Source organism: Paraburkholderia sp. CNPSo 3272, from assembly GCF_024206495.1.
Taxonomy (GTDB): domain Bacteria; phylum Pseudomonadota; class Gammaproteobacteria; order Burkholderiales; family Burkholderiaceae; genus Paraburkholderia.
On record NZ_JAMBPQ010000044.1, the window covers coordinates 1 to 57,462 of the forward strand.

Below are 57,462 nucleotides of genomic sequence, written 5' to 3' on the forward strand. Positions count from 1 at the left end.
TTTTGTGCGCCGAGCATGCGCAACAGCTTGGGGGTGAGAGTCCCCTGCCCAGCCAGATGGGGCGAAGGGCTAGTGAAACGCAAGGGCGTCGTCGCGAGGCGGGGTCTGAAGGAAGCGTGTAGCAAAGCCGCGACCTGACGAACAGAAACCAGATATGAGGCCCACCAGGTCGGACGAGCGAGCAAATGATCGCGAAGTCCACAACCATCAAAGACCGGGGAGGTAGATCTGGCAGGTGTGCGGTGAAGGCGGTTGAGCTTACCTCGGGAGGCCTGTGCGGCGTCCTGGAATTAGGACTGAGCGATTCGCGAGGATCGCTGATCGTCGTGCAGGAGTCAGCAGCGGGCATAGTACGGCGGTGACGCCGGAAGGCCTAAACGGAAAGGAGCGGCGAGTAAGCCGGAGAACTCGGCATGGGAGCGCAGCAGAAAACGCATCGCGTCCTCGGGATCGGAGATAGGGGTGAAGCCCCAAAGGACGATACCGGAGGGGCTGAACCTATGGCGGCGAACCCCGAGTCTGAAAGCCCGTCGGCTAGTGACCGACTGATGGAAGAAGTCTGTGAACGGGAGAACCTGAAACAGGCGCTGAAGCGTGTGCAAGCAAACAAGGGGGCGCCCGGCGTGGACGGTATGACGGTCCATGCATTACGGCTGCACCTGCGTGAGCATTGGCCGTCGATACGGTCTTCATTGCTAGACGGAACCTACCAACCCCAACCTGTGAGACGGGTCGAGATACCCAAGCCGGACGGTGGCATGCGCAAGCTCGGCATCCCGTGCGCGCTAGATCGCTTCGTTCAGCAGGCGGTGTTGCAGGTGCTGCAAAAGCGGTGGGACCCGACGTTCTCGGACTCTAGCTACGGATTCCGTCCGGGGCGTTCGGCACATCAGGCCGTGGAACGTGCCCAAAGCTACATTCAGGCGGGACACCGCTGGGTTGTAGATTTGGATCTCGAGAAATTCTTCGATCGCGTGAACCACGACATTCTGATGTCTCGGGTAGCCCGGCGGATCAGCGACAAGCGCATGCTCAAACTGATCCGCTCGTTCTTGACGGCGGGCGTGCTGGAAAATGGGCTGGTTGGTGTGACGGATGAAGGTACACCGCAGGGCGGACCGCTGTCACCGTTGTTGTCCAATCTGATACTCGACGATCTTGACCGGGAGCTTGTCCGACGCGACTTGCGATTCGTGAGATACGCAGATGACTGTAACGTCTACGTGCACAGCGAACGCGCGGGGCTTCGGGTGATGGCAGGGCTGAAGGCCTTCCTCACGAGCAAGCTGAAATTGAAGGTCAACGAATCGAAGAGTGCCGTTGCGCGGCCACACACGCGGAAGTTTCTAGGATTTACCTTCTCGGATCGGGAGCAGGTCCAGCGGCTTATAGCGCCCAAGGCACTGTCCCGGTTCAAGGAGCGAATTCGGGAACTGACCCAGCGCACGCGCGGCATCAGCGTCGACCAGATGATCGGCTCGCTGAAGCGGTATCTGACGGGTTGGCGCGGATACTTCTGTTTCTGCGAAACGCCATGGGTGCTTCGGGACTTGGATAAATGGATTCGTCGCCGCATTCGCTGCTTCTTCTGGAAGCAGTGGAAACGTGGCCGGACCCGATTCGAGGAACTCACTGCCCGTGGCGCGAAACGCAATCTTGCAGCCCAAACCGCCGGAGCACCGCACAGCGCGTGGCGGCTCAGTCACAGTCCTGCAGTGAACCTCGCCCTGTCAAACGGGTACTTACGTTCTCTCGGTCTCCCATCGGTTAGCCGGTAGTCGATCAACCGATCCGAACCGCCGTGTACGGACCCGTACGCACGGTGGTGTGGGAGGGGTCGGGCCGCGAGGCCTGCCCCTATCCCGATGAGTGCGACTGCTGCCGCCGCAAACGCCGACCGCCGCGCCCTGCACATGCTGCAGTCGCTGGCGATTCGATCCCGGCGGCGTCGATGTCGTGAGACAACCTCTCAAGGTTCAAATCGATTGGTACGGAGGCAAACATGAAGACGGTGAAGACTAAACTCATCGCAGCGCTGGCTTGTCTTGCGCTTTCCGGTGGCGCGTTCGCTGCCGGCGGTGGCGGCGGTGGCGGCGGCAGCGGCGGTAGCGGCGGTAGCGGCGGCGGTAGCGGCGGCGGCAGTGGAGGCGGCACCGGCGGCGGCGCTGGCGGTGGCGGCGGCACGGGCATGAGCGCGCCCAACTCTGGCGGGTCCACGGCCACGGACTCGAACGCCCAGGGCGGCAACAGCATGGGCAATTCGGGCCCGGCGACCAAGACCATGCACCACCGGAAGACGGCCCATCCGAACTCCGCCTCGACGCAGTAAAGTTCACGCGCGACACGATGAGCAGGGGCGCGGTCCGACGCTCACAGCGGCGTCGAAACCGTCCGCCCCTCATCCATCGTCGTGCGAACGCGTGCAACACGATCCAGCGCACCGGCAATGCGAAGCCCGAGATGCTCGACAGGTAGGCGACCACCGACGGCTCGTTCGAGGCGCAAGCCGACGCCAGCGCAGGTTGCCGCGTGCGGCTTGTTCTGTTTTCGACGCCTGCCGCGCGCCAGTTGCGAAAAATCGCGGCCGACATCAGTTCGACGCGTGCCGCGGGCTGGGCGAGCAGTGCCTCCGAACCGGGAACGAAGAGTGCGCCCGCGTTACCCGGCGCCGGTCGCGCTGCGAAGGAACAACATGCGTATTGCCCAGATCGCCCCGCTTTATGAATGCGTACCGCCGCAGCGTTACGGTGCTACCGAGCGGATCGTGCATTATCTGACCGAAGCCCTCGTTGAGCGCGGCCACGACGTGACGCTGTTCGCTAGCGGCGATTCGCAGACCCGCGCCACCCTCATCCCCTGCTGCGCGCGGGCCCTATGGCACGACCGGGACGTTACTGACACACTGGTTCACCATGTTGCGCAGCTGGAGCGGGTGGCCGCGCGAGCGCACGAGTTCGATGTCATGCATTTTCACACCGAACCGTTGCATCTGCCGCTGGCGTGCCGACTGAACGTCGCGTCGCTCACGACGCTGCACGGCGTAATTCGGCCGCAGGACCTGGGCGTGCTGCTGGATGTATCGCGGGACGCGGCGCTCGTCGCACTGTCGCAAGCGCAGCGTGAGTGCGCTCCGCATGCGAACTGGCTCACGACGGTCGGGCACGGCCTGCCGTTCGATCTGTTCAGGCCCAGCGCGGTTCACGACGGCTATCTGCTGTGGATGGGCCGCATGATGCCGGGCAAGGGGCCCGACGCGGCAATCGAAATCGCCCGACGATCCGGCAAGCCGCTCAAGATGGCCGCGGTAGTCCATCCGGGAGAGCGCGCCTGGTTTGAGGATCGTATACGTCCCCTGCTCAGGCGACATGCCAGCTGCGTGGAGTATCTCGGAGAAGTGGGTGGCGAGTTGCGCGCGATGCTGTTGAGCCGCGCTGAAGCGTTATTGATGCCGATCACCTGGAACGAGCCGTTTGGCCTCGTCATGATCGAGGCACTCGCGAGCGGAACGCCAGTGATTGCCAACCGGCGCGGCGCTGTGCCCGAGGTCCTCCGTAATGGAGTGAGCGGGTTCATCGTCGATGGATTGGATGCGGCCGTCGATGCGGTCGCACGCTTGCCTATGCTTTCCCGCGACAGCTGCCGCGCCGAATTCGAGCGACGCTTCACTGCCGCACGCATGTGCGATGACTATCTCGCCGCATACGACACGCTCATCGCGCGACGCGGCGCGTCGCATACGGCGCCAGCATGGGTCGAGAGCCGTCTTTCCCAAGCGAGTGAGGCAAGCCAGGCGAGGCTCGCTTCATGACCGCTGAGCGGCGGCACGCATGTGAGAGCGGCGGGTTGTCAATCCACTACGCGGGTATGACCGATGCGGTGCCGGTTGCAACGCGATCCACGCGTTGCCCAACGAAGGAGACCACGATGAGAGCACTGCGCTGGCATGGAAAGCATGATGTACGCTGCGACACCGTTCCGGATCCGGCAATTGAGGACAGCCGCGATGCCATCGTGAGGGTGACGACCTGCGCGATCTGTGGGTCGGATCTTCATCTCTACGACGGCTTCATGCCAACGATGGAGCACGGCGACATCCTCGGGCACGAGTTCATGGGCGAAGTAGTCGAGGTGGGTCGGGACAATCATGCCCTCAAGGTCGGTGAGCGCGTGGTCGTGCCGTTCACGATCATCTGCGGTGAGTGTGATCAGTGCAGGCGCGGCAACTTTTCGCTGTGTGAGCGCACGAACCGTAATCGCGCAAAAGCGGAGAAGGTGTTCGGCCATACAACGGCGGGCCTGTTTGGCTACTCGCATATCACAGGAGGGTATCCGGGTGGCCAGGCCGAGTACGTACGCGTGCCGTTTGCCGACCGTACCCACGTGAAGGTCCCCGAAGGTCTGACCGATGAACAGGCGCTCTTTCTCGGCGATATATTCCCCACTGGCTGGCAGGCCGCCGTGCAGTGCGAGATCGAGCCGAGCGACACAGTCGCTATTTGGGGAGCAGGACCGGTCGGACAGATGGCCGTGCGCAGCGCGGTAATTCTCGGCGCGAAGCAGGTAATCGTGATTGACCGCGTGCCCGAGCGTCTTGCGATGGCGAGCGCGGGCGGTGCAATCACAATCAACTTCGACGAGGAGAGCGTGATTGAGCGGCTGAAAGACCTCACGAACGCAAAGGGCCCGGAAAAATGCATTGACGCTGTGGGCCTCGAGGCGCACGTGGGGCGGTCGTTCGACTCGGTCTACGACCGCGTCAAGCAGGCGGTGATGCTGGAAACGGACCGCCCGCACGTGCTTCGTGAAATGATCTACGTGTGCCGTCCCGCGGGGACACTCTCGATCCCGGGGGTTTATGGCGGACTGCTCGACAAGATTCCGTTCGGCGCCGCCATGAACAAGGGGCTCACCTTTCGCATGGGGCAGACGCACGTGAACCGGTGGACCGACGACCTATTGCGCCGAATCCAGGAAGGGCAGATCGACCCCTCGTTCGTCATCACGCACACCGTGCCGCTCGAAGAAGGGCCAGCCATGTACAAGGCCTTTCGTAACAAGGAGGATGGCTGTATCAAGGTAGTGCTGAAGCCATAACGTCGGTAGTCCTATGTACTTGCCCAAAAGAGGCAAGGCGCTGCCGGTGGCGCCCGCGTCTGCGACACGCCCGTGATGGACCAGCGCCGCGGCGCTGTCGCGATCGACGGCATTGATGACGCGTGTGAGCATACGGATGGCTCCCCGGCCCCGACTCAGGCGGACGCGCTCAGCACGCGTGGCTGGCGGTCGTCGGCTGCGCCCGTTTCGCAAGTGTCGAGAGGCAGGCCTGCGACCTGTGCGTAAACCCGCTCGAGTTCGACGCCGATCTGCTTCCATGTGAAGTGTGCATGCACGCGGGCGTATCCCGCTTCGCCCATCGCACGGGCGTGGGCGGGGTCGCCATGCACGGCGAGCAGGCGATCGGCGAGCGCTTCGGGGTCGCGCGGTGGCACAAGCCAGCCGGTTTCGCCATGCAGCACCGAGTGGCGGATTCCGCCGACGTCCGCGCCGATCACGGGCGTGGCACATGCCATCGCCTCGAGCGGTGTGATGCCGAACGGCTCGTACCACGGTGTCGTGACGAATACGTCCGCTGCGCTATAAAAGTCGCGCAACTGTGATCGCTCGCGTCGACCCGCGAAGATGACACGCGGCGCGATTCCACAGTCGCGCGCAAGCCCGCGCAACCGGGCGATTTCAGGGGTGGCGATTTCATTCGGCGTGTGGGCGTCGCCGCCCACGATGTAGAGCCAGGCATTCACGCCGTGCTGCGTCTCAAGCTCGGCCACCGCGCGCACGACGTTGTCGATTCCCTTGCGCTGCACGAGGCGCCCGAGCTGCAGCACGCAGAATTCGTCTGTCGGCCAGTGCAGTCTGCGTCGAGCCAGCAGTCGGTCCACCGGCGCAAACTCGTCGGGATCAAAGCCACAGGCAACGATGTCGATGCGCGAAGCGTTGGCCTGGTAGTGCTCGATCAGATCCGCTTTGTCGGCGGGGCATTCCGCGACGATACAATCCGAGCGCCGCACCAGCTCATCCTCGATCGCGAAGCGCTCATCGGGAAAACCGTCGTTCGCGCCCTGATGCAGACGCCGCACGCGACCCAGAGCGTGGAACGTCATGACCAGCGGCACACGCAGCGCGTCCTTGACCGCGAGCGCCGCGAGTCCCGACATGAAGAAATTGGCGTGAATGACGTCGTAGGAGCGCCTTTCGTCGCGGCAGAACTGCACGAGAAACTGCCCGAACTCAGCCATGTGGGGCAACAACTGTTCCTTCGGAAGTTGCCTTGGCGGTCCTGCAGGCACATGAATGACGCGCACGCCGTCCATGTGGGAAACGGTCGGAAGCAGCGCGCCGTCGCGCCGCGTGAAGACGTCGACCTCATGTCCCGCGCGGTGAAGCTCACGTGCGACGTTTGCGACGTAGATGTTCTGGCCGCCGGTATCGACGCCGCCCGCCAGTGCGAGTGGGGAAGCGTGTTCGCTGACGAGTGCGATTTTCATGATTGTCCTCACCGGAAGAGCGAGCGGCCAGCGCCTTCGTGAGAAAGGCGAATGTTGCACGCGGTGCAACGCCAAGCGCAACTGCCGTGCCACCGGTGCGCCCTCGCAACGGAATAGCCACGGGGCACGCGTAGGCTTCGGTGAGAGACAGACGAGGGGCGTGCTCGCCCCACAACAGATGGATTTCGCAACGATCGCCTTGGGGCCTTCGGTGCGCGCCGCACTTTTACAAATCGCCGCGCTGTTGCGGAGATACTCGTAGGGGCTTCAAGGCCGCGGGTCAGTGCCGGCTGCGGGAAACGCGTGCCGGAGCGCGTCAAGCAGCGTCATCCCTTCGTTGATGCGCGCCTGTTCGATTTCTATCTGCTGTTGGTCACCGACCCGCTCGGCCCATTTCTGCCGCTCTCTTGCGAAGATAATGCGTTCGTTGATCGTCCGTATGGCCGTCCAGATCGCGTTTTCTTCAGCCTTTTCATGGCCATCTTCGAGGGAGAGTGCATTGTATGCATGGCCGGTGTGGCACCGGTAACGCAGCACGCGATCGTCAAGCACGCGCCATAGCATGCCGCCGCATTCCGGGCAGGCGAGCGGCGAGCGCTCGCCGATCCGGTCGAGGTCCTCGGGCTGCAGCACGTCGAGCTGGTCCAGACGTGCCTCAAGAGAAAGATCGTTCGTGGTCATCGGGAGCGACTCCTTCACCGGAGCGCCGCGCACTGCGGCGACGATGCACGCTGCCATATGCGCCGCGTCGGCGACGGCGTCCGCGCCTGCGGCCGCTAGCGCCGAACGGGGCATCGACGGAGCCTCGCAATCGTCGGGATCCTGCACGATGCAGTAGCCGCCATGCGCCCGGACGGTGGCGAGTCCCGCCGCACCGTCATCGAGGTCGCCGGTAAGGACGGCGGCGACCACGCGGGCTCCGTAATCTAGCGCGGCCGACCTGAATAGCGGATCCGCCGCAGGTCGCGCGAAGTTCTCGGCGGCTCCGCTATCCAGTCTCAGTCGCCCCTGCGACACCCGCATGTGCCGGTCGGGCGGCGCGATGTAAATCCTGCCATTCTCGAGCGCATCGCCGTCGGCGGGATGGCTGGCAGGAAGGGGGCCCCAGTTCGACATTAGCTCAGGCAGCACGCTATCGTGCCTGCCAACGTGCAGCACGATGCAGACGGCGGCCGGAAGATCGGCGGGCAGGCTGGCGGTGATCAGGCGCAAAACGCCGAACGCACCGCGTGAGCCGCCAATGACGACAATGTCACGTTGTTCCATGCCCGAGGCGAGCGCATTTGGCGCGCCCGGCTTGCAGCGATCGGCAAGAACGGCACGCCCTGCAGCAACTTCGCGTCGCGCTCAGGCGTGCCGGCCTTTGTTACCGGCGCAGCGCTGGCAGGATGTCGTGGAGCACCCGAATCAGCGTCTGGAAGTCGACCGGTTTGCTGACATGCGCGTCGAAGCCAGCTTCGCGTGCGGCGCGCCGGTTCGCCTCGGTGTCGTTCGCGGTCACCGCGACAGATCGAAGATTCCCCAGCTGCGGAACTGACCTCAGATGGGCGGCGATCGTGGCGGCGTCGGTGCCGGAGCCACTGACGTCACAAATGAGGACATCGACGACTTCTGCTTCCAGTGCCGCCAGGACCGTGTCTGCGCCTGCCGTCATCACGGTCGACGCGCCCTCCAGTTCGAGAAGTTTTCCCAACGACGATGCGGTATCCGGATCGTCAAGTACGATCATGGCTCGAATGCCTGAGAGCGAACCGGCGGGTAGCGCTGCAGCGGCGGATTCGCCTGCCGCTTCGACGGCCGGTAGCCATACCGTCATCGTGCATCCGAGGCCCGGACCGTCGGAATGGGCCACCGCGCGCCCGCCATGCATTTCAACCAGTTGCCTGACCAGTGCGAGTCCGATTCCGAGGCCTGTCTTTGACCGGCCCCGGATTCCCTGGCGGTACATCTCGAAGATGTGCGGGAGTTCCGCCTCGGCGATGCCCTCGCCGCTGTCGATGACATCTATCCGTACCATCGACCCTTCGGGAGTGAGGCGCAGTTCGATGCTGCCGCCGTCACCGGTGAATTTGATCGCATTGGAAACGAGGTTCCACAGGATCTGTTCGCAGCGGGTGGGGTCCGCACGGACCATGACCGGCGGTGGGGGAACGGTTACCGACAATTCGATGCCTTTCGCCCTCATATCCTCCGCGCATGCGTGGGCGATGCCCTGCAGCATCGAGGCAACGTCGAGCGCTTCCAGTTCCAGCGCCAGCTTGCCGGTGCGCACTCGCGACAGGTCCAGCAGGTCGTCGATGATCTGCGCCTGGCCTCGAACCGCACGGCGAATCGTGTCGGCGGTTTCCCGCACAAACGTGATCTCGCGGGTCTCGGGATGCCGCGTCAGTATTTCTGCCTTCATGCCTATCAGATTCAACGGGTGCTTCAGCTCGTGCGAGAGGACCGCAATGAAATCGTCCTTGAGCTGGTTCGACTCGCTTTGCCTTTGCCTTTCCTCCTGTTCGTGCAGCAACGCGATCTCTTTTGCGTCCTCGCGCTGCTTGCGCTGCGTGAGATCGCGCAGGATCGTGGCGAAGCCGGTGAAGGAGGCATCGGCGATTGGCGTGACGACGCCGCTGCACCATACGCGCCGCTGGTCCCTGGTGACGTGCCAGCGCTCATCATCAGCGCGGCCTTCAATGCCCGCGGTTTCCCGTTCGCTCGCCGGAACGTGCGCGTCGCGGTCGTCCGTCTCGTAGATGAGCGAGATATCCTTGCCCATGACCTCGCCTTCGGTATAGCCGAAGATCCGTTCCGCGCCCGTGTTCCAGCTGACGATGCTGCCGGCGCGATCGTGAACGATGATGGCATAGTCGTCGGTCGACTGCGCCACGAGCCGCAGCCGCTGCTCGCCGATGCGCGCCTGCTCTTCTGCCTCGTGGCGCGCGGTGATATCGATAAGCGTGAGCACGGCGCCGTCGATGCGGTCGTCGGCCGTGCGGTAAGGAAGCAGACGCATCAGATACCATCGTCCATCCTGGCTTTGCAGTTCGCGCTCGATCAGCTTGAGCGTCTCGAAGGCTTCCTTGACGTCCGCGGCTAGCGACGGGTGTTTCAGCGAGTGCGTGATGTCGAACAGCGAGCGTCCGATGTCGGACTCGATCAGCTTGAAGATGTGTGTGGCGCTCGGGGTAAAGCGTTTGACCTGGATCTTCCTGTCGACAAATACGGTCGCAATCTCCGTCGAGACGATGATGTTCTGCAGGTCATCGTTAGCCTTGGCGGTTTCCTCGACACGCGCGTGCAGCTCCGAGTTCAGCGTGGTGAGTTCCTCGTTGACCGACTGCAGCTCTTCCTTGCTGCTTTCGAGTTCCTCCGTCGCCGAGCGGAGCTCCTCGTTGATTGCCTGGAGTTCTTCGTTCGAAGCCTTGAGTTCCTCGACGGAAGTTTCGTACTGCTCGATGGTCGTGGACAGCTGCTCGCGGCTGTGCTGCAGCTCCTCTTCGAGCTGCATGAGAACCGGGTCCTGCCCCTTTTGCCCGGCCTCGCCTTCGTCCGACATGCGTTCCTGCACCTCGTCGAAGAGCACGAGGAAGAAGTCGGCGTTCACGCCCTGATCATGGAACGGGCGCACGGTCATGTTTATCCACGACGGGCGGCCGTCGCGGACTATCTTCACGCGCCTCGCCTCGACGCTCGCTCCGGTCTGCAGGGCACGGAACAACGTCGTACGCAGATCGAGACGCAGTTCCGGCACGACGACGGTCATGATATTGGTCGACGGCTCGCCCCCGGCGTGGTGCAGGAACCTGCCCGCGTTGTCGGACAGATGCACGATCGCCGAATCACGGTCCACGATGACGCTCGGCGGCGCGTACTCTTCCAGGACCCGCTGGTGCAGGGCGGAGAAGGAGAAGCTCCGGCGCTCGACCGGAGGCGGCGGGACTGCGCTTCCCGCGGCCGCCTGCACGTCCTCGGGGACCCCGCTCGTCTGCGCGAGCGAGGGAAAGGCCGCAGCTTGCCTTGCGCGATTGACGATCTTGCGCGCTCGATAAATGCGATGTTTCTTGTCGACGACCGCGAAAAGATCATCGGCAGCGTCCGCCGATTCTGCGGAGCCAAGGAACAGATAGCCGTCAGGGCGCAGTGCAAAGTGGAACAGTTCGAGGATCTGCCTCTGTACCGGGCGCTCCAGGTAAATCAGCACGTTGCGGCACGTGATCAGGTCGAGGTGGGAAAACGGCGGATCCTTGAGCAGGCTGTGCGCGGCAAAGAGAATGCGCTCACGCACCGGCTTGACGATGGAATACCGCCCGCCTTCATGCGTAAAGTAGCGTCGCAGCAGGTCGGCGGGCACGTCGGCAACTATCGACTCGGGATAGGATCCTGAACGCGCCCGCGCAATTGCCGCGTCGTCGATATCCGTCGCGAAGACCTGCATAGCCGAAGCCGATCCGGCTGCCTCGCGCGACTGCGCCATCAGCAACGCGACGGAATACGCTTCCTCGCCGGTCGAACAGCCGGCAACCCAGGCCCGTATCTGCGCATCGCTGGCGGCAGTACGGAACAAACCGGGGATCACTGCGTGCCTCAAAACATCGAAGGCCTCCCGGTCCCGAAAGAACTGCGTCACGCCGATCAGCATGTCTGCCAGCAGCGCGCCGGTTTCGTCCGGCGTGCTACGCAGGAAATCGCGATAACTCTCGAGATCGGTCAGCCCGTTCACCTGCAGTCGCCGCTCGACGCGGCGCAGCACCGTTGCGCGCTTGTAATGCCGGAAGTCGTGGCCGGTACGTACTCGCAGGTGCATCAGGATGTCCTGGAGCGCCCGTTCGTCACCGTCTCGCGGAATATCCGGCGCGTCCTCCCCGGCCGTCATCCCGCCCAGTTCGGGCACGTGGATCCGCTGGGCGTTGTTCCTTAATTCGCGGAGTTTGCCGGGCATTCCGGCCGCTGGCAGGATGATATCGACATGACCGGTCGTAATGGCATGCTGCGGCATTTCCGGATATTCGGCGTCGCTCGGGTCCTGCGCCATCGTCACGCCGCCACTTTCCCTGATGCGACTGAGCCCAGCTGCGCCGTCCGAACCGGTGCCCGAGAGTACGATTCCCATGGCGCGCATGCCCTGAGCGTCGGCCAGGGTGCGGAAGAACTCGTCAATCGTGAGAATCCTGCGGTCATGTTCGTACCGATCCGTCACCTTCAGGCAGCCGTCCGACAGGTGCAGCTGTTTGCCTGGCGCGATCACGTAGACGTGATCCTTCTCAAGGCGCGTCAACGCAGTGACCTGTTTCACGGGCATGGAGGTCGCCCGTTGAAGGATCGCGTCGGCATGGCTTTCGTGCTCTGGCGACAGATGCAGAATGACGACGAACGCCATCTCCATTGAGGCGGGCACGTTACTGAAGAAGTTGACCAGCGCGGGGACGCCGCCGGCAGACGCTCCAATGCCGACGACCGTAAATGGCGAGCCAGTCGTCACGTGGCGCACGCCGCTGGCATTGCTGTCTTCGCCTGGAGCACTTGTTGTCATGCTGAATTCCTTTTGTTGTCAGCGCCGGCCCGGCACGCGGGGTGCGCCAGTCCGGCTTCATTGCGGGGCCTACCCACGGCGAGGGCGTCCCGTATGCGCTGACGGAATCGCACATTACTGCCGCTGACACCGACGGTCAACGGCGCTCGATACTGATCCCGAAGCCCAGAAGCCCAGAAGCCCAGAAGCCCAGAAGCCCAGAAGCCCAGAAGCCCAGAAGCCGTCAAAAAATATTCCAATGGCAGCGAGCCGCTTCCGGGCATAGAACCGCAGCGCTTGCCAGCTCTTCGCGGCCCACGGTCATCGCCCGCTTGTCTGACCAGGCAGCCACATGACCATGCATGGGGTTTTCGGCGATTTGGCACGGTCCTTGCGCACGCAAGGGAGTCACGCCCAAAGCGTTGTTGTATGCCGGGTGCGGAAACGCCGGTTTTTCCGCGGGCCCGGCTGCGGAGCGCGGCCGCCGCCCTGATCGCGCGTGCAGGCGGCAGTCGGGACGAGACCCGGCGACGGGCGCCGCGGCCCGATCCCCCTCGGGCGGCGACAGGCCGGACGGGCTGGCGCAAAGCGATCGGGGCCGAGGGGACGCCGCGCCGGTGGCCGGTGCCCAGCCGGTGTTGTGGTGAGGGAGACGTCGTGAAAAATGCATCGCTAAAGGGTGTCCCGGCTCCGCAGGAGCGGGCTTCCCGCCTGGCGGACCTGCGCATGGGCAAGATGGCGCGATCGGCGCACGCGTATGTACGCGGCAGCGCGGACCGCTTTTATGCGTGGCTCGACAGCCAGGCCCCCGGCACATTGCCTGAAGGACCTCCTGTATGGATCTGCGGCGACTGCCACCTGGGCAATCTCGGCCCGCTGGCCGATGCCTCAGGGCAGGTGGCAGTCCAGATCCGGGACCTGGATCAAAGCGTCATCGGCAACCCCGCGCACGATCTCCTGCGTCTGGGACTTTCACTGACCACCGCGGCCCGTAGCGCGGACCTGCCCGGCGTGATTACCAGCCGTATGGCGCAAGCGCTGATCGACGGATACGAACAGGCTTTCGACGACACACGCTCGGACGAAACGAAACGCGCGCAGCGGCCGAAAGTCGTCAAGGTTGCGATGAAGCAGGCGCTGCACCGGTCATGGCGCAAGCTGGATCGGCAGACGATTGACGGCGTCGCGCCGCGCATTCCGCTCGGCAAGCGTTTCTGGCCCCTGTCAGCTGAGGAAGCGCAGGCGGTGCGCTCGTTCTTCGAATCGCAGTCGGGCCTTGCGGTACGGGAAGTGCTGGGCCACGCTCCATCGGGCGACGCGAGAATAGACGTTCTCGACGCGGCCTTCTGGGTGAAGGGATGCAGTTCCCTCGGCCGGCGCCGCTATGCCGTTCTGCTCGATATCGACGGCAAGTGTTCTTCAGGGGGGCCGCCCTGCCTTGTCGACATCAAGCAGGCCACGACCGCTGCGGCACCTCGCCATGCTGGCGCCACGATGCCGCGCGACAACGCAAAGCGGGTGGAGGAGGGCGCCAGACACGTCTCGCCCCGGCTTGGAGGCCGCATGCTCGCCGCCCGTCTGGACGGCTGCGCGGTTGTGATCCGCGAGCTCATGCCGCAGGATCTGAAGTTCGACGCCGACCGGCTCACGGAAGCCGACGCAGTGAAAGCTGCGCATTTCCTGGCGCTGGTCGTCGGGCAGGCGCACGCGGAACAGATGGACGCGCAGACTCGCCGGGCCTGGCTGGAGGAACTGCGGGCGTGGCGGCCCAGATCGACGGCCGCGCCATCGTGGCTTTGGCGCTGCATGGTTGAACTGGCTGTCGCTCACGAAGCGGAATATCTCGAGCACTGCCGGCGCTACGCGCTTCAGCGTTAGAGTCGTTTGCCAAGCTAGCGAGGCGACCCCTTCGGCTGCCGCAGCCTTTTGCCGTAACGGACGTGTCTCGGCACCGCTCTGACATGCCTTTTCCCGTCGTGCATTGGCCCGCCGTGACCATTCCTCTGACTCACTTTCTTCGTATTTGGAGGACGGCATCGCTGGTCGGCGAGCGGATGTCCAGCATAGCGGGCGTGCCGATTGCTCGGACGTCGACATTGCGCGGAGGAGGGTGATGAGCATGGAAACGGGAGCAGTGCGCCGGCGCCTCGGTAACTGGATGCCAGGCGAGGAGCAAAAAAGCGCAGCGTTCAGGCTGGAGATCGCACGGCAGGCCCGAGCGCGCGCGGCGCGTACAGCGCTGTCCAGCGTCGTGCAGGATCTCGGCAAACTGATTGACGGCGATCCGGTGCTACGGATGAACCTCGCGCGAGCAATCAGCGAGGCGCTCGAGCAGGGTAAGCAGCTGGGGTATTCGGATATCCACGAACTGCTCGCCATCATCGACTATCTGACGACATTCAGCCCGCCATTCGACAGCGATGCGCCGGTGGCCACGCCACTCAACACTGTTCTTGAATGGCCAATGTGCATGCCGTCGGGCTATGCGGTTTTCCGGGACCCGGCGTTCAATGCGCAGCTGCGCCGCGTCCTGAATACCTGGTGCGCGTTTCTCACCGGTCCCCGCTCGCGGGTGTGGCTCAACGATGCGCCGAAGGGCTGGTTCAGCCCGCCCGCGCTTGAAAAGCTGGGCATGGACGACTTCGTCCACGATCGTAGCCGCCCGCATTGGGGCTTCGACTCGTGGAACGGCTTCTTTACGCGCCATCTGCGTCCCGGCGCGCGGCCGGTGGCGAGCCCGGACGATCCTTCCGTGATCGTGAACGCATGCGAGGCATCGCCCTTCGACGTGCGCGAGGACGTGAAGCTGATCGACCGTTTCTGGATCAAGTCGCAGCCCTATTCGCTCAAGGAAGTACTGACGTCGAGTGACGAGTCGCTGGCGCGCCGCTTCGTCGGTGGCGCCGTCTATCAGGGCTATCTGAGTGCTTATAACTACCATCGCTGGCATGCTCCGGTCGACGGCAGGGTCCGCGAGGCCTACAACGTCGACGGCACGTACTATTCGGATGCGGAAGCCGAAGGCGAAGACCCGAGTGGCCTGAACGACTCCCAGGGCTATACCACTGCCGTTGCCGCACGCGCGGTGATCGTCATCGAGAGCGACAATCCTGTCATCGGGGAAGTCGCCTGTGTCTTTGTGGGCATGGCGGAGGTCTCGTCATGCCAGATATGCGTGCGGCCAGGCGACGACGTCAGAAAGGGCGATGAACTGGGCTGGTTTCAGTACGGGGGGAGCACCTATTGCCTGTTTTTCCAGCCGGGGGTCATAGAGCGCTTCGTGCCTCAACCGCCGTGGCACGACGACGTGCCGCCGCTTCGTGTCAACTCGGCGTTAGCGTTCGCGCGCAGCGGAGCCTGAATCGCTAGCTCCGGCCGGCTCAGCGGCGTTGGCGGCCGCTGCCGTGGTGGAGCACGTTCTCGCTGCTGTCGGGGAGTCGCGGGGGCAGGCCCACGCTGGCGATCTGTTCCTGAAGCGTGTCGAAAAAACCAATAAGACTCCCCAAAAGACATGTTGCAGGGCCTCTTGAAATTTCCGTTCCTTGCGCTATTTTATCCATCGCTCAGGCAGTCGCGATTCGCGCTGCGTGTTTCGATTTGTTTGTCGGCGGGAACTTCCCACGGGCAGACGGACTGGAGCGCGTGGTCCAGTTCGAAGCTTCGTGGGAGGCCCCGGTTTCAAGGAGCCAGGTTATGAGCGATCTCTTCTTCAGCACCGATCTGCTGGGCGAATTCGACCGCCTGCAACGGCAGATGGCGAGTGTCTTCGCGGGTTTTCCCGCGAGCCTGCGCGCCATGCGCAATGAAACCTTTCCACCCATCAACATCGGCAGTACTGATGACAGCGTCGAGATCGTCGCATTCGCGCCGGGTCTGGAGCCGGCGTCAATCGATGTTTCGATCGACAAGGGCCTGCTGACGATCTGTGGCGAGCGCAAGCCGCCGGAGTACGAAGCGGGGGACGAAACGCGCGTCTATGCCAGGGAGCGTTTCATGGGCGCCTTCCGGCGCGTGATTGAGCTGCCCGAGCACGCCGATCCGGACAAGGTCAACGCACGCTATGCGAACGGGTGCCTGACGGTGAGCGTCGGGCGCTCCGAGGCCTCGAAGCCGCGGGCCATTACGGTTAAGTAGGCGCGTTGAGCAAATCATGGGAAGCAAGGAGAACATCATGAACGACAGCACGGAACTGGCCTCCCGTCGTGCGGGAACGGAGGTTACCTCCCGTCAGGGCGGCGACCTGGCGAAGCAGTTCACCCGGATCGCGCCTGCGGTCGACGTGTTCGAAGACAGCCGTGGCATCACGCTGTACGCCGATCTGCCCGGCGTTCCGCGGGACAAGCTCGAGGTGCACGTCCAGGACGGAAGTCTGAACATCGACGCCGAAGCGGTGATCCCGACTCCGCCCGGGTTACGGCTGCAGCACGGCGAAGTGCGGAACCCGCACTTCTGGCGGGCGTTCACGCTCAGTCCGGACTTTGACGTTTCGCGCATCGATGCGCAGCTACGCGATGGCGTCCTGAAACTCACCATTCCGCGTCGCGAGGAGGCAAAGCCACGGCGTATCGAGGTAAGCGTGGGTTAGACATATGCGTAAAACCGGCTCAAACCAGGCGGCGCGGCCCGCAACTCCGGTGCCGCGTCGCCTGGCACGTGGAGGCAGCCATGGACAACGAAGCAAGCAAGACCTGGAGGGGCTTCACGATCGAGACGCGCGCGTTTCCCGTATGGCACTGCGCGCTGCCGGGGAGCGTTCCGGACAGCTACATGGCCCTGGTCCGCATCCGGTGCGGCGAGGACGTGATCGCGAAGTGGCACCTGCCGCGCTACGCCCAGCACTGGGCAAGCGCGGAGGAGGCACACCGGCAAACGACGGAGTACGCGATACGCGCCATCAGTTCGGGCCGTTTCGCAGAGACAGCCCAGGCGGGGCTGGTCGCATGACGGTGCGCCGCGCAATCGCGGCGCGGCCCGAAGGCGCTCTGCACCACGTATCTTTTTTCTTCACCGTTTCAGCTTTTACGGGAGACGGCAATGCTCAGTCCACACGAATTTGCGACCCTGATGCTGGTTCGCCAGGCACCGGACCAGCTCGACATGAACCGAGCCGAGCTTGAGGCGCTGCTTGAACGCCAGATGGTGATGCTCGAACACTGCGCCGCCGGCGCACGACGCGCGTACCTGACCGGAAAAGGGGAAACGTTTCTGCGGGCGCTTCACCCCGACGGCACGCCGCGCCGAAAGCCGATCGCCCCCGCAGGCGGCGGTGGAACACCGCCGGACCCATCCCCGCCGCCGCAAGCCCGTACGACGATAGAGCGATGAACAGAAGCGGCTCGGCGCCCTTGCGCTGTCAGTGGACGTTGCGCTCCTGCGAAGGCCTGCACAGCGGGAGCCGCGTCGGCGGTGCTGCTTGCGGCTGAGCCCCGTTTCTTGCCGCCAGGTAGCGATGCTTTGCGGGACTGGGACATGGGAGCGCAAACCTTCGTGTGCGCAAAGCGGCATTTCGCGCGCAGGTCCGATGATTGCTGACGGGGAGTGGGAGGGCTGCGAATCATCGAGCACCGATACTTCGCGCCGGTGGCCGGGAGCTGTGACGTCCCGGGTCAACGGGAGGCAGCCCGAAGCACCCGGGTGAGCTTGAGATGGTAAAGCGGCTCGCCGCGAGCAAGCAGCATGTCCGTGGGCGTTGGCCTCGCGCCGGGCGCAAGGCCAACGCTGCTCAAGCGGACGAAACAGGATAGCTTCACGTGAGCAACACCGATCATCCACGCGGGCGCGCCTTGCGCGTTGTGACCCGGCATCCCCTCCGGTTCATCTTCCAGGTGTGCATGGCGTTCCGCAAGAACCAGGGGTTGCTGCTCGCGGGTGCGATCGCGTACTACGCGTTGCTGTCTATCGTGCCGCTTCTGATACTCGTCGCGATCGCGTTTAGTCATTTCGTTGGGGAGCAGCTGCTGCTCGATACCCTTGGCCGTTTGCTCGAATGGCTCGTACCGGGGCAGTCGAAAGCGATTGTGGGGGAGCTTGCGAGCTTTCTCGCTCATCGCTCCGTGATTGGATGGTTTCTCGTTGTCACGATGATCTTTTTCAGCTCGCTTGCATTCACGGTCCTCGAGAACGCGCTTTCAATCATTTTCGTACATCGGGTCGCGATCCGGCGCAGACACTTCCTGCTGTCGGCAATCGTGCCTTATCTGTTCAGCCTGTCTCTGGGTATCGGCGTGCTGGTGGTGACGCTCGTCTCCAGCGGCCTGCATGCCGTAGCAAGCGACAGCATCATGCTGCTCGGTCATGCCGTGCCGCTGACAGGCGCGACCCGGGTCGTGCTGTATCTGTGCGGTTTCGCGGGTGAGATTCTGGTATTGACAGCGATTTATCTGGTGATACCGGCCGGGCGCACGACGCTGCGTCATGCATTCGTCGGCGCGCTCGCCGCTGGCGTGCTCTGGGAGATCACGCGACGCGTGCTGGTCTGGTATTTCGCGACGCTCTCCGAGGTGAGCGTCGTCTACGGGACGCTGACGACGGCGATCGTCGTGCTTTTCAGCCTCGAAACCCTCGCGACGCTGATGCTGTTCGGTGCACAACTCATTGCCGAGTATGAACGTCTCGATACGCGCGATGGCGAGGCGGCACCGCGGCCCGTGGTGACCGGTTGACCACAGGATGTGCGCCAGCAGGGCGCAGGCGCCGTGCAAGGCGTCGATCAGTCCCGACTCGTAGATGCCTTTTTGCATGATGGCGGGTGGCCGGAGTTGACCATGTCCGCAGCAACGACGGCTGCGGCGCAGTTGCGTGGCCGCCGCCGCACGGAACAGGCTATTCTCTAGTGGTGTGCGCGCACCAGTTCCATCTGCATTGGTATGACCAGAGCGAGGACGGATTATCCATGCCAGCACGGTTCGGCGGTATCTCACTCGGTGACGTCACCGCCCGGTCGGCGAGAAAGCCGGATTATGAGCGCGAATGTCGGGCCCTGCTCGCGCTGGCGAGCGCGCCGGCCCACTCGCGCGATGCCCTTCTGCAGAAAACGGCCGATTTCGCAATGGACCTGTGCTGCGCGCAAACCGCGGGCATCAGTCTGCTGGAGCGTGCCGGAGACGAAAATGTCTTCCGGTGGCACACGGTCGCCGGCAGGCTCGCGCATCTGAGCGGACTGACGACGCCGTGGCGCGAGTGCCCCTGTGCTGTCGTGATCGAGGCCGGCGAGCCGCTATTGTTCACGGCCCTTGCCACTGACTTTCCCGCACTTGCGAGCGCATGCGGCGGCGTGCACGAAGCACTGATCCTTCCGATTGTGTCCGGCGGTCGGCGGCTGGGGGCGATGTGGGTGGCCTCGCTCGAAGAGAACTGCCGGTTTACCCGGGAAGACCAGCGCGTGCTGACGGACCTGGCATCCGTCGCCAGCGGCGTGCTCGAACTCGTGCGGGCGCGTGAGCACAGTCGCCGCGAGACGCAGCGCTACTCCGAGGTCATCGCCGTCCTCGCGCATGAGTTTCGCAATCCGCTTGGGCCGCTCGAGAATGCAATCGACGCGATGCAGGTTGTCAGCGAAGGCAGGGAGCCGCTCAGCGCGTACCTGGCGGTCGCCCAACGGCAGATACGGCACCTCAGGACGTTAATGGATGAACTGCAGGACGCAAGCCGGCTGGATCACAACAAGCTCAGCATCGCGCCCGTCGAGACCTCCCTGAGCGAGGTGCTTGCCGACGCGCTCGCCGCCGTGGAGGAGCGACGCCTCGAGCGGCACCATACGCTGTCGCTGAAAGTCCCCCCGGAGAATCTGCGACTGTGTGCCGACCCGGTTCGGCTCACGCAGATCATCGCGAACCTGCTGTCGAATGCGGTGCGCTACACGCTGCCGGGGGGAAATATCGCTGTCAGTGTCGAACATCTCGTCCGCAATGGCGAACCCCACGTCGCAATCGTGGTTCGCGATAACGGAATTGGCATTTCGCCGGCGTCCTTGCCGCATATCTTCGAACCTTTTGCGCAATTCGCGCGCACGCATGACGGCGGGAAAGATGGCGGTCTCGGCATCGGGCTGGCATTGGCCCAGCGCTTCGCAGAACTGCATGGCGGGGCGGTCGAAATCATCAGCAAAGGCGTCGGGCAGGGAACCGAAGCGCGCCTGACGGTTCCAGTGCGTCCGGGCGGCGCCGTCGGCACCGTGGCGCAGGGGCCCGCAGCCGCTCAGCAGATGGCGCGTCGTATCCTGCTCGTGGACGACAACGCGGACGCCCGCTTTGCCTTGGGTGGCCTGCTCGAACTCGAAGGCCACGAAGTCCGCGTGGCCGCGGACGGACCCGACGCACTGAAAATTCTTGAAAGCTGGCGACCGGACCTCGCGCTCATCGACATCGGAATGCCCGGGATGGACGGCTACGAACTCGCCACGCGCATCAGGTCGTTTGCTGACCGGCCTCGTCTGAAGCTGGTCGCGCTCACGGGGCACGTTTCGAGCCACGACCGGACTGCCGCCACGCACGCCGGCTTCGATGCGCATCTGGGCAAGCCGGTGGATATCGGGCAGCTTAGACGCCTCCTCGCCTCATGAAATGACGGTAGGGCCGAAGAGTGCCCCGCCGGGTTCCGCCGCCATCCTTCGCCGCACCGCCGCCGGCCTGGCGGGTTGGTTGCCCCGACGCCGAATGGTCGGCAGCAGGATTGGCTATACCTGAGCACTACTGTCGGGCATCGGATGAGCGCACCGCGAGGATGCTTCCTGTGGAGCAGGTCAGGGACCCACGGCGCGCGAGACGTTTAGTTACGGCCCGCAGGCCATGTTTACCGGGGCCCATCTCGCCGGCGCCAGGTGCTGGAATCTGCCTGCCGCATGATGGATGGCGCAGGGGAGCGGGGGACTCGCCAGACGTGCGGCGACATACGCATCCACGGCGTCGATCAGTTCCCCCACCGGTACGGGCTTTCGCAGGAACAGGGACCAGCACCGGGGGCCGACGTCAGGCTCCGGCGCAGCAGAGAGCAGCACGATGGGCAACCCGGCGAATGCGGGCGAGGCACGCACCATCTGGCAGAGTGCAACGCCGTCGATGCCCGGCATCTCGTAGTCGGTAATGAGACACTGTACGGGTTCGCGCCGCATGAGATCGAGGGCTGCGCGGCCATCGGCTACACTGGTCACCCTGTGACCGCGACTTTCCATGGCAAGCGCAAGCGGCCAGAGGTTTTCCGGGTCGTCGTCAACCAGCAGCACGTTGGCCATGGATGCTCCGTCGGGTTTGATTCGCGGCCCGTCGGGATGGCAGTAAGCCCCGGCGGACTGGCGTTGACGCGTTGTCCGCATCTGGCGTGCCGACGGGCGCGTGTCGTCGTGGGCCGGTCCTGATTTGCCGTTGTCTCGCCCGCCGCGTGGCCCTCGCCTTCTCGCAAGCCGGGCCAGTTCGATGCCACCGGATTCATATTCATTTCAACGGGACCGTTCGCTGTTTCGCGTGAGCGTGTCGCAAGAGCGGGGCACAGTCTGGATGCGGGTGCCCGACATCGCAGTAATCGGTACAGACGAAGACGCGCTTTTTCAACGGATCCATTCCTGCTCAACCCGGCACCTTCCGCTGGCGTCAGCTTTTCGGGCGCTTGCCGGGAACGTATTTTGCTCATCCTGACGTTGCTCGCGCGAGTGCCACCTTTCCCGGCGGCCGTGCACTCCGGCGCGCAACGCGCAGGCGATCCATACCTCCGGTGTTATCGATGAAAACTACCGATGTGTTGACGGCAGGGTCAAGCAGCAATGCCGGCCACTTCGTGCACTTTTATGAAAACGAGGCGCCGCTGATCCGGCGGGTCGCGGAATTCGTGGAAGAAGGGCTGGCCGCGGGCGGCAGCGCGATCCTGATTGCAACGCAGCCGCATCTCGCCGCGCTGCGCACGCGCCTGAGCCGCCACAGCGACTGCGCCGATCCCGCCGCGCCCGAGTCGACACTCTTCATGCTGGATGCGCAGACGACGCTTGCAGGTCTGTGCGTTGACGGTTGGCCGGACGAGCGTCTGTTCGATTCGACCGTAGGTACCCTCGTCGCCCGCGCTGCGCGACGGGGCGGACCCGTGCACGCGTTTGGCGAGATGGTCGCGCTGTTATCCGCGCAGGGCCGGCATGACGCGGCCCTGCGGCTCGAACACCTGTGGAACGGGCTGGGTGCCCGGTACCGCTTCTCGCTGATGTGCGCCTACCCGCAACGCCTCTTTCCGACTGGCGACGAAACTGCGGTTTTCCGGCACATCTGCGACGCCCATGCGCGCGTGCTGCCGGACGACATTTTCACGGCCGCGTCGCCCGCGGAGGCATTCCGGCACGCTGCGCTGTGGCGGCAAAAGGCGGGCGCCCTGGAGGCGGAAATACTGCGCCGGGAACGCGCCGAGCGCCAGCGCGACGACATGCTGATGAATTCACCGGTCGCCACCGCGCTGCTCACCGGCCCGGACCACCGCTTCCGGCTCGCGAACCTCGCCTACACGTCGCTGGCCAGTCGCGACAATCTCGTTGGTTGCCGCTACGCCGACATGTTTCCCGGGGATCATGAGGTCGCGCAGGCATTGCGACGCGCGTTCGAGCGCGGCGAGCCGGTCGTCATCGACGAGCACCGCCGTCACGGCGCCGCTGGCGCAGGGCGCGTCTTCACCGTGCACGTCAAGCCGCTGCATCCGGAAAGCGGCCAGGCGGTCGACAGCCTGATCCTGACGGCCGTTGACGTTACGGAGCATGTGCGTGCGCGTGAACGCCTGGAACGACTGCACGCGGAACGGGCCACGCTGGTCGCAGATCTCGAGCAGGCAAGTCGCGTCAAGGACGAATTCCTTGCCATGCTTGGTCACGAACTGCGCAACCCGCTGGCGCCGATCGTCACCGCGCTGCAACTGATGCGGCTGCACGGAGAAACGGCGTCGTCTCGCGAGCAGTCGATCCTCGAGCGCCAGGTCGAGCACCTCGTCCGTCTGGTTGACGACCTGCTGGATGTCTCCCGCATCACCCGCGGCGACGTGGAGCTGAAAAAGGAAGCCGTCAATCTGCGCGAGGTAATCACGAAAGCAGTTGAAATGGCAAGTCCGCTGTTTGAGCAACGTGGACACCGGCTCGAGGTGGACACCGGCAGCGGCATTACCTGCGAAGCAGACCCGGTGCGCCTCGCGCAGGTCATCAGCAATCTGCTCACGAACGCGGCGCGTTATACCGATGCGCCGGGCGAAATAAGCGTGCGCGCCACATGTGTCGGGCAACGAGTCCAGATCCGCGTTCGCGATAACGGCATGGGCATCGGGCGGGACTCGCTCGCGCAGATCTTTTTACCGTTCTATCGCGGCAAAGAAGCCGACGGACGCGGCGCAGGAGGGCTGGGTCTCGGTCTGGCGCTGGCGAAAAACCTAGTCGAGCTGCATGGTGGCTCGGTGCGCGCGACCAGTGACGGGCCTGGGCGCGGCAGCGAGTTTACCGTCGAGTTGCCGCGCGGCAACGTCGAACGGTTGCCTGCCGATGCGAAGGCCGGTACGGCGGCCGTCACGGTAGCTGCGGGACGGCGCGTACTCGTGGTAGACGATAATGCAGACGCTGCCATTGCGCTCGCGGAGTGGCTCCGCATCCATGGTCATGTTGTCGAGGCGCTGCATGATCCAGTCGCAGCGCTGCAATGCGCCGCGTCGTTCGATCCAGACGTTGTTGTGCTCGATATAGGCCTTCCGGGCATGGACGGCTACGAACTTTGCAGACAGTTGCGCACGCTACTCGACTCCCGGTCGCGCACATATGTGGCGCTGACCGGCTACGGGCAGGACGGCGACCGCGAACGCAGCCGCGCCGCAGGCTTTGAACGCCATTTCGTGAAGCCGTTGCAGCCGCCCCTGCTTCTGGATATCGTCCTTTCCGCACCGGCGCCGGCAGGCAGGGAGCGGACCTGACGCCATCAGGCCGATCATTGCGGTCGGAGTGCATGTGTGCACTCGCACACCAGGTTCAGACCTCTATCAGGGATAGAATCCCGAACCCACCAGACCAGGAACTCCATCGATCGTCACGGCCTTCACGTAGGTCCATTTCTGCGATGGCTGGGTCTGTCCAGGTTTCGCGGACATGTAGTCGACCCATCCCGATCCACTGGTCTTAGCCGTCTGAATCATGGCGTCGTGAAACAACTTGCCATTGACATCTTTCTGACCGCTGACATTCGTCCCCTCGCGCGCTGGGATGCCCGTATTCAACAAGACATTCGACTCAAGGTCGTATACGAACACGTATGTGTCACCGTGCAACCACTCCGAGTCCTTTACTCTGAACTCGGAAAAAGCTGCTTTACCTTTACTGTCGATCAACGCGGCGGCTTTGTTGACTAGCGCTTCGACCTGTCTCGCCTGCGCGGATGGGGGAGGAGACGATTGAGCAAATGATGCGGTGCCGGGCAAGCCCGAGAAAAGCAAGAGACCGAGCAAGAACGCTTTCATCTTCATGACATCACCTCCTGCGGTGGACGTCGTGGCCGTGTGCGCGCTTCCAGAACTGACGCTGGGAATTTCTGGCTAGCATGATTGATAGCCACGAATGCCGCAATACCATGAAAGTGCGCGGCCGCCCGGCCTACGGGCTACCTGGTCGTGAGATTGCTGCTACCAAACAATTTGTTTCCAGTGCGGCCCATCCTGCTCCAGGATTGGTGCAAGGCTGGCATCCTGTTCGACATGGCGCGCAACAACGTCTGGCCAGCACCGTACACCGGGCGCGTGTTACGCAACGCGTTTTCGGAGAAATGGGCCGGACGCGAGCGCGAGCTGTTGCAGCAGTTGCACGTCGAGCATCCGCGCTATATGGAGGCGCGCGCCACACGGCAGTACGACCTGGCTGCCGTGATCGCCGGCGAGTCCGCGGCGTTGATCCGCGAGGTGCTGCCGGCCGGGACGATCGTCGCAAATGTCGTCAGGGAAATGGATGCGATTCTCGGGTATTCGTCGTACAAAGCGCGGCGAGCATCAGGTGCCTAGGGGTGAAAGGTGCCGCAGCGATTTCGATGATGTGCGACCCATGCGATACGAAATCGCAATCGATCACATCGCCGGGGGGATCGGGTTGCCGCCCAAGGCGGCGGCCCCGCCGGGCATTGGCACACGCTCGCCATTGGCGTACATGCATTGAACGTACGCCTGGTCATAAGCGAGTTTGAAGGGTGGTGGCGGCGCGTTGTGCTATGCCGGCGCCGATCATGCTGCCAGCAAGCAAGCACCGACTGCCGCGCCATGGCGGCCGTTGAACGCGGCACCGGCGGCGGCGCCAAGCGCGGTGCCGACGGCAGTACCGCCGAGCGCAGTGCTTGCTGAGGCCGACTGGGTGTTGGCGCCCCCTGGCTGCCCGGATGCGAATTGCTGACACATCGCGTCATGACTGCGGAATTGTTCGAGCGACTTGCCGGTGCTGGGCAGCGCCATCACGGTGGGGGCCATCGGCGTGGCAGCGCAACCGGCGAGTGCGACGATACCTGTTGGGATAATGATGGCGGCTGCGATGAATAAGCTCCGCTTCGCGCTCGGAATCTACTTAGGAACGCGAAGTATAGCCAGGTCCTTGCGTACCGATGCCGCTGACGAAAACACAAACCTGTCCGATGTTCTACACTCGCGTCGCGTCACGCAAGACGTGACCGGAGGGAAGAGAGGTGTGCCTATAGCGCGCTTCGACGTCCTGTCAATTTTCGTGATAAATCGAACTATACGAGGCCAGGCGTGACGCGGTCGTTGCGCCGGAAACCGATGAATCGAATTTCACAACGCCGGCTCTGCTGAAAGCCTGCTGTCGAGCCGCCAAGCCCGCCAAAGTCACGTGGATGTCCGCAGGACTGCGCGAATAGCCATCGATGCGTTCGTAGTCCGCTTGCTGCAGTTGAACGATGGCTTCGCGCGCCTGCAAACGCACCAAAGGATCGGTGTTCTCTGCGGATCTGACACTGGGAAGAGGGAGGAATGACACGACCGTGAAAACCGGCATGAACGCGTTCGCCATGATGAATTTCCAATTTGGACGTCAGAAACAATGACGCGAGTTATCTAGAAACGACCTGGGAGGTCTCGAAGAACGCAATCTTCTTATCCGTGCATTTCGAATTGCTTACGAAAATTCATTGTTTCCTGGTATGCAACGAATCGTGACGTTGCGCGCGTTCTGCGAGATGAGCTTTCAGCACAAAGACGTCCCGCATCACTTACCGTAGTTCTGCGCGGCAGCCTCGTCTTCGCGCCGGCGAACTAGCCGACCGATCTGGACAAGTGCTGCGACGAGAAGCAGTACTGCAAGCCACAGTGCTCCGTCATGCAACATCCGCGTCGTCACGCCCCCAAAAACCGCGCCTGCGAAAAAACAAGAACCTGCCATCCCAAGCAGTGACGCATCATGCAGCGCAGTTCTGTTGTAATTCGGGATAAAGGCCTCCATCAGCTTTTTTGCCGCTCGCCGCAGATTGCCTGTTGTCATGACCGACGTGTAGGTCAGATTCTCGATATGCGTGAAGGATAAAGTCTGCAGGGTGGCGACGAACGAAATGCCGGGAATAAGCCAGAAATCCGAGTCACCGACCAGACCGCTTGCCGCCACGGACAGGAAGGCAATCTCAAGAAGCAAGCAAACGAGTGCTGGACGACGCACTGAAGGTGCAAAGGCATCGAGGCGCAGGAGATGAACGACAAATACGGCGAATACGAAAGCGATCAATGGAGGGATATGGCGAGCCGCCCGCGCCCAGTCCCCCGCCGCTATGTGTATGCCGAGAAGGGCGACATTCCCCGTCATCGTATTGGCAAACACGCCACCATGCCCGACATATGCGAAAGCGTCCAAGAAGCCTCCCGATAATGTCAACAGCGCCGCGACGCTGCGAGTTCTACTCGCCGAATCAAAGTCCATCGCATCGACCTCTCTTCTTGACCGGTAGTGCCAATATACTGGTTGCATGCCGCGCGGCAAGCTGCTGCGAAGGGTACCTCGCAATAAATAGCTGGCTTGTGAAGTTTGACCGTCGTGCGCTTGCGCCAGCATGCGCGCGCAGTTCCCAATGGGCGCTTTGAGCTGCGTCGTGCAAAATATCCGCATCCAGAAAACGCGGAGAGTGCCCGTGGGCGTCAACTTCGATTTGAATGACTTGCAGGCGTTTAGAGCAGTGGTCGAGCTCGGAAGCTTCCGCAAGGCCGCCGAGGCGGTGAGTATCTCGCAGCCGGCTTTGAGTCGGCGGATCGACAAGCTCGAGGAAGCGCTCGGCGTACGCCTGTTCGAGCGCACCACGCGCAGCGTCACGCTCACCACTGTCGGCCGCGTGTTCGCGCGCAGCGCCGAACAGCTGCTCGATGATCTCGATGTCGCGTTGCTCGGCATCCGCGATGTTTCTTCGAGCAGATTGGGTCACGTCACCGTCGCCTGCGTACCTTCGGTGGCCTACTACTTTTTGCCGGTCGCTATTGCGAGCTATCATCGCCGCTTTCCCCGCATTCGGGTCAAGTTGCTGGATGTGAGCGCCAACGAGGTGCTTTCCGCCGTCATCAGCGGAGAGGCTGATTTCGGGGTGAGCTTTGTGGGCAGCCAGGAGTCCGAAGTCGAGTTTAAAGTGCTGCTGCAGGAGCGCTTCGTTGCCGCCTGCCGTCGTGATCATCCGCTTGCCAGCAAGAAGCGCGTGACATGGAACGAGCTCTATGAGCATGAGTATGTTTCGGTGGACAAGACTTCCGGCAACCGGCTATTGCTCGATCAGGCGCTGTCGGCGGTGGCGCCGCGCTTGCCGAGTGTCTGCGAGACGCGCCATGTCACGACTATGCTGGGTTTGGTCGAAGCGGGCCTCGGTGTCGCGGCGGTGCCGTCGATGGCGATGCCCGGGAACAATCATCCCATCCTCACGAGTGTGCCGCTCGTCGAACCGGTGGTAAAGCGGCGCGTTGGAATCGTAAGACGCAGAGGACGCCCGCTCACACCGGCCGCGCAGGAGTTTCACAAAACGATTGTCGAAATGAAGCGAGGCGGCGCCGCGAGCACCGATGCCTCGGGAACTGCGCGCTCCTGAAAAAGCAGCCACGCAGGAAACCGCATTGTGATGCAAGGCTTGCGTCAACGAGCCGGGACGGAATCGAGCCCGGTCGATTGCACTTCTGCTTGTACGCCAGGTGAAGCGAGATAGTCGAGGAGAGCTTTCGCTTCCTTCGGGTGCTGTGCGCTGACGGGAATGCCAGCGGCGAAACGCGTGACCGACTGCAGGGACTCGGGAATCTTACCGACGAAGGTCGCCCCCTTGACGGGCAACAACTCGCTCACCTGCTGGAAGCCGATTTCGTAGTCTCTGTTCGCCACTACCGAGGCTACTGGAATGCGCGGGATCATCTTTGCCTTCGACTTGACCTGATCCTCGATACCGAGCTTATTGAATAGCTCCCGCTCAATATAAACACCGCTCGCGCTGTCCGAGTAGGCGATCGACTTCGCATGCAGCAGCGTCTGCCGCAGGCCGTCTGCCGAGCTGATATCGGGTTTCGTCGCTCCTTCACGCACGACCATGCCGATTCGCGAATCGGCCAGCTCGACCCGCGATCCGGGGATGACTTTGCCTTCCTTGATCAGTTCGTCAAGTGCATAACCCACCATGATGACAGCGTCCGCAGGTTCACCCCGCGCGAGCCTGTTGGGAATTGCTTCTGGCGATTTGCCCATCGACGGACCCAGCGCGGTGTCGAGCGAGTTGCCTGTCCCGGATGCGAACTTTGGACCGAGTAGCTTGTACGCCGCGGTAAAACCGCCCGAGCTCATGACGTGCAGGTCGGCGGCCTGCACGTTCGCCCCGGCAGCCGAGGTTGCGACGATCACGGCCGCGCACAGTTTCAGAAACCAGTTTTTCATGATCAGAGTCGTTCAGATAGCCGGTAATAGACGCTTTGCAATGAAATGCGCATTAGTGCGCGGGAGTCAACGTTGCCGCGCGCCGCCGATAGAGCGCGAACGTCGCGAAAAGCGCACAAGCTGCGGCGAAGCTCATCCAGTAACCTGGTGCGGCCTTGTCGTCGGTCATGTGAATGAGCGCAGTCGAAATCGCTGGCGTGAAACCCCCGAAAACTGCCGTCGCCAGGCTATAGGCGAGCGAGAAGCCCGCAACCCGTACTTGCGCCGGCATCACTTCAGTGAGTGCAACGATCATCGCGCCGTTATAGATGCCGTACATGAACGAGAGCCAGAGAAGAGCGAGCAGCATGTTAAGGAAGCTCGGCGCATGCGCGAGCAGCGACAGTGCGGGATATGCGGTTGCGATGGCGAGCATCGTCATCCCGACCAGGAGCGGCCTGCGGCCGATTTTATCTGAGAGGGCTCCCCCGATCGGAAGCCAGACGAAGTTCGAGATGGCGACACACAGCGTCACGAGCAAACTATCGGCGGTGCTCAGGTGCAGGACCGTCTTGCCGAAAGTCGGCGCGTACACCGTGATGAGATAGAAGCTCGCGGTGGTCATAGCCACCAGCATCATGCCAGCGATTACGACCGTCCAGTTCTGGACCAGTGTGCGGAACACTTCGCTCATCGTGGGGCGATGCTGGCGCGCCTTGAACTCCTGCGTTTCTTCGAGGTTGCGCCGCAGCATAAAAATGAACGGCACGATCATACAGCCGACGAGGAAGGGGACTCGCCATCCCCAGGCGGCAATAGCGGTGGCGGTGAGCGACTGGTTGAGCGCGAAGCCCAGGCCCGCCGCCACGACGATTGCTACCTGCTGGCTGGCGGACTGCCAGCTCGTGAAGAAGCCCTTGCGGCCGGGCGTGGCCATCTCGGCGAGGTACACCGACACGCCTCCCAGTTCAGCGCCGGCCGAGAAGCCCTGCAGCAGCCGTCCAACTAGCACCAGTGCGGGTGCCAGAAGGCCGATCGTCGCGTAGCCCGGTACGAACGCGATCAGGATCGTGCCGCTCGCCATGATGGAAAGCGTGACGATGAGGCCCTTGCGACGGCCGACGTCGTCGATGTACGCGCCGAGCACGATCGCGCCCAGCGGGCGCATTAGAAAACCGGCGCCGAAGACCGCGAACGTCATCATCAGCGAGGCAAATTCGCTCGATGCCGGAAAGAAGACGCTCGCGATTTGCGTCGCGTAGAAGCCGAACAAAAAGAAGTCAAATTGCTCCAGGAAATTCCCGGCCGTCACGCGGAAAACCGCCGCAGCCTTTGAGTGTCCCGGCGAAAGGGTAGAGGGCGAGGGGTGCATCAATGTGTCTCCTGAAATCCCGAAAAATGCGGCGCTGCGCTTTTGTCTTTCGGGAATATTGGCCCCTGACCGATAAAACGATAAGTGCAATCTTTTGAACGATTGATGTTTTTTAGTTATCAATCGAGGTTTCGCTCGGCTGCGCCGGTGTTACCTGTGCACGAGTAGCGACCGGCCGCGCCTTCAGATTTCAGCGGGGACGCGAAGACACAGGTCACCAGTCTGCACGGCCTGAGGGCCAGGGCCTGCGGACTGCGGATGGCGTCGCGGTGATCGGGTAGATTTTAGCGGTGGTCCCGCAACCCGGCACTAGCCCATGTTGCTAGCAAATGCTCGGGTGGGCGGTAGGCGCAGGTCGCCGCCAAATCCGGGCTTGCTCCGGGCGTACTCCACGGCACTGACACTGCAGCCCGGTTCGATCTCGCACCAGAATTCCTGATGGCTGGCATCGAGACGGCGGGCTGCGAGATAGCGGTGCAGATGACTGGCGACCCAGAACTGGCAACCGTCGAAGAAGACCTTCATTGCCGGGCGCGCGCTGCGCATTGCACCGCAGCGGATAGCGTTCGTCGCTTCCATCAGCCTGTCGTCGTCTAGAGCCTTCTCGCTCAGCGTGAGCAATCGAGCGTCGATACGCAGCTGCAAAAACTTGAGGTAGTCACAGCCGAGCACGCCGGGAGGAAGCCTCGTTGATGAGCCGCCGCGCGCTCGCTTATCGTCGGAATTCATGCAGGAATGCTAATGGAGTCGCGCGCGCAAAGCGTATTATTTCGGCTGTCTGCTCACGGTTAATCGCCAGCCATCAGATGTCGGATTACGAGCGCCGGGTCAGCAATGTCCAGGATCAGCCTGCGAAGGATCCGCCTGCGCATGTGTTCCTCGTCGAGTATCCACGGCTCGCCCTTCTCACTGAGATAACGCGCGAGGGCGTCCTGATTGTCCTCGCCTGCGGGGAGGTCCAGGCGCGCGGCAAGTAATCCCGCCACCACGTCGTCGATTTCGACGGTCAGCGGTTTCGAGTCGATGCAAAGTTCAAGCTTCATGGTGATCACCGCAAAAAGCGGCGCCGCGTGACGCAAACAGCCTGCGGCGCCGAAGGAATTGCACCGGCCGGGCTGGTGGGCCGGTGCACGGCAGCAGGGCGGACCTCCTTAGTACTCGAGTTCCGGCGCGCTCGCCTGCGCGCGCTGTTCATCTTTCGGCGCTTCGGCGATAGTCGCGTCGGTCGTCAGGATCAGCCCAGCGATCGACGCCGCATTCTGCAGCGCCGTGCGCGTCACCTTGGTGGGATCGACTACTCCTTCCTCGACCAGATCGTTGTAATCGCCTGTAGCGGCGTTGTAGCCGAAGTTGCCGTCGCCCTCGAGGACTCTCGCGATGACCACGGAAGGTTCGTCACCTGCGTTCGCGGCGATCACGCGCAACGGCGCCTCCAGTGCGCGCAGCACGATACGGATGCCGGCATCCTGATCGCCGTTGATCCCCTTGAGAGCCGCCACGGCGGACCGCGCGCGCAGGAGCGCCACGCCACCGCCCGCTACGATGCCTTCCTCGACGGCTGCACGCGTGGCATGCAGTGCATCGTCGACGCGGTCCTTTTTCTCCTTCATCTCGACCTCGGTTGCCGCGCCCACCTTGATCACGGCCACGCCGCCTGCGAGCTTCGCGACACGTTCCTGGAGCTTTTCGCGGTCGTAGTCGCTCGTCGTGTCCTCGATCTGCCTGCGGATCGAATGCACGCGCTCCTGGATTCGCTTCTCCTCCCCCGCGCCGTCGATGATGATCGTGTCGTCCTTGCGGACCTCGACGCGTTTTGCAGACCCGAGATCCTCGAGCGTTGCCTTCTGCAGTTGCTTGCCGGTTTCTTCCGAGATGACGGTCGCACCCGTGAGGATGGCGATGTCCTCAAGCATCGCCTTGCGACGATCGCCGAAACCGGGCGCCTTGACGGCGGCAACCTTCAGGATGCCCCGCATGGCATTGACCACCAGCGTGGCCAGTGCTTCACCGTCAATGTCTTCCGCGACGATCAGCAGGGGCTTGCCTGCCTTGGACGTCGCTTCGAGGACCGGGAGCAGGTCCCGGATATTCGAGATCTTTTTGTCGTGCAGCAGGATCAGCGCGTCGTCGAGATACGCGGCCTGCTTGTCCGGATCGTTGATGAAATAGGGGCTCACGTAGCCGCGGTCGAACTGCATGCCCTCGACCACATCGAGCTCGTTCTCTAGCGACTTTCCGTCCTCGACCGTGATCACGCCTTCCTTGCCGACGCGCTCCATGGCATCGGCGATAATCTTGCCGATCGCCTCGTCGGAGTTGGCCGATATCGAAGCGACCTGGGCAATTTCGCGGCCGGTGGAGATCGGCTTCGAAAGCGTGCGCAGTTCATCGATCACGGCAGCCACGGCCTTGTCGATGCCGCGCTTGAGATCCATGGGGTTCATGCCGGCTGCGACGTGTTTCATGCCTTCCTGCACGATCGCCTGGGCAAGCACGGTGGCTGTGGTGGTGCCGTCCCCCGCCACGTCGGCGGTCTTCGATGCGACCTGCTTGACCACCTGCGCACCCATGTTCTCGAAGCGATCCTTCAACTCGATTTCCTTCGCGACCGACACGCCATCCTTGGTAATGGTCGGCGCTCCGAAACTGCGCTCGATCAGCACATTGCGGCCTTTGGGGCCCAGGGTGACCTTCACGGCATCGGCCAGCACGTTGACACCTTTGACAATGCGCTCGCGTGCGCTGTCATGGAACCTGACGTCTTTTGCGCTCATGTTCTTGCTCCGGGTAGTAGTCGTTGACTCGCCACGTCGCGAACGGCCGGTTCGGCGTTCGCGACCGGGATGAGATCAGGCTGCCTTGCGGGCCGCGCCCGCGTCGGCCTCGAGGACGCCCATGACGTCTTCCTCGCGCATGACGAGCAGTTCCTCACCATCGACCTTGACGGTCTGGCCTGCGTACTTTCCGAAGAGAACCTGGTCACCCACTTTCAGTTGGAGCGCGCGTAGCGTTCCGTCCTGCAGCAGCCGGCCACTGCCGGTTGCGACGACTTCGCCTTGTTCCGGTTTTTCTGCCGCTGAGTCGGGAATCACGATGCCCGAGGCCGTCGTCCGCTGCGTTTCGATTCGCTTGACGATAACCCGGTCGTAGAGGGGACGAATCTGCATTTCCATCTCCTGAGCGATTAAAGGATCACCAATAAGGGAATCCGGCTGCGAGGCGCCGCGGCGCGCAGAGCGCTGCGGTGCAGCCGTGCCAATGTCTGGCGGAAAGCGAAATAGAGGCGCCGCATTCAAGGTTCAAGAGGCGGCGCGAATCGCAAATGTAACGAAATATTTCAAAGAGGCAGCAGGATACGGCGGACGGTCCCGAGACGGTAGACCGTACGTGCGAGAGCGCGCTTGCGCGAACTGCGCGGCTGCGGCGTCACAGGGCAGGGCGGCTGCCGACCGCCGTCCGCATCCAGGGTGTCGTCGGCTTCGTCAAGCGCCCGCCACACGCCACCCTTCACCGGTCGGAAGAGCCACCGCAGGTAGCCGCGTCTCGCGGCCAGTCGCATCAGGCCATCGCGATCATTCGCACCGTCAATCAGTGCTTCGTCGCGCGGCAGGTCGTTTCCGTAGTCGCCAAAGGCCTGACGGCAGGCGAGCGCTTCGGCAGCGCCGGCGCCGATCGCATTGCAGCCGCGCCGCTCGATGCGCTCGACCTCCCAGGCACCGAACCGCCAGGCCGCGTCGAGCAGCATGGCGTCGACGGCTTCGACGCTCTGCCAGGGCGTATCGATCTGGATGGCGGTGCCGGGGACTGGCCGCGCCGGTATCTCCACGCCGGGCAGCACGAGCGGCGTTGCGCGCCGGAAACCGTGCCAGTGGAGAATCGCGATGAGCGGCGTATTAGCCTGCGCAGGGGCGCTGACAGTGACCGCGAAGAGCGGCAGGCGCACGCTTTCGGCCTGTTCCCGAAGCCTGTCGAATAGGTCCATGAAGCCTCCTGTGGCATGTCGCAAGGACCACTTGAAATTTCCGTTCCATGGGCTATTTGTTATGCATCGCCAGAACATGGAGGAGGATACGATGAGCCCTGATCCGAGAAGGTGGAATCCCTTCAAGTTCCTTCGAGCAGCTTCCCGCAAGTCCGATGCGCAAGGCCGGGAAAGCACGTCCGAGAGCGAAAACGAACGTGCCTCGACGCCCGACATCGCGCGACTGTTTACACGCGAACCATGGCGCGCAATGGAGGAATTTTTTCTTGACCCGTTTGCGGGCCGTGGCGCGTTCGACCGGTGGTTTGGCGACTTCAGTTCGTCGCGTTTCCAGCCGCGTATCGACGTTGTCGACGAAGGACCGGTGCTGCGTGTGACTGCCGAGCTGCCCGGAATGGAGCGCGAAGACGTGAAAGTGAGCGTCGAGGACGGCGCGATCGTGCTCCGAGGTGAGAAGAAGCAGGACGTGCACAGTGAGGAGAACGGCTGCTACCGGCTGGAGCGTGCCCACGGACGCTTCGTGCGCACGATTCCGATGCCGGAATACGCCGATCCCGGACGCGCTCTGGCGAAGTTCGACAATGGCGTTCTCACGTTGACCATTCCGAAACTGGAACCAGCGCCGTCCGCGCACCGGACGATCGATATCGGCTAGGGCAAGCCCGCGAAAGCGCTGTGACGGCGAGGGTAAAAGTCGACCGGGTCGTTAGCTCAGCTGGTAGAGCAGCGGACTTTTAATCCGTTGGTCACTGGTTCGAATCCAGTACGGCCCACCATTCGCTGTTCCATAGAACTCCAGCGTATTCCGATGGAGTAGCCATGCCTTTACTGGGTGGGCGTCTCAGGCCGTCGGCTGTTCCGCTGTTTGCTGGCTTGGCCCGTTGACTTCCCCTGGTTGGTGGGGGTAGTTTTGGGGGTATGCCGCCGTCTTCGGCAGGAGATCCCCAATGCCCCTCTCCGATACTGCGATCCGTAGCGCCCGGCCAGGCGGTAAGCCCGTCAAGCGCTCTGATGGTGACGGACTCGATCTTCTCCTGATGCCGAGCGGTTCCCGTCTGTGGCGGTTGAAGTACCGCTTTGCTGTCAAGGAAAAGCTGCTCGCGCTCGGCACCTACCCAACCGTGACGTTGAAGGACGCGCGTGACCGGCGCGAAGAGGCACGAAAGAAACTCGCGGCGGGATACGATCCGGGCGAAGCGAGGAAGGCGCAGAAGAGGGCGGAAAAAGACCAGGCGACGAACAGCTTTGAAGTCGTGTCGCGCGAGTGGTTCCAGTTGACGAAAGGGAAGTGGGAAGCGGAATACGCTAAGTTGATCATGCATCGACTGGAGCGGGACGTGTTTCCCCCCTCGCCAAACGCCCGATCAATGAGATTACCGCAGTCGAACTACGGACTGCATTGAGGAGAATCGAGAAACGCGGTGCCGTCGACACAGCCCATCGGTCATTGCAGAAATGCGGACAGATTTTCCGGTATGCAGTTGTGACCGGACGGGCATACCGTGACCCTACGACGGATCTTCGCGAGGCGCTCAGGCCGGCGCCCAAGCAACACTATGCCTCGATAAAGGACCCCAAGGAAGTCGGTGCGCTTGCACGCACGATCCGCGAGTACCAAGGGAGCTTTCGAAACGAAATGCGCGCGGCGGGGGCGTGTCGTAGGCCGGCGGAGGTGGCGCATTGTAAGCCGGCCGAGGTGGCGGTGCTTCGTCGCGAGTCTGAGATACAGCGGCGGCGCCCGGGACTGGCACACACTCGCCATTTGCGTACATGCATTGAATGTACGCCTGGTCATAGCGAGTTTGAAGGCTGGTGGCGGCGCGCTGTGCTATGCCGGCGCCAATCATGCTGCCACCGAGCAAGCCCATACCTGCACCGATTGCCGCGCCACGGCGGCCGTTGAACGCGGCCCCGGCGGCGGCACCAAGCGTGGTGCCGACGGCTGTACCGCCGAGCGCGCTGCTTCCTGAGGCCGATTGAGTGTTGGCGCCGCCTGTCTGCCCGGAAGCGAATTGCTGGCACATCGCGTCATGGCTGCGGAATTGTTCGAACGATTTGCCGGTGCCGGGCAGCGCCATTACTGTGGGGGCCATCGGCGTGGCAGCGCAACCGGCGAGCGCGACGATACCGGTTGCGATAGTCATGGCAACTACCACGAATAAGCCCCGTTTCGCGCTCGGAATCAGGGAAATCAAATTGTTCCTGGTCATGTCATTTCGTCCCGGCCGGTTTCGCTGGCACCTCTACCCAACCGCTCGAACATTCCTTGACGTATGGGTAGTATTTCGTCGTCGCTGGGCAATACCACCACGAGCCCACCGCCGGACTTTCCTGGGTCTTTTCAACATACGCGGTCCTCGGCGATGGCTGGATCGATTGGACGAAGACGGGGGATGGCGCTGCGTAGAATATCGGCGCGGGCGCGATCATGACCGGAGGCGGCACTGCTACCGCTACCCCGATGCGCGTATGCGCTTGCGCACTGCCACACAAGCATGCGGCTATAGTTGCCAAAAAATGTATAACTATCCTCAATCGCACAGCAGTGTCCCTATTCAATGAAGCGGGTATAGACGCGATCCGGCGCACAACGGCTGGCGATTCCAGACAGGAACGCGAAGGATCACTAACTTACCGACGTACCGATGCAGCTGACGGAAGCACAGTTTTGTTCGACGTCCTACACCGACGTCGCGTTACGCAAGACGTGACGAGAGTGGAGAGGTTTGCCTATAGCGCGCTTCGACGTCCAATCAACTTTCCTGATAAATCGAACGATAGGAGGCCAGGCGCGACGCAGTCGTTGCGCCGGAAACCGATGAATCGTATTTCACTGCGCTGGCTCTGCTGAACGCCTGCTGTCGAGCCGCCACGCTCGCCAAAGTCACGTGCATGTCCGCAGGACTGGGCGAATAGCCATCGATGCGTTCGCAGTCCGCCTGCTGCAGTTGAACGCTGGATTTGCGCGCCAGTTCACGCGCCAAAGGATCGTTGTTCTCTGCGGATCTGACAGTGGAAAGAGGGAGGACTGACACGACCGTGAAAACGGGCATGGATGCATTCGCCATGATGAACTTCCTATCTTGGGCGTCGGAGACAATGACGCGGCTTATCTGAAAACGACCTCGGGAGATCTGGGGAACTTTCTGCCTATGGTCTCGAGGAGCGTAATCTTCTTATCCGCGTATTTCAAACGGCTTACATAAATTCAGTGTTTCCGGGTATGCAACGTTCGTCGCCAGCAAATGCGGGAGCCGTCGTCGCTGCGCCTTGGCCGGACAGACCTGCGCTACGCCTCGACGCCGCTCCGCAGTATTCCGGGCGTTCGCCGATACGCTCCTCGCGCCTGAGGAGCTGCCACGGGACGGCCCGCCCGCAGCCCCGCCACGCCCATTGCGGAGGCACCCCGGTGCGGTGCATGGAGCAAAACCGTTCGCAGGTTCGACAAAGGGATATCCGCGGCACGGGACCGCTTCAGGATGGCGAACATGAGTTCACTTTTGATGTCGCCAGCGATCCTGGGACTCCTTACATGCCCCGTTTACCGTGAGCGTGATGCTTTCGGGCGTCAACTGACTGAACATGACGGATGGCGCCGGATGCGCCAGAACTGAAGGGTGATCCCTGCAAGCATCGAGAAGAATGTCGCGGACCAGCTCCGGCTCGACGCCGAGGGCGAATATGAGCACCAGGGAGGCGATACCCTGTGTGGTGTTTCCCATCGTGACGTAGCGCACGCTCTGCGAGATGAGCTGCGAGTTCGGCACGATCACAGTCGACTTGTCTGCAAGCTGGATCTGGGTGGCACGCACACTAATGCGCCGTATGTCCCCCTCGATGCCGGCGATACTGATCATGTCGCCCCACCTTCACCGGCCGCTCCGCGAGCAAGATGAGTCCGGAGATAAAGTTCTTTACGATCTCCTGCAGCCCGAAACCGATTCCCACCGACAACGCACTGACTATCCATGCAAGGTTGTGCCATCTGACGCCTGGCACGGACAAGGACTCCAGCACGACGAGCACCTAACGATGTTCGCAAACAACGTGAGCAACGACGCCCGCATGCCAGGACTCATTTCTGTTTTGGGCAACAACTCCCTGTCGAACCATCTGCGCACGGATCGCACCGGATATATTCCGACGCCGCATGTGAGCAGGGCGCTGAAGATATGAGCGGGGACGATAGTGAGCGCACGCAGCCGGTCGCCGCCCAGAGCCAGGGCGCCTACTACGACAACGCAGACGGCAGCGTGAATCAGACCCGCAAGTGTCGACCGACCTTCCGGTGAATTTCCGGCTGCGGCCATTGCAGTACGTACCGGTTCGCATGAAACAACGAAGCGCCGATGGTCAACGCGACGATCAACGCGACTAGACCGCGAATGCAATGTGCACGAAATCGCGACTGCTATCAGTCAAGCCAGGCGCGGCCACAGGTCGTCGCCGTGTTGCCACGTCTCGTTTGCCCCGCCGGTGTTCGTCGGGTGGTCGATGAAAGAGGCAACTGCAAGACAAACATCCATAGCGGCCGCGAGTGTCGTGCGCATTTGCGCAGGACTTCGCGGCCGCGAGCAGCTTCTATCAGTTCTATTGGGGGAATTGCGGAAGCGGTGACGAGGGGGGCGTCGGCAGTTTAGGGAGCTGTGTCGGCAACTGTGATGGAAGCTGGCTCTGGGCTTGAGACGTTCCCTGCGCCAGCTGCTGCGACGAAGGCTGCTGTGACGAAAGCTGGCTCCGGGCTTGAGACGTTGCCTGCGCCACCTGCTGCGACGAGAGCTGCTGTGACGAGGGCTGCTGCGAAGCGAGTTGCTGACACGTTACGCTTTGGGCGAATACTGACGAGCTGCTAAGGACAACGAACGCTGCCAAATAAAGTTGTTTCATGGTTATCTTCTGGTTTTTGAGGAATCACGTTAACTTCGCCGGCCTGCGAAACCGGTCATCTGAACTGTCGCACCGCTAACTTCAAATATCCGATATCACGCTGCTGCCGGAAACGGGTTGCACTGACGAATGCTTTGCGGACGAACCTCTCACGCCCCCATATTGTTCAAACGCCTGTTGTTGAGCCTGCATCCGCGCCTTGGCGCACGCAAAGTCCATCGGATAGCCGGCGGCGGCGGTTGTTCTGTCCAGGTAGCTTGGACCCTCCTGCCGAACCGGAACGCGCACTTGTTCGCTCATTGGCGAGCCAGTGCCGTGTGCGAATGAAACAGCCGGTACGGATAGCACAGACGCGAGAACGGTACTTGGGATGAACTTTCTTGCCTTTGCCATGATGGTCTCTCCACTAGCGCGTCGGATACAAGAGAACGCGGATTTCTGAAATAACGTGCTGGCGCAGCACAGTGTCTTGCCGCCAGTTCGTTGAGCGAGAGTCTATCGAATTACTAACCACTGACAAGCAACTGCGCGGCAACGAACAGTTCCTCCGGGCGCAACGTCAGGAGCTCGCACGGACCAGCCCATCGCCGCATTCGTTGGCAAGATGGAAACAAAGAATTGCGAGCGGCGATTCAGGGTCTGGGGCCCATATACTTCCCGCCGTCACCTCATCCATCAGGTGCCGGATTCTTATTGTCCAGAGAAGGCGTACTTATGGAAAAGCAATTCATCGCGAGCATCGGTAAAGCAAAGCCAGAAAGCGCTCACCAGATCGTACGGGCCGCGCTTCGCAGTGCTGCTACGGCGTCCACGCCCAACGGCGCCATTGACCTGCTTGCCGGGGCCCTGCTGGAACTGGAGCGCCTGCTCGCACTGAATAGCGAGCAGATGCACTGAACTTCATCGGTTCACGTGGCCGCCCCAGAACAGATGCAACCCTCCAGTGAGGTGTCAATGAAGAAGTCACTTGCCGCGCTGCTGCTGCCGATAATGGTCCATGCCAATGCGGCTACCGATGCGTCAATCGAGACCACAGTCGTGGGCGCTCCGGCCACTGACTCAAACGGTGGTTTCATGGTACTGGCGTCGGTGGACCAGAAATGTCGCTACTACGGCGACCTTTGGGAAAGGCCGCGGGAACCCCGCGGCCTGGTTGAACAGATCAAGGCGATGCCGCGTGGCGGGAAAATATACGAATGGGTAGCTGTCGTCAGGTATTCGGCATGTGTGCAGCCGGATGGGAGGGAGTTAAGTAAACCGGTTTCACTGGTTTCACCGGCTGGCAAGCGGTTCCATATCGGAGATAGTGCGGTCCTGCGAGCGGCAACGCATGCCGCGGAAGAGGGCAGATCAGACCATAGTTGACGACATAACCAAGAGTCATCGGCAGTCCGACCGACGGAGTGTTGCCGAGCGCGGAGAACTGTCATCGACGATCGAGTTCAATTGGCGCCGACCCCCGCTGATCCGGGACGCACGACTGTTATTCACCAAATGATATGGAAATCGACATAGCGCGCACATTGCATGTATGCGGAAGGAAACCGATACTCCGTGGCAGTGCTGTCTGACGCGACGGCCGATCAAGTTTCAGGTCGTCGGGCGCGCCAAAGAGCCCTGATAGCAAAGACCCGCATCGACCGCATGCTGGCCGTCAGAAGAAGGGTTGTTTATCGACTCGGAATTGCCACCTCTATGTTCAACGGTCACATCAATCTGCGGATGCTGTCGCGGGGCGCCATAATGCTTGCGCCGATTTTCATCGCGGGACTCGTGACTGGCGATCCAATCTGGTTTCGCGCTGAGATCGTCACGGTGTCAGTCTTCATTGCGGCGGAGCGCTCGCGCCTCGCTCCGCTTGGCGTGCTTCTGCACACGCTCGTCATAGCCTGCTGCGTTCCCACCATGACCGCATCGCTCGAAAAGCCGGGGGCGTTCGTGATCGCGTCCGTGCTGCTCGCCATCGGCTGCGTGGCCATTACTGACGCAGGCGCCGGGATGCGCTGGACCGGTACCTTCACCTTCATTCCCATTCTCTACATCGCGTGTGCGACCGCGGGCGATGCTGACGGGCATCGATTGGGGCAGGCAGGTTTCGAGGTATTTCCGTATCTCCTCTGCTCCGCGGTTCCCGTCATACTTGCTTCGAGCGCTTCGTGTCTTTGGGGGAAACTAGTGAGTAAGCAGGGTAGCCATGGATGGCTTGCTTTCAGGCAGGTTGCGGAACCACCGGCAGCGGCCGGGTTGAAGGCATTGTCGTCGCCGCCCTCGCCGCCGGCGTGGCGGCTTTGCTCGCCGGGTGGCATGGCATCCACTACGCCAAGTGGCTGGTCTGGTCGGCTGCGAGTGCCGTTACCGGTGACGTCGCGACGTCGCGTACCAAATGGAAAGACCGGATGGTCGGCGCAATCGTCGGGGTTCCAGCAGGTATGCTGGTCGGAATCCTCGTTCCCCACGCGCCCATATTCTTCGACGTACTGACAGCCGCTACCGTCTTGACGCTGGTCGCTTTCAACCGGTATGTCGTTGCGTTCGGTACGAGATGCGCACTGCACGCCGTGGCCATCATTGTCGCGGGGCACCCTGTTTTCTCAGCCGACTATCGGGCGATAGACGTCGTCGCCGGTAGCGTAATCGGCATCGTCTTCGTCCTGGGCACCCATCTGACTGCGGGCGCACTCAGAGGCAGGTCGTCTCTGAACGCTGTAGGCGAGGCTTATCTGGAGTACCCCTGTTTAGTTTGAAGACAGGGGTGTAGCAGACTGAGTCTGCCTCACGCATCGTAACGTTCGTGCTCGGTACTCAGCGATGCGAAAAGCACAGACGGCGGTCGAGGTTACAGGTTCGGTGCGAGCGGCTGCTTTGCGTCTGAACTCGGACACGTGGGATGGATGTGAAGGACGGTTCTGGATCGGTGTGGCGCGTTCGCAGTCGTCCCGGATTCGGATAAGAAGTGCTGATCGGCGCTATCAGGCAACGCCCGTTCGGGCCGTTCCCACCAAGCAATTTGATAGTCACAAGTCGCCAAAACCCTCGATCAGGCGAACGGTCGCACCGTCGCCCGCATGGAAGATTCACTGGGGATAGCGGCGACGGCCTGACGAGGGGACGGTGCGGAATACGCTTCAATGCTATCTATTTAGGATGACCATGTGATTTGAATGATATGAACGCCCCCAACCTACCCGTAGGCCTTGCGCGATCGGCTCGATCGCTGGCAGCAAAAAGCCACGATCTGAGATTAGGCTGGTCATACTGATTCACTCGGCGAACCGAAGGGATCCGTCATGGCGCATACGATTGTGGGCGTGGACATTGCAAAAAACGTGATGCAGGTCCACTGGGTGGACCCAGACACCGGTGAGGTCGTGAACCGGTCGGTCAAGAGGGCGGCGTTTCTTCAGTACTTTGCGAATCGGCGGCCGTGCCTCGTCGGGATGGAATCCTGCGGCGGATCACAGCACTGGGCTCGGCGGTTGATTGAAATGGGGCATCAGGTCAAGTTGATGCCGGGGAAGTTCGTCAAGGCTTTCAACATCCGCAATAAGAACGATGCTGCCGACGCGCGTGCGATCTGGATGGCTGCCCAGGTAGACTGCAAGGCAGTTGCCGTGAAAACCGAAGCCCAGCAGGCCGTGCTTGCCCTGCATCGTATGCGTCAGCAACTCGTGAAATTCCGCACGATGCAGATCAACAGTCTTCGCGGGCTGTTGAGCGAGTATGGCGAAGTGGTGGGATGCGGTAGGGCAGCGCTCGACAAGGCATAATCAAGATTCTGGAAAGGTTGTCAGGACGCCTCCCCGCAATGTTGATCGACACGCTGAGAGAGCAATGGGGAGGTCTGGATGCAATCGACAAGCAGATCGGTCAGATTGAGCGGCGGCTTCGGGAGTGGATGAAGAATGATCAAGCAGCTAAGGCAATCGCGGCAATACCAGGCGTGGGGTTGCTTACTTCGACTGCTGCAGTAGCAACGATGGGGAACGCTGTAGCATTTAAATCCGGCCGCGAGTTTGCCGCCCGGTTCGGTCTCGTTCCGGGACAGACAGGCTCCGGCGGAACCATCAGGCTACGAGGAATCAGTAAGCGCGGTGACACGTATCTCAGGACTTTGCTGGTACATGGAGCACGCAGCATTTCTATAAAGCCAAAGAGCCAGGGCAATGGATTGAGCAGTTGAAGCAACGGCATCCGTTGAATGTAGTAATCGTTGCCTTGGCGAACAAGCTCGCTCGAATAATCTGGGCAGTTTTGGCGCATCAACAGCCATACCGACCAAATCATGCGTGCACGAAACCGTCATGATTCGTTCGATGCGACTGGTGGGTTCTTGGCGAAGGCCGCATCGAGCTTATCTAGCATCAATGTGCCTTACGATTGATCGGGCGTGCAAGGCGTCACAGACCGTTAATTTCGGCGACTGAGAAGGCCCCGAGTCCGTAATAACCTTTGGCAAATCGGTCGGGCATTGCCCAAGACTCAAATTCCAGGCTCCCAGAAGGCCGACGTTTCACTACAACTGCGCCTGCATGATGTCGGTATAGGCGCTTACGAGTCTGTTGCGGATTTGCAGTGATTGCTGAAACATAATGCCGGCCTTCGCGCCGTCGATCATCGCAGAATTGAGCGAGACGTTCGACGCGCCAAGTTCGAATGCATGCATCTCACCCGTTGCCGATGCCTGGCTGGCGCTTACCTTCGCGAGCGACTGTTGAAGCAGTTCCGTGAAGCTAACCGGGCTGGTCGCGGACGAAGCCGACGCAGAAGAGTCCAGCGACTCCGGATTCGTCGCTTCATTCGCCATTGCTTGCATCTGCTGCAAAGCAGATGTGATCGGATTTACCGGTACCATCACTATCTCCCCTCATTGCGGCGCGGGCAAACGTAACCTGCCTAAAGCTGCGCATGGTGCGAGCTGGTTTCGTCTGTAGGAGCCACTCTTGGCCCGCGTACCGGAGCGGCAGTCATTATTGACGGTTCTTCATGACGCCAAGGGGACAGGCCAATTACAACTTTGTCATCTCGATGGTAACTACTATGACAATGTGTTACCGAACGACGACTCAACAGAGCAACGTGCGCTGCAGTGAGGGTCAAACGCAAGCAGGCATGGAGCCTATGGATGGGCGTGGTTAGCCACCGAACGACATTGCGCCGTTCTGCGAGCGGCAGTCCGGAGCCACGCCGGAAGCGGCCATTGCTGTCAGACGGCTCGGAGGTCCGATGTGGCTCGGCTGCTGCCGACCGCGTCAGGCAAAGGTCGGTCATAAAGAGGCGTTCGACACGGGCACGATGGTTGACAATCGGTTCTGCGCCGACGATTGGTTGCCACGTCCATTTCTTCGATTGGAACCCCTAATGCCAGTTCACGTACTACGTGTCGCTCGTCCAACGAATGATGTCGCTCGCGCGGCTGCGTTTTATATTCAGGGTCTTGGTTTCGAGGTATTGGCGCAATTTGTCGTCACCAAGGATTTGATGGCATCGTTCTCGGCCATCGAGAGTACCCGTGGCATATTGAACTGACTCACCAGCACAATGTGACGCTCCCGAATGCACCCACTAAAGAGCATCTCTTAGTCATCTATTTGCCGACGCCTGAGGAGTGGGAAACCGCCGTCGAAAGGTTCCTCGCATTGGGAAATGAACCGGTGCCAGCAGAGAATCCGTACTGGGATCGACGCGGTCTGACGTTCGAAGATCCCGATGGCTACCGCGTGGTCCTGCAGAATGCTTCCTGGACGCGCTAGCGCTGCTGTATCAGGTTACTGCGCGGCGTCTGCGGCTGAGAGCCGCGTTCGGCCATCAAGGGACGTTCGTCCAATGCGTTGCTAGGACATTCAGACGGCCGTTTTCACTCAGCAAGCAGTCATTCCATCGCCGAGTTACGGAAACGCGCTAGAATACGCGCGTCCATGCTCCTGCGCCAGTGGACAGCTCTACTCAAACTGCCAAAGGGCAAATCAGACTAGTCCGATTTGCCGCCTCAAGACGCCGCGTTTAGGGATGCAAACGACACCGAGCCAAAAATAGCGTCACGGCAGCAGCCGTGATACTGTGGCGCCTCTTCTGGAGGCTCTTCCATGCGACGTCATTTCTTTTTTTCTTTCGCGATCGCTGCTGCGGCGGCGATTGCGCTTTGCGCTTGCGCCAATCCTTCGCCCGATGCGGCATCGAACATTATTGGAGCCGATCGAGATGCTCATGGGTGTATTGGGTCCGCGGGGTATTCGTGGTGTGAATATACGCAGCAGTGCGAGCGGCCCTGGGAACTGGCCAAACAGAAGGGGTTCGCAAATTCCCAGGAGAGGTTCGCGCGGTATTGTGCGAAAGGGGGGGCAGAGTAGTGAAAAAGTGGTTGTCAGTGCGCTGAACCTCCGCCTGGCAAGGGCCTCAGCGATTTAACCCTTCATGCGATGGCCCTGGCCGCGTTTAACATGGCTCGACTCGATGAAGCGAACTGTGAAGCACCCAAGAAAATAATCAGTTGCGCGGTAAGATGATTCTCGCAGCAATGATCGGTCTTACCGTCGCGCCGGCGCATGCAGCGGAACTGGTCGGTTACAAAGACCTAATGGCGCCCGCCTCACAGGCCGCACCGCAGGCCGTGGATATCTATCGCCGCAGGACCCGCGATGGTCGCGGCCTTCCATGCACCGAACAGCCAGCCCGAACCGATGATTGAGCCTAAGCCCGTGAGCAACAGCGCACGGGCCCGATGTTCCGTTGAATGGACCTTTCACTTCTCTTTCCAAGGTTGCAAATGCAGGGATACCGCCATCCGCCATGTCACGCGCGACGATCACATCAAGGACGAAACGCTTCGGCGTCGCACCAGCCGGAGGATCCCGGTAAAGCGGATAAGGCTAAACACTCAAAATATCGACATTAACCCTGTGTTCCGAATAGATTCCTTTCTGAACCGGCCGTATATTGGAAGGCAAAAAGGAGTTCGGGCGTTATGCCCATCATGTTTGGGAAACCATGCATCCTCGCGTTACCACCGCCATGCTGTTACTTCCGGGAGAATTGCGAACATGAAGTACGAGAACGCTCTGCAACGGGCGATTAAGGAACGCCTCGAGCGTGTAATGGAACTCGCCGAGTTGTTTGGCCTGTTCATCATCGGCATCGGAACGGTGGCAGCAATGGGGGCGCTGATATGGCATATGGTGCAATCGGATGGCGTGACGCTTACAGACCTGTTGTTGATGTTCCTCTATCTCGAGGTTTTCGCGATGGTGGGGCAGTATCTCAAGGCGGGCCAGCTACCAGTTCGCTTTCCGCTCTACATTGCGATGGTGTCGATTGCGCGCGACCTGATTCTGCGTGCCGGCACCAATACCGAGTTTCATCTGCTGGCGTCGGCGGGAGCGATTGTGCTGATCGCGCTGGGGGTGCTGATGATCCGCTACGGACAAGCCAGATACCCAAGCGATCCAGGCGAACGGCGTACGAAGGAGAGCTAATCTCAGATCTGGTGTACGGAAGTCGGCGGGGAGCATGAAGAAGGCGGTGGCGGTGGACTGAGAATGTTGCTTTCCCACGGTAACAAGCTCGGCAACCGAACTCCACCCCCACGGCGAAACGCACGCAGAAGGCGAACAACAGCCAAGCAGCAGCAACGCAAGGGAAGGGCTCGCCTTGCCTGGACGATCTGATCCAGCAAAGCGCGCGGCAAATCATCCAACAGGCGATCGATGCGGAATTGACGGCATTGCTCGAACGGTGCTCGAATGTAAAGACTCTGGAGGGGCGGCGAGCAGTCGCGCGTAACGGCTATTTGTCCGAGCGCGGGATCGTCCCCGGCCATCGGGCCGGTTCCGGTTCAAGTGCCGAAGGTGCGCGACCGCTCGGGATCGGGCGTGAAGTTCGATTCGAGCCTCGGGCCTCCGTACATGCGGCGCTCGCCGCGGGTGTCGGCCGCGCTGCCTTCGCTCTAGCAGCGCGGCGTCTCGACGGGGGATATGAGCGAAGCATTGGCGTGCTGGTGGGTGAAGACGCCAAGGGGCTCTCGCCGAACGGTCAGTTGAGCGATGCTTAATTCTCCGCATCTGCGAGAAGGAGGCACACCATGTCACATCCATCGCGGGTCCGTATCACCGGACCGCTCGCCTCATTCAGGAACGGCTTCGCTACCCCGCTGCGCAAACAAGGGTACCGCCTCAACGCCGCAGCAAATCAACTTCAACTCCTTGCGCATCTGAGCCGCTGGCTTGCTTCCCGGCGACTAGATGCGACGATGCTCACCGACCCGGTTCTCGGGGGAGTTTCTGGACGCTCGACGCACACAGGGCTACGCGTTGTGGCTTTCAACCAAGGCACTCGTGCCGCTGATCAGCTACCTTGAAAACATTGGGATTGAGCTCGCAAATGCTCCTGCGGCCCTGGATCCCAGCGAAGTGCTACTCTCGCGCTACTACTGTTCCGTTCCGCTGATTCGCGAACAAAGTCTGTGTAGTTTTTCGAGGATGGAATCAGCCGAAGCGGTCCACATGAACGGTCTGCAGTTTTTGTTGTAGTGCGAAACGAACTGATCGATACGCGTGATCAGTTATTTGACCGAGGCAAACGAGCCTCTGCGGATGGCTTTGTCGGTGATCAGCGCAAAGAAGCGTTCGACCTGGTTAAGCCACGGACTGTGGGTAGGAATGAAATGCATATGCCAGCGCGGCTTTGCTGCCAGCCACGCCTTGACCTTGGCATGCGTGTGATTGCCATAGTTGTCCACGATGCAGTGCACGTCGAGTTCAGCCGGTACGGCCTTGTCGATTTCGCACAGAAGCGACAGGGACTCCTGATGTCGATGACGCGGCTTGCAGGTTGCGAGCACTGCGCCATTGAGTACGTTCAGGGCGGCGAACGCGAGGCTCGACAGTTCCCTGTCGTTGGACTGCAGCACCAGTTGGCGCGATCGAAGGCTTTCCGTGACGGCGCCGATCCACAAAAGGACCACGATCAGGCATCCGCCCGCCGCCAATAGCCTGTACCGGTGCGGCCACGCAAACCGGCGCCTGATTCTTTCGGTGCTCATCGAGGCTATGGTGTTCAGTTGGAAACGGTCAGACAAACGCGGGCCACCTCGTATTGCTTCGAGTCATCCGACATAGAGGGGGCAGTGTCCGCCGAAGCGTATTCCGGCGGAAACATTCCTGCGAACCGGTATTGCATGTGAAACTCAGGCGATGCGGCGAGAAAGCTGCGGGTCAGCGTTTTTCCCACTCGACCTGGGACAGATGAAATGTGCAGGCAAAGCCCCGTCGTCTGCTTCCCAGCAGTTTTACTCTCTCGTTTCATAAGCAATACTGGTTCGGGCCACCAGCCCACGTTGTTCAAGAAACCAATCCGATACGGCTGACGGAATGGAACGTGCCATAACGGCGGGTTGCAATCGCTTCAGCGTCGGGCTGTGAAGCGGCCTGTGCGTAGGCAACCGACCATCGGCCGCAGCCATCGCGATAACGGATCGAATAGGTGTACATGGCAATCTCCTGTAGCATCCACGATAAACGGGGCCTTTTCGCGGTCTTCCGGACGATAGGCGGTCGAGTGAAATCGTCCACGTTCTTCTTATTTACCGCGTAGAAGACGCTGGTCGCTGCCGCCGACATCGGTCGTCTCGACGCAGTCGGACCAAATCTCTTGCAATAAAGATAGACGGACGACCAAAAGAAAACCATTGTACGTACGGATCGCTGAGCCCCTCAGCGGGCATGACTGGCTCATACTTTTGGATACCTTGAAGGGTCCAGGAGCGAATGTTCGAGCTTGGCGGCGACGAAGAGAGAGCCGTCACCGTAAACCCGTCATACGCAGGTATGAGACAGCCATTCCTAAGGTTGATTTTTCAAGTCCTGAAGGCCTTCGTCCACCAGTATCGCAACACCTTCGGAATCGAGCCGATCTGCAAAGTCTTGCGGATTGCCCCGTCGGGCTACCGACGCCATGCGGCAAATCTTCGCGATCCGTCCAGACGCTGCGCCCGTGCGAAACAAGATGAGATTCTGCAACCCGAGATCAAGCGTGTCTGGCAGGCCAACATGCAGGTCTATGGCGTGCCGAAGGTCTGGTAGCAGATGAACCGGGAAGGCATTGTGGTGGCACGCTGCACGGTCGGACGTCTGACGAAGTTGCAAGGCCTGCACGGCGCGGTTCGGCACACGGGTTCGCACGACGACTCCCGATACGAACGCGCCGCGCCCGCTGGACCGGGTCAACCGGCAATTCAAGGCTGAGCGGCCGAATCAGCTCTGGGTTTCAGAAGTATTCGACCTGAGCACGTAGCCTGATCGCGAATCACCCTTGCGCGCTCCCTCCCAGGATCTGGCCTTTCCACCGCGATCACTGTCGTGTCGCGGATGTCGTCCGGGCGCACGGGCTTGCGCTCGGTGCTGAACACCAACCGAATTGTCTCCAGGTGGTATTCGGCTGCCATGTCGAGAACAGCGTTGTACTAGTCATAGAAGTGGCGATGCGCGGCGGCCGCATCCATGTTGTCGCCCACACGCACTGGCCGCGGGCAACTTACTGAGCGTTTGAATTCACGCAAGGAGAAACTCACTGCTCTTTGATGCCTTATTATCGGCTCCGACTACCTGTCAGACCCAGTGCCGGCTAATACACATGGAGGACCACGGGATTCTCTCGGAGGCCTTACATCGCACTACAAGCAAAGTGGCGCTATCGCGCGGTCTGTAGCCACCCTCAATGCAAATTGCCGAACATCACGTCAGCGCACTCGCAGGGCGTAAGGCCCCAACAGAAATAGTTTTCAAGACGGTGTGCGGTAAAGTTGTCAAGAACGTACATGGGCTGAATGTAGCCAACCAAAACAGAATGGTGATACCAGGCTTCAATCCAGTTGTGCAGTTCCGCTACGTCCATCGCTTGCTCGGCGGTTTGAGATTCAGCGCAGTTCTCCAACATTTTCTTTCCTTAATACAAAAGATAATGCGATTTATGGACTTCTTCACGGAGCGTGTCGACAGCCCAGCCTCAACGCCTTTTATGCACGCGAACGAGCCCCAGAGAACAACGCTTATCGCGAACGCACCGCCCAATCGCAGCTGCCATGACACAAGATAGTCCCGCCAGATCGATGATGCCATTCTACGAACGGGTGGCACCGCCTCTACGCGCGCATCGAATGCTATACGCCGGTATAAGGCGCAGGGGGTTCGCGTGCGATACGTGCCAACGCAGCGGTGCAAAATGCGCCCTGCACGCCAGGCAGGCGGCGACTTTCCGCAAGAACGCGCATTCGCGCGCGGACCTCGCGCTCAAGGCCATGGCAATGGAAATAGGGCCGCAGTATCAACGTCTGCCTCCTGACGGGTGGCAGACGATTCAAAGGAGGGGGCGCAACTGTCGAGTTTCGGGGTCCCGGGTCAGAACCGGATGTTTGCGAGTTCGCGCCTGAGAGCGGTGGCGTCCACTGGTTTATCGAGGAGCGCGACTGCCGCGCTTGCCCGCACTCGCAACCGCAGCTCGTCACTTGGGAACGCGCTCACGAAGATTGTCGGTGGCGCTGCGCCTAGCGCTACAAGACGATCGAGCAACTCCAGGCCGGACATACGGGGCATACGGATGTCGGAAATCAGGACGCCATCCTCGGTGCGCAAGCGGGCGGTGCGCGCAGCCAGATACTCGTCCGGCGCCGCGAAAACCTGCGTCGGATAGCCGAGCGATTCCACGAGGCTCTCGATTGCAAGGCGCGAGGACTCATCGTCGTCAACAATCCAGACGGTCCCCTGAGCCCGGCTCGGGGGCGGAGCGCTAGTTGGAAGCCTTGAGGGCATGAGTCTTTCCGCCGAAGTACCTGCGAATTCAATCTATCTGGCCAATAGCAGCTTGTCCATCATACCGGCGTATATCGCGCTATCCCTCCGGAATGGCTAGCCATGCGCCCGGCGCAGCGTTTCGACTCGCTGTGTGCCCCAGGTTCGAAACCGGCTTGTGTCCATTCGCGCCCGTGCCGTCCGCATACCTTCTTCACCCCCGTGGCAATGCGGGTCATACGAACGTATAGATGCCGCAAGCAACGGTAGGCGAAGGTCGAAACGCTAGCAGAATGGATTCGATACCAATCTTCCTTCTATCTTGGCAATCATAGACGGTGTTGCTTCGGCGCCTGAAGCACGGCGTCGTGACAGGTCCCTCTCCGTCTACCAGGAGCCGATGCGTCGCAGGCTGTTCGCTAACGGGCAGCAAGCAATTCGTGAATCACGGCGCGCAGGTATTCCCGTCAAGTATGCCGGTGAAGAGGTCGAACGATGTTCAGCAAGCGCACACGTCATGGCGATCTGCCGCACCCCACGCTCGATGCCCGCGGCGTCATCGAGCCATCCGGGCTTGCGACCACCATTTCAGCACTCGTCGTCTGCTGGTGGGAATTGATCGAGATAGCTCTCGACTTCGCATCGATAGACGACGCTACGCTAGCCACGACGATAGGCACACGATTAATCGTGGTCGTGTGCGGGCTCGCAGTCGTACTCAACTCCCGGATTGCAGGCTCGGTCTTCTGTTTTCTTTGCGCAATGAGCGTGCTCGCGATCGCCCCGGCGCTCGCAGCAGTCGACCTTACTGGACCGCTGCTCGAGCCAGCCGTCGCTTTCATCGACTGCGTAACGAAAATCCTGTTTCTGGCCTGCAGTCTTCTCTCCTCCACGGGCGGCCGCCGTCCAGATGAGCGAAATATCAGTCCCGCGTTCGCACAAGCCGTAGTATCGCCACGCGTCGCGGATGCGGACAGCACTACTCATCAACCTTCATTTCGAGCTAACTGACATGTCCAACAGACTTCACAACTGGATCTATATCGGCGCCAACGCATACGACGAATACACATTCGTTCCGTGGCTCAACCGGAACATGTATCGCAGAACGGTCGACCTCAACCAGGTCTGCATCCAGTAACTTGTTTCGGTTTTCCTTCATGGTTGCCTGTGCTTGCTGGTCCGACGTGGAATGCGCTTATCGTCATAGCTATCAGGCCGCGCTTCGTTGTGGCTTTATGGCTTAAATCACCGTTTCCCCCGTTCAAGCAGTCTCCGCTCACCACGCCCGAAAAGGAGCGCACTCATGGAAGCCTCATCCTTGCTGTTGTCGCGGATTCAGTTCGCGGCGACTGTTTCCTTCCACATCCTCTTCCCATCGTTCACCATTGGACTGGCTGCGTGGCTGGCCGTACTCGAAGCAATGGCGCTCGTCACTGGAAATCGTGTCTACCGTGAAGTATTCGGATTCTGGCTCAAGATATTCGGCGTCGCTTTCGGCATGGGGTTGTCTCCGGAATCGTTATGGCATTCCAGTTCGGGACGAACTGGAATGAGCTGTCGAGACCAAGTGGTCCAATCCAGGGGACACCTTTCAAGTTACGAGTCGTTCACGGCGTTTGCCTTGGAAGCGACGTTCTTCGGCGTGATGCTGTTCGGTCGCAGACGCGTACGCCGTGGTTCTATCTTGTGTCCTGTGCACTGGTCGCGTTGGGCACGACGCTGTCAGCCTCCTGGATCCTCGTGAACAACTCGTGGATGCAGCGGCGGGCACGCGGGCGTCGTCATTTTCACGGACTCGAACATCAGGGTGGCGCAAGACAAAGCCGATGCGATGGCCGCCGTCGTGCGGGCGTGCAAACAATGCGGGTTGCTGGAAGTGCGCGACATCCCGATTTCGCGCAGCGAGCAATTGATGCCGGCTACGACGCGCGAGTTGGTCGCGCGTTATGGCAAGCGTTGGAGTTGCGCACTGGCCATCAACGCCATCTACTTCGACTACGCCGTCCCGGTGCTCACGCAGGCCGGCTTGCCCGCCGGCGCGATGGTTATGCTGTCGGCAGGCGACGGCAGCGAGTCAGCGTTCCTGCGCGTCCGCACCGGCACCTTCCAGACGGGAACGGTCGCCGAGCCGCTGTCTCTGCAGGGCTGGCAGCTTGTCGACGAGATGAACCGCCTACTCGCCGGAGAAGACGTCACGAATTACGTGTTTCCGGTGCACCTCGTGACCGCCGCGAATGTCACCGCGGACGGCGGCGAGCGGCTCGTTTACGACCCAGCGAACGGCTATCGCGACATCTATCGTCGCATCTGGCAACGGCCATGAAACGCCTGCAGCCTCAATCCCTCACCGCGCAATTTGCTCTGGTGGTAGCGTGCCTCGCTGCGCTGGTGCTCGCGGTGGGCGCCACGGCCCTCTACTCGTTGACCTATTCGGCCAATGCGGTGCGCGGACTCACGCAGGCCAAGCTCGAGCCCGGAGAGGATGCTCAAGCGCTGGTGCAGCGCACACTGACGGTCGAGAGGATGGCGCTGCAGTTGTCGAGCGACCGCACCGTCGATGCGCTGCGACAAACCCATCGGCATATCCTCGAACAGCTGGAAGTTCTCGACCGCCTGGTGGACCGCTTCACGTCGGCCGCCGCGGGCAACGACGTGGGTGTCGATGTACTGGCGCTGCATCGATCGAGCCAGCGTTTTCGCAATACAGTGAACATCGAGGCGCAGATGCGCGCGACGATGCTTGCGTCGACAGGCCTGCCGGGAGCCGGCACGCAGGCCGACGCCCCCATGGCCGGCCTCGATGAGGAGGTACAACGCCAGGCCGACGCGCTGTCCGCCGCTGCGCGCCAGGTGGCGGACGATTTCACGCTCGACTACCGCAAGAGGATCGAAAACCTGGCTCAGAACTCCGAGAGCCTGCGCGCGTGGGTCGTCGGCGAAGTCGCTGTGAGCCTCTTGCTCACCTGGTTGATCGTGCGGGTGTTTCTCGGCCGTCACATCGTGGCGCGGCTGCGCCTTGTCAGCCACTACCTTCGGCACGGCCATCGGGAGGGCGCAGGCGAAAGCGACGGCGCGCAAACCCGCGTGCCTGTAGGGGCCGCCGACGAGATCGCCGACATGGCGCGTGCAGTCGAGCAGTTTCTCGAAGATCGGCGCGAGCGCGCGCGGGCCGAGGACGCGCTCAAACGGCTGAATGCCGAACTGGAGACGCGCGTGGCGCAGCGCACCGCCGAGCTGGCAGCGGCTCTTGCGGGCCAAACCGCGGAGATGGCCGAGCGTCAACGCGCAGAAGAAGCGGCGCGAGCTAGCGCGCACTTCCTGGACAGCATCATCGAGAACATTCCGGTCATACTCTTCGTCAAGGAAGCCGTGTCGCTGCGTTTCCTGCATGTGAACAGGGCCACCGAGGAACTGCTTGGCTACGGGCGCGAGGAACTCATCGGGAAGTCGGTTCACGACCTGTTCCCCGTACAACAGGCGGAATTCTTCGCGCAAATGGACCGTGCCGTGCTGGAGGCACGGCGGTTGGTGGACATACCGGAGGAAACGGTTCAGACCCGCGATGGACCGCGCCTCGTGCATACCATGAAGATCCCCATCGTCGACGCGAGCGGCAAGCCTCAATTCCTGATCGGCATCTCGCGCGACATCACAGAGCACAAGCGCGCGGAAGCCGCATCACAGGAGAGCGAACGGCGATACCGTGAAGCGCAGATCGCGCTCGCGCATGCAAACCGGGTTACGACGATCGGACAGCTGGCAACGTCGATGAGTCACGAAATCAAGCAACCGGTAGCCGCTATCATCACCAACGTTCATGCGGGGCTGATCTGGCTGCATGCGGCGTCGCCCAATCTGCAGAAGGTCGAGCAAGCGTTCGCTCGAATCCTGAAGGATGCCGAGCGAACTGCGGAAATCCTGGACCGGATCCATGGCCTCGTCGGGAAAAGCCCGCCTTCCACAGAACGTTTGCAGATCAATGAGGTCATCGGCGAGGTAATCGGGCTGATGCGCGCTCAGGTTGCCGCAAGCGGCGTGTCGGTGCGCATGCACCTTGCCGACGAACTGCCGATCATCGAAGGTGATCGCATCGGACTACAACAGGTGATGCTGAACCTGGTGGTCAATGCAGTCGAAGCAATGAGCGGGCTCGACGATCAGCGGCGCGAATTGATCGTCGACACTGGCAGCGACGAGTCCGGCGACGTTATCGTGCGCGTGCGCGATCGCGGCCGAGGCCTGGCGGCCGATAGCATCAACCGCATCTTCCAGCCTTTCTACACGTCGAAAGCCGGCGGAATGGGCATGGGGTTATCGATCTGCCAGTCGATCATAGAAGCACACGGAGGACGCCTGTGGGCAAGCGCCAATGCGCCACGCGGCGCTGTGTTCCAGTTCGCCCTGCCAGGCGCGCGAGGGCGCGAAGCGAACCGGAGCAGTGACGCTCCACCAACGTGAAAAAGCGGTGTGTCATTTTTTCGCCTCTGCCGCCGTAACGGCTGGAAGACTGATCTCGAACCTTGCGCCGTGTCCGGCCCGGTTCATTGCGCGCAGTTGCCCACCGTGAGCCCGTACGATCGAGCGGCATATCGCCAGACCGATCCCCATTCCTTCGGGCTTGGTCGTGTAAAAAGGTTCGAAGATCCTGGCAATGACACCGGGATCGATTCCATCGCCCGAGTCTTGCACGGCAACGATCACACCGGCCTCGTCGCTGCATTGCGATTCTATCGACAGTTCGCGGGGCCGATCCTCGATACTGTCCATCGCCTGGATGCCATTCATGAGCAGGTTGGTGATGACTTGCGCCAACTGGATGCGGTCGCCGAGAACCACGGGCAGGTCCGGCGAAAGCTTTCTTGTCAACGCAATGCGGTGGTTCAGAAGGTCGCGCTGCAGCAGCGCGATCACATCGTCGACGACCTGGCCGATCTCGAGCGGTGTCATTTGCGGCGCCGTACCCTTCGCGAGCATGCGAACCCGCTGGAACAATTCGCTCAAACGTTCGGTTTCGCACATCACCCGCCGAAGACCGGCTAATGCCTTCTCGACGTTCGGCGTGTCACGGTCGAGCCATTGCATGCATGCGGAGGCATTCGTAGCGGCAGCGGAAAGTGGCTGCGCAAGCTCGTGCGCGAACGATGCGCCGAATTCCGCCATCGTGGTCAACCGCGACACGCGTTGCAACGCTTCTTCCTTCGCTCTGTTTTCGGTGATGTCGGTGCTCGTTTCCAGCATCGCAATCGGCTGGCCTCTGTCGTTTCTGAGCAGCGCCCAGCGGGTCGAGAGTGCCACCTGCGAACCGTCTTTGCGAGTACTGATCACCTCGCCCTCCCAGTAATCGGTTGCGAGCAAGCTTGCCTGGATATCGGCGAGCGGCAGCGGAAACCGTGTTCTTAGCAGCGAACGAGCAATCTTGCCGAGCGCTTCTTCGTCACTCCAACTGTAGATCCGCTCAGCGCCTTTGTTCCAGTATGTAATAACGTCATCCATGTTGCGCACCACGACGCTATCGTGTGTGAGGTCGAGCAACTGTGCCTGCTTTCGATGAACTTCGATGAGTTGGTGAGCCCGTTGCACGAGCGTGGTAACGACGAAGGATGCAGCGACGAAAGCGGCCAGTGCGACGACATCCTGAACGGCGTTTATCTGGAAAGAGAACAGCGGCAGTGTGAAAAAGAAATCGAGAAGGCAGACGGCAACGAGCGAGAGCACGGCTGAACTCAGGAAACTTTCGAGTAGGGACAGCAGCACAATTTCGGTCAGGTAGACGAGCGACGCGACCGCGAGACCGACATCGAACCGAAAGCAGAGCCACGTGGTGAGCGCCAGGCCGATACCACCACCGGCCAGGATGCTGGCGGTCAAGCGGAATCTGGCAGACCTCGCGTCCGGGTGCATTGTTCCAATCTTTCGTTCTCGTTTGGCCTTCACAGCAACTCTCGCAGCCGACCCGCCACGACCTGGCGGGCAGCAATCTGCCGTTGTGGGATCCCCGGAGGTAAACGTGAAATCGGGGTGCCAGCGGACACAAGGCAAGATTACTCCCACTCGCCGCGCCGCGCATAGGCGCAACGGGCAGACGCGAATCGGGCGCGGTGCTGCTACCGGTCATCGGCTTCGTGGTCCCCCACCTGTGGATGCGGGAAGCGGCCCAGTCAGCGATGTGGGCTTGAATATGGCCCGGGCGATGAGGTGTTACTGGTCAATTCAAGTGGTCTGGTGCGATTGCGGGGGCAGAAACTGAAGCTCTCGATTGCACTCAAGGGACTGCGCGTGGCGGCCCGTCGAAAGGACGACGAAGATGGCGTATTCGAGCTCTGGAGATGGGCCGCACTGCCACGAACATTCTGGGCAACAGTGTGGCCGCAACAGTCGTGACGAGTGGAAAGGGCAGGTCGGTCCGGTGTTGAGCGACGAAGAATATGGGGCTGTTGCAACTGCGCGCGAGAAAGCGTCTGTAGCCGAAATGCAGCCGCGTTCGGAAGCGGGCCGGCCCTGATTCCATCAGGTACATATCGCGCTCCCAGGTGCAGGCGAGCCACGCTGTGACGCT

General features: G+C 61.5%; 48 protein-coding genes, 1 tRNA gene and 9 pseudogenes. 33 read left to right on the forward strand and 25 right to left on the reverse strand.

Annotated features, from left to right (window positions below):
* The first annotated feature begins 413 nt into the window (after positions 1-413).
* From ltrA to M3I53_RS32130, 4 genes are all read left to right on the forward strand, one after another.
* On the forward strand, positions 414-1,778 hold the full coding sequence (gene ltrA, locus M3I53_RS32115) for a group II intron reverse transcriptase/maturase (protein ID WP_375542613.1): 1,365 nt from the start codon (positions 414-416) through the stop codon (positions 1,776-1,778).
* 233 nt (positions 1,779-2,011) lie between these two features.
* On the forward strand, positions 2,012-2,329 hold the full coding sequence (locus M3I53_RS32120; RefSeq protein ID WP_254319850.1) for a hypothetical protein: 318 nt from the start codon (positions 2,012-2,014) through the stop codon (positions 2,327-2,329).
* Between the two features lie 363 nt (positions 2,330-2,692).
* Positions 2,693-3,808 carry a glycosyltransferase family 4 protein gene (locus M3I53_RS32125; RefSeq protein ID WP_254319851.1) on the forward strand — a complete coding sequence of 372 codons (1,116 nt, stop codon included), beginning with the start codon at positions 2,693-2,695 and terminating at the stop codon, positions 3,806-3,808.
* 116 nt (positions 3,809-3,924) lie between these two features.
* Positions 3,925-5,094 carry a zinc-dependent alcohol dehydrogenase gene (locus M3I53_RS32130; protein WP_254319894.1) on the forward strand — a complete coding sequence of 390 codons (1,170 nt, stop codon included), beginning with the start codon at positions 3,925-3,927 and terminating at the stop codon, positions 5,092-5,094.
* A 155-nt stretch (positions 5,095-5,249) separates the two neighbouring features.
* On the opposite strand, the gene M3I53_RS32135 is transcribed toward M3I53_RS32130, so the two are convergent.
* The 3 genes from M3I53_RS32135 to M3I53_RS32145 all read right to left on the reverse strand — a co-directional run bounded on the left by M3I53_RS32135 (position 5,250) and on the right by M3I53_RS32145 (position 12,060).
* On the reverse strand, positions 5,250-6,542 hold the full coding sequence (locus M3I53_RS32135) for a glycosyltransferase (protein WP_254319852.1): 1,293 nt from the start codon (positions 6,540-6,542) through the stop codon (positions 5,250-5,252).
* Positions 6,543-6,809: 267 nt separating this feature from the next.
* Positions 6,810-7,808 (reverse strand): chemotaxis protein CheB, encoded by a 999-nt coding sequence (locus M3I53_RS32140; protein ID WP_254319853.1) that lies wholly within the window; start codon positions 7,806-7,808, stop codon positions 6,810-6,812.
* A gap of 100 nt (positions 7,809-7,908) precedes the next feature.
* A complete protein-coding gene (locus tag M3I53_RS32145; RefSeq protein ID WP_254319854.1) occupies positions 7,909-12,060 on the reverse strand; it encodes a CheR family methyltransferase in 4,152 nt (1,383 codons plus the stop codon).
* A gap of 636 nt (positions 12,061-12,696) precedes the next feature.
* On the opposite strand from M3I53_RS32145, the gene M3I53_RS32150 reads away from it, so the two are divergent.
* The 8 genes from M3I53_RS32150 (at position 12,697) to M3I53_RS32185 (ending at position 20,599) form a co-directional block, all read left to right on the forward strand.
* Complete coding sequence (locus M3I53_RS32150) at positions 12,697-13,917, forward strand: DUF2252 family protein (protein ID WP_254319855.1); 1,221 nt, start codon at positions 12,697-12,699, stop codon at positions 13,915-13,917.
* A 235-nt stretch (positions 13,918-14,152) separates the two neighbouring features.
* A complete protein-coding gene (locus M3I53_RS32155) occupies positions 14,153-15,400 on the forward strand; it encodes a phosphatidylserine decarboxylase family protein (RefSeq protein ID WP_254319856.1) in 1,248 nt (415 codons plus the stop codon).
* Positions 15,401-15,732: 332 nt separating this feature from the next.
* Positions 15,733-16,173, forward strand: coding sequence for an Hsp20/alpha crystallin family protein (locus M3I53_RS32160; RefSeq protein WP_254319857.1), 441 nt, complete (start codon positions 15,733-15,735; stop codon positions 16,171-16,173).
* A 37-nt stretch (positions 16,174-16,210) separates the two neighbouring features.
* On the forward strand, positions 16,211-16,624 hold the full coding sequence (locus tag M3I53_RS32165) for an Hsp20/alpha crystallin family protein (protein ID WP_254319858.1): 414 nt from the start codon (positions 16,211-16,213) through the stop codon (positions 16,622-16,624).
* A gap of 80 nt (positions 16,625-16,704) precedes the next feature.
* Positions 16,705-16,983, forward strand: coding sequence for a hypothetical protein (locus tag M3I53_RS32170; RefSeq protein ID WP_254319859.1), 279 nt, complete (start codon positions 16,705-16,707; stop codon positions 16,981-16,983).
* 90 nt (positions 16,984-17,073) lie between these two features.
* Entirely contained in the window at positions 17,074-17,364 is a 291-nt protein-coding gene (locus M3I53_RS32175) for a hypothetical protein (RefSeq protein ID WP_254319860.1), read from the forward strand.
* Between the two features lie 425 nt (positions 17,365-17,789).
* Positions 17,790-18,701: a YihY/virulence factor BrkB family protein gene (locus tag M3I53_RS32180; protein ID WP_375542614.1), complete on the forward strand. Its 912-nt coding sequence runs from the start codon at positions 17,790-17,792 to the stop codon at positions 18,699-18,701.
* A gap of 230 nt (positions 18,702-18,931) precedes the next feature.
* Entirely contained in the window at positions 18,932-20,599 is a 1,668-nt protein-coding gene (locus M3I53_RS32185; RefSeq protein ID WP_254319861.1) for an ATP-binding protein, read from the forward strand.
* A gap of 210 nt (positions 20,600-20,809) precedes the next feature.
* Here M3I53_RS32185 and M3I53_RS32190 read toward each other — a convergent pair whose 3' ends face one another.
* Positions 20,810-21,268: a PleD family two-component system response regulator gene (locus M3I53_RS32190; RefSeq protein WP_254319862.1), complete on the reverse strand. Its 459-nt coding sequence runs from the start codon at positions 21,266-21,268 to the stop codon at positions 20,810-20,812.
* A gap of 485 nt (positions 21,269-21,753) precedes the next feature.
* Between M3I53_RS32190 and M3I53_RS32195 the strand changes: the two genes are divergently transcribed.
* Positions 21,754-23,952 (forward strand): ATP-binding protein, encoded by a 2,199-nt coding sequence (locus M3I53_RS32195; protein ID WP_254319863.1) that lies wholly within the window; start codon positions 21,754-21,756, stop codon positions 23,950-23,952.
* A 66-nt stretch (positions 23,953-24,018) separates the two neighbouring features.
* Here M3I53_RS32195 and M3I53_RS32200 read toward each other — a convergent pair whose 3' ends face one another.
* Entirely contained in the window at positions 24,019-24,498 is a 480-nt protein-coding gene (locus M3I53_RS32200) for a cache domain-containing protein (RefSeq protein ID WP_254319864.1), read from the reverse strand.
* Positions 24,499-24,675: 177 nt separating this feature from the next.
* Here M3I53_RS32200 and M3I53_RS32205 point away from each other — a divergent pair, with 177 nt between their 5' ends.
* A complete protein-coding gene (locus tag M3I53_RS32205; RefSeq protein WP_254319865.1) occupies positions 24,676-25,026 on the forward strand; it encodes a hypothetical protein in 351 nt (116 codons plus the stop codon).
* Positions 25,027-25,242: 216 nt separating this feature from the next.
* Here M3I53_RS32205 and M3I53_RS32210 read toward each other — a convergent pair whose 3' ends face one another.
* The 3 genes from M3I53_RS32210 to M3I53_RS32220 all read right to left on the reverse strand — a co-directional run bounded on the left by M3I53_RS32210 (position 25,243) and on the right by M3I53_RS32220 (position 26,935).
* Positions 25,243-25,470, reverse strand: a complete 228-nt coding sequence (locus M3I53_RS32210; RefSeq protein ID WP_254319866.1) for a hypothetical protein — start codon at positions 25,468-25,470, stop codon at positions 25,243-25,245.
* Between the two features lie 253 nt (positions 25,471-25,723).
* A complete protein-coding gene (locus M3I53_RS32215; RefSeq protein ID WP_254319867.1) occupies positions 25,724-26,038 on the reverse strand; it encodes a hypothetical protein in 315 nt (104 codons plus the stop codon).
* A 195-nt stretch (positions 26,039-26,233) separates the two neighbouring features.
* Complete coding sequence (locus tag M3I53_RS32220) at positions 26,234-26,935, reverse strand: YoaK family protein (RefSeq protein ID WP_254319896.1); 702 nt, start codon at positions 26,933-26,935, stop codon at positions 26,234-26,236.
* 208 nt (positions 26,936-27,143) lie between these two features.
* On the opposite strand from M3I53_RS32220, the gene M3I53_RS32225 reads away from it, so the two are divergent.
* Positions 27,144-28,079, forward strand: a complete 936-nt coding sequence (locus M3I53_RS32225; protein WP_254319868.1) for a LysR family transcriptional regulator — start codon at positions 27,144-27,146, stop codon at positions 28,077-28,079.
* Between the two features lie 44 nt (positions 28,080-28,123).
* Here M3I53_RS32225 and M3I53_RS32230 read toward each other — a convergent pair whose 3' ends face one another.
* The 7 genes from M3I53_RS32230 to M3I53_RS32260 form a co-directional block, all read right to left on the reverse strand.
* The gene (locus M3I53_RS32230; protein WP_254319869.1) at positions 28,124-28,906 is read right to left on the reverse strand and encodes a substrate-binding domain-containing protein; all 783 of its coding nucleotides are present in this window, start codon (positions 28,904-28,906) and stop codon (positions 28,124-28,126) included.
* A gap of 52 nt (positions 28,907-28,958) precedes the next feature.
* On the reverse strand, positions 28,959-30,257 hold the full coding sequence (locus M3I53_RS32235; protein ID WP_254319870.1) for an MFS transporter: 1,299 nt from the start codon (positions 30,255-30,257) through the stop codon (positions 28,959-28,961).
* Positions 30,258-30,566: 309 nt separating this feature from the next.
* Positions 30,567-30,986 carry a hypothetical protein gene (locus M3I53_RS32240; RefSeq protein WP_254319871.1) on the reverse strand — a complete coding sequence of 140 codons (420 nt, stop codon included), beginning with the start codon at positions 30,984-30,986 and terminating at the stop codon, positions 30,567-30,569.
* A gap of 59 nt (positions 30,987-31,045) precedes the next feature.
* The gene (locus M3I53_RS32245; protein ID WP_254319872.1) at positions 31,046-31,300 is read right to left on the reverse strand and encodes a hypothetical protein; all 255 of its coding nucleotides are present in this window, start codon (positions 31,298-31,300) and stop codon (positions 31,046-31,048) included.
* A 108-nt stretch (positions 31,301-31,408) separates the two neighbouring features.
* Entirely contained in the window at positions 31,409-33,031 is a 1,623-nt protein-coding gene (gene groL, locus M3I53_RS32250; protein ID WP_254319873.1) for a chaperonin GroEL, read from the reverse strand.
* Between the two features lie 75 nt (positions 33,032-33,106).
* Positions 33,107-33,424: a co-chaperone GroES gene (gene groES, locus M3I53_RS32255; protein ID WP_254319897.1), complete on the reverse strand. Its 318-nt coding sequence runs from the start codon at positions 33,422-33,424 to the stop codon at positions 33,107-33,109.
* Between the two features lie 170 nt (positions 33,425-33,594).
* The gene (locus M3I53_RS32260; RefSeq protein WP_254319874.1) at positions 33,595-34,239 is read right to left on the reverse strand and encodes a diguanylate cyclase; all 645 of its coding nucleotides are present in this window, start codon (positions 34,237-34,239) and stop codon (positions 33,595-33,597) included.
* A 91-nt stretch (positions 34,240-34,330) separates the two neighbouring features.
* Between M3I53_RS32260 and M3I53_RS32265 the strand changes: the two genes are divergently transcribed.
* From M3I53_RS32265 to M3I53_RS38720, 4 genes are all read left to right on the forward strand, one after another.
* Positions 34,331-34,894 (forward strand): Hsp20/alpha crystallin family protein, encoded by a 564-nt coding sequence (locus M3I53_RS32265; RefSeq protein ID WP_254319898.1) that lies wholly within the window; start codon positions 34,331-34,333, stop codon positions 34,892-34,894.
* Between the two features lie 45 nt (positions 34,895-34,939).
* Positions 34,940-35,015, forward strand: a tRNA-Lys gene (locus M3I53_RS32270).
* 171 nt (positions 35,016-35,186) lie between these two features.
* Positions 35,187-35,642 (forward strand): integrase arm-type DNA-binding domain-containing protein, encoded by a 456-nt coding sequence (locus M3I53_RS32275; protein ID WP_254319875.1) that lies wholly within the window; start codon positions 35,187-35,189, stop codon positions 35,640-35,642.
* A complete protein-coding gene (locus tag M3I53_RS38720) occupies positions 35,639-36,142 on the forward strand; it encodes a hypothetical protein (protein ID WP_375542615.1) in 504 nt (167 codons plus the stop codon). Before M3I53_RS32275 ends, M3I53_RS38720 begins: the two co-directional genes overlap by 4 nt.
* An 850-nt stretch (positions 36,143-36,992) precedes the next feature.
* On the opposite strand, the gene M3I53_RS32285 is transcribed toward M3I53_RS38720, so the two are convergent.
* The 3 genes and pseudogenes from M3I53_RS32285 to M3I53_RS32295 all read right to left on the reverse strand — a co-directional run bounded on the left by M3I53_RS32285 (position 36,993) and on the right by M3I53_RS32295 (position 39,426).
* A complete protein-coding gene (locus M3I53_RS32285; protein ID WP_254319876.1) occupies positions 36,993-37,307 on the reverse strand; it encodes a hypothetical protein in 315 nt (104 codons plus the stop codon).
* 221 nt (positions 37,308-37,528) lie between these two features.
* A pseudogene (locus tag M3I53_RS32290) lies at positions 37,529-38,623 on the reverse strand (mechanosensitive ion channel family protein); the annotation flags it as partial.
* 584 nt (positions 38,624-39,207) lie between these two features.
* Positions 39,208-39,426, reverse strand: a complete 219-nt coding sequence (locus M3I53_RS32295) for a hypothetical protein (protein WP_254319877.1) — start codon at positions 39,424-39,426, stop codon at positions 39,208-39,210.
* 414 nt (positions 39,427-39,840) lie between these two features.
* Between M3I53_RS32295 and M3I53_RS32300 the strand changes: the two genes are divergently transcribed.
* The 4 genes and pseudogenes from M3I53_RS32300 (at position 39,841) to M3I53_RS32315 (ending at position 43,431) form a co-directional block, all read left to right on the forward strand.
* Positions 39,841-40,023, forward strand: a complete 183-nt coding sequence (locus tag M3I53_RS32300) for a hypothetical protein (protein WP_254319878.1) — start codon at positions 39,841-39,843, stop codon at positions 40,021-40,023.
* Positions 40,024-40,080: 57 nt separating this feature from the next.
* Positions 40,081-40,491 carry a hypothetical protein gene (locus tag M3I53_RS32305; protein ID WP_254319879.1) on the forward strand — a complete coding sequence of 137 codons (411 nt, stop codon included), beginning with the start codon at positions 40,081-40,083 and terminating at the stop codon, positions 40,489-40,491.
* 833 nt (positions 40,492-41,324) lie between these two features.
* Positions 41,325-41,870: an FUSC family protein gene (locus M3I53_RS32310; protein ID WP_254319880.1), complete on the forward strand. Its 546-nt coding sequence runs from the start codon at positions 41,325-41,327 to the stop codon at positions 41,868-41,870.
* Positions 41,871-42,413: 543 nt separating this feature from the next.
* Positions 42,414-43,431, forward strand: a pseudogene (locus M3I53_RS32315) (IS110 family transposase).
* Positions 43,432-43,639: 208 nt separating this feature from the next.
* Here the strand turns inward: M3I53_RS32315 and fliE are convergent.
* On the reverse strand, positions 43,640-43,981 hold the full coding sequence (gene fliE / locus M3I53_RS32320; RefSeq protein ID WP_254319881.1) for a flagellar hook-basal body complex protein FliE: 342 nt from the start codon (positions 43,979-43,981) through the stop codon (positions 43,640-43,642).
* 503 nt (positions 43,982-44,484) lie between these two features.
* Here fliE and M3I53_RS32325 point away from each other — a divergent pair.
* From M3I53_RS32325 to M3I53_RS32340, 4 genes and pseudogenes are all read left to right on the forward strand, one after another.
* Positions 44,485-44,876 (forward strand): annotated as a pseudogene (locus tag M3I53_RS32325) (VOC family protein).
* Positions 44,877-45,209: 333 nt separating this feature from the next.
* A complete protein-coding gene (locus M3I53_RS32330) occupies positions 45,210-45,473 on the forward strand; it encodes a hypothetical protein (RefSeq protein WP_254319882.1) in 264 nt (87 codons plus the stop codon).
* 690 nt (positions 45,474-46,163) lie between these two features.
* Complete coding sequence (locus M3I53_RS32335) at positions 46,164-46,595, forward strand: phosphate-starvation-inducible protein PsiE (protein WP_254319883.1); 432 nt, start codon at positions 46,164-46,166, stop codon at positions 46,593-46,595.
* 179 nt (positions 46,596-46,774) lie between these two features.
* Positions 46,775-47,149 (forward strand): annotated as a pseudogene (locus M3I53_RS32340) (transposase); the annotation flags it as partial.
* A gap of 396 nt (positions 47,150-47,545) precedes the next feature.
* On the opposite strand, the pseudogene M3I53_RS32345 reads toward M3I53_RS32340, so the two are convergent.
* Both M3I53_RS32345 and M3I53_RS32350 read right to left on the reverse strand, forming a co-directional pair.
* Positions 47,546-48,160, reverse strand: a pseudogene (locus M3I53_RS32345) (transposase).
* Between the two features lie 298 nt (positions 48,161-48,458).
* Entirely contained in the window at positions 48,459-48,608 is a 150-nt protein-coding gene (locus M3I53_RS32350) for a hypothetical protein (protein WP_254319884.1), read from the reverse strand.
* A gap of 366 nt (positions 48,609-48,974) precedes the next feature.
* Here M3I53_RS32350 and M3I53_RS32355 point away from each other — a divergent pair.
* Positions 48,975-49,407 (forward strand): annotated as a pseudogene (locus M3I53_RS32355) (IS3 family transposase); the annotation flags it as partial.
* A gap of 49 nt (positions 49,408-49,456) precedes the next feature.
* Here M3I53_RS32355 and M3I53_RS32360 read toward each other — a convergent pair.
* The 3 genes and pseudogenes from M3I53_RS32360 to M3I53_RS32370 all read right to left on the reverse strand — a co-directional run.
* Positions 49,457-49,627, reverse strand: a pseudogene (locus M3I53_RS32360) (polyhydroxyalkanoate depolymerase); the annotation flags it as partial.
* A gap of 203 nt (positions 49,628-49,830) precedes the next feature.
* Complete coding sequence (locus tag M3I53_RS32365) at positions 49,831-50,052, reverse strand: hypothetical protein (protein ID WP_254319885.1); 222 nt, start codon at positions 50,050-50,052, stop codon at positions 49,831-49,833.
* Between the two features lie 461 nt (positions 50,053-50,513).
* The gene (locus tag M3I53_RS32370) at positions 50,514-50,924 is read right to left on the reverse strand and encodes a response regulator transcription factor (protein WP_302057932.1); all 411 of its coding nucleotides are present in this window, start codon (positions 50,922-50,924) and stop codon (positions 50,514-50,516) included.
* A 474-nt stretch (positions 50,925-51,398) separates the two neighbouring features.
* On the opposite strand from M3I53_RS32370, the gene M3I53_RS32375 reads away from it, so the two are divergent.
* The 5 genes and pseudogenes from M3I53_RS32375 (at position 51,399) to M3I53_RS32390 (ending at position 55,364) form a co-directional block, all read left to right on the forward strand.
* On the forward strand, positions 51,399-51,914 hold the full coding sequence (locus M3I53_RS32375) for a hypothetical protein (protein WP_254319887.1): 516 nt from the start codon (positions 51,399-51,401) through the stop codon (positions 51,912-51,914).
* Between the two features lies 1 nt (position 51,915).
* Positions 51,916-52,044 carry a hypothetical protein gene (locus M3I53_RS38325; RefSeq protein ID WP_302057933.1) on the forward strand — a complete coding sequence of 43 codons (129 nt, stop codon included), beginning with the start codon at positions 51,916-51,918 and terminating at the stop codon, positions 52,042-52,044.
* A gap of 165 nt (positions 52,045-52,209) precedes the next feature.
* Positions 52,210-52,610: pseudogene (locus tag M3I53_RS32380) on the forward strand (cytochrome ubiquinol oxidase subunit I); the annotation flags it as partial.
* 55 nt (positions 52,611-52,665) lie between these two features.
* Positions 52,666-53,229 (forward strand): annotated as a pseudogene (locus M3I53_RS32385) (sugar ABC transporter substrate-binding protein); the annotation flags it as partial.
* Positions 53,226-55,364 carry a PAS domain-containing sensor histidine kinase gene (locus tag M3I53_RS32390; RefSeq protein ID WP_254319889.1) on the forward strand — a complete coding sequence of 713 codons (2,139 nt, stop codon included), beginning with the start codon at positions 53,226-53,228 and terminating at the stop codon, positions 55,362-55,364. The pseudogene M3I53_RS32385 and the gene M3I53_RS32390, both read left to right, overlap by 4 nt.
* Before the next feature lie 12 nt (positions 55,365-55,376).
* Here the strand turns inward: M3I53_RS32390 and M3I53_RS32395 are convergent, their stop codons facing one another.
* The gene (locus tag M3I53_RS32395) at positions 55,377-56,774 is read right to left on the reverse strand and encodes a PAS domain-containing sensor histidine kinase (protein ID WP_254319890.1); all 1,398 of its coding nucleotides are present in this window, start codon (positions 56,772-56,774) and stop codon (positions 55,377-55,379) included.
* Positions 56,775-57,462: the final 688 nt, after the last annotated feature.

Bases quoted from the DNA above. Each gene is read 5' to 3' on its own strand.
- M3I53_RS32155 (WP_254319856.1), top strand. From the start codon at position 14,153: ATGAGCATGGAAACGGGAGCAGTGCGCCGGCGCCTCGGTAACTGGATG.
- M3I53_RS32245 (WP_254319872.1), bottom strand. From the start codon at position 31,300: ATGAAGCTTGAACTTTGCATCGACTCGAAACCGCTGACCGTCGAAATC.
- M3I53_RS32370 (WP_302057932.1), bottom strand. From the start codon at position 50,924: ATGCCCTCAAGGCTTCCAACTAGCGCTCCGCCCCCGAGCCGGGCTCAG.
- groL (WP_254319873.1), bottom strand. From the start codon at position 33,031: ATGAGCGCAAAAGACGTCAGGTTCCATGACAGCGCACGCGAGCGCATT.
- M3I53_RS32350 (WP_254319884.1), bottom strand. From the start codon at position 48,608: ATGTACACCTATTCGATCCGTTATCGCGATGGCTGCGGCCGATGGTCG.
- M3I53_RS32220 (WP_254319896.1), bottom strand. From the start codon at position 26,935: ATGGACTTTGATTCGGCGAGTAGAACTCGCAGCGTCGCGGCGCTGTTG.
- M3I53_RS32390 (WP_254319889.1), top strand. From the start codon at position 53,226: ATGAAACGCCTGCAGCCTCAATCCCTCACCGCGCAATTTGCTCTGGTG.
- M3I53_RS32160 (WP_254319857.1), top strand. From the start codon at position 15,733: ATGAGCGATCTCTTCTTCAGCACCGATCTGCTGGGCGAATTCGACCGC.
- M3I53_RS32375 (WP_254319887.1), top strand. From the start codon at position 51,399: ATGTTCAGCAAGCGCACACGTCATGGCGATCTGCCGCACCCCACGCTC.
- M3I53_RS32190 (WP_254319862.1), bottom strand. From the start codon at position 21,268: ATGGCCAACGTGCTGCTGGTTGACGACGACCCGGAAAACCTCTGGCCG.
- M3I53_RS32135 (WP_254319852.1), bottom strand. From the start codon at position 6,542: ATGAAAATCGCACTCGTCAGCGAACACGCTTCCCCACTCGCACTGGCG.
- M3I53_RS32185 (WP_254319861.1), top strand. From the start codon at position 18,932: ATGCCAGCACGGTTCGGCGGTATCTCACTCGGTGACGTCACCGCCCGG.
- M3I53_RS32265 (WP_254319898.1), top strand. From the start codon at position 34,331: ATGAGCCCTGATCCGAGAAGGTGGAATCCCTTCAAGTTCCTTCGAGCA.
- M3I53_RS32260 (WP_254319874.1), bottom strand. From the start codon at position 34,239: ATGGACCTATTCGACAGGCTTCGGGAACAGGCCGAAAGCGTGCGCCTG.
- M3I53_RS32195 (WP_254319863.1), top strand. From the start codon at position 21,754: ATGAAAACTACCGATGTGTTGACGGCAGGGTCAAGCAGCAATGCCGGC.
- M3I53_RS32130 (WP_254319894.1), top strand. From the start codon at position 3,925: ATGAGAGCACTGCGCTGGCATGGAAAGCATGATGTACGCTGCGACACC.
- M3I53_RS32275 (WP_254319875.1), top strand. From the start codon at position 35,187: ATGCCCCTCTCCGATACTGCGATCCGTAGCGCCCGGCCAGGCGGTAAG.
- ltrA (WP_375542613.1), top strand. From the start codon at position 414: ATGGGAGCGCAGCAGAAAACGCATCGCGTCCTCGGGATCGGAGATAGG.
- M3I53_RS32330 (WP_254319882.1), top strand. From the start codon at position 45,210: ATGCGACGTCATTTCTTTTTTTCTTTCGCGATCGCTGCTGCGGCGGCG.
- M3I53_RS32335 (WP_254319883.1), top strand. From the start codon at position 46,164: ATGAAGTACGAGAACGCTCTGCAACGGGCGATTAAGGAACGCCTCGAG.
- M3I53_RS32295 (WP_254319877.1), bottom strand. From the start codon at position 39,426: ATGAGCGAACAAGTGCGCGTTCCGGTTCGGCAGGAGGGTCCAAGCTAC.
- groES (WP_254319897.1), bottom strand. From the start codon at position 33,424: ATGCAGATTCGTCCCCTCTACGACCGGGTTATCGTCAAGCGAATCGAA.
- M3I53_RS32140 (WP_254319853.1), bottom strand. From the start codon at position 7,808: ATGGAACAACGTGACATTGTCGTCATTGGCGGCTCACGCGGTGCGTTC.
- M3I53_RS32235 (WP_254319870.1), bottom strand. From the start codon at position 30,257: ATGCACCCCTCGCCCTCTACCCTTTCGCCGGGACACTCAAAGGCTGCG.
- M3I53_RS32125 (WP_254319851.1), top strand. From the start codon at position 2,693: ATGCGTATTGCCCAGATCGCCCCGCTTTATGAATGCGTACCGCCGCAG.
- M3I53_RS32175 (WP_254319860.1), top strand. From the start codon at position 17,074: ATGCTCAGTCCACACGAATTTGCGACCCTGATGCTGGTTCGCCAGGCA.
- M3I53_RS32240 (WP_254319871.1), bottom strand. From the start codon at position 30,986: ATGAATTCCGACGATAAGCGAGCGCGCGGCGGCTCATCAACGAGGCTT.
- M3I53_RS38325 (WP_302057933.1), top strand. From the start codon at position 51,916: ATGTCCAACAGACTTCACAACTGGATCTATATCGGCGCCAACGCATAC.
- M3I53_RS32310 (WP_254319880.1), top strand. From the start codon at position 41,325: ATGGCTTGCTTTCAGGCAGGTTGCGGAACCACCGGCAGCGGCCGGGTT.
- M3I53_RS32285 (WP_254319876.1), bottom strand. From the start codon at position 37,307: ATGGCGAATGCATCCATGCCCGTTTTCACGGTCGTGTCAGTCCTCCCT.
- M3I53_RS32215 (WP_254319867.1), bottom strand. From the start codon at position 26,038: ATGGCGAACGCGTTCATGCCGGTTTTCACGGTCGTGTCATTCCTCCCT.
- M3I53_RS32230 (WP_254319869.1), bottom strand. From the start codon at position 28,906: ATGAAAAACTGGTTTCTGAAACTGTGCGCGGCCGTGATCGTCGCAACC.
- M3I53_RS32300 (WP_254319878.1), top strand. From the start codon at position 39,841: ATGGAAAAGCAATTCATCGCGAGCATCGGTAAAGCAAAGCCAGAAAGC.
- M3I53_RS32170 (WP_254319859.1), top strand. From the start codon at position 16,705: ATGGACAACGAAGCAAGCAAGACCTGGAGGGGCTTCACGATCGAGACG.
- M3I53_RS32200 (WP_254319864.1), bottom strand. From the start codon at position 24,498: ATGAAGATGAAAGCGTTCTTGCTCGGTCTCTTGCTTTTCTCGGGCTTG.
- M3I53_RS32305 (WP_254319879.1), top strand. From the start codon at position 40,081: ATGAAGAAGTCACTTGCCGCGCTGCTGCTGCCGATAATGGTCCATGCC.
- M3I53_RS32365 (WP_254319885.1), bottom strand. From the start codon at position 50,052: ATGTTGGAGAACTGCGCTGAATCTCAAACCGCCGAGCAAGCGATGGAC.
- M3I53_RS32145 (WP_254319854.1), bottom strand. From the start codon at position 12,060: ATGACAACAAGTGCTCCAGGCGAAGACAGCAATGCCAGCGGCGTGCGC.
- M3I53_RS32165 (WP_254319858.1), top strand. From the start codon at position 16,211: ATGAACGACAGCACGGAACTGGCCTCCCGTCGTGCGGGAACGGAGGTT.